Genomic DNA, 56,988 nt, shown 5'->3' with positions numbered 1-56,988 from the left:
GTCGTCTATGGTGGAACCGTCGTCGACTACGACGAAGAAGAAGACTATGGCTTCCTAACTGTCGAAGCCGAACAGGGCGGAACGGCAGAACAGATGGCTGCCGAGGTCGGTGCGATCTCCGGTGGGTATGCTTCGTACGTCAAAGAAGGAGACCCGCCCTCGGAAGCACTCGAGGTCCAAATGCTGAGTGTCGACGGTTCTCAGGTGGCAGGGCACTTCACCGTTGAGACCGAGTGGGCCGAGCAGTACAATGCCGGCGAGATTTCCGACGAGCAGTTCTCCCAGAACATCCTCAACACGGTCGAAGCTGCAGAGTAGGCGACTGTTCTGTTAGAAGTTGGTTTTCAACCCTACTCCAGAACTTTCCGAAACGCTACCCGTCGCCCCTTTTATATAATCCGCGACGTGTTCGCCTCGAGGCGCTGGCGGTGATCGTCACCGGAAACCCGGTGTTGTTCTACGGAGGTCGGAATTGCAAGCGGATTTCATATAGGCGTCCTACCATCGCACACTCTCTCAATTTTGACGGTTCCGTATACTATCATTCAGACCACAGTAAATAGTGGTATTTTGACCTGTCCGAAATAAGAAGTTACAAATAAGTAACTACTGTTGTTAGTGATTTCCATCCATCTGAGAATACCACTTAGATGGTAATGACAAGCTATGACTCAATACAATCCAACCGCAGATAGAAGAAAAGTGTTGACCGCAATCGGTATCGGTGTTGCCGGTCTCGGATTCTCCGGAACGGCAGCTGCCTCCTCGCACGAGGAAACGTTTGTCGCTACGCTCACTGGCGACGGTGTGGAACCTCCAGTCGAGACGAATGCCTCGGGGGAAGTCACTCTAACCGTAGACACGGAATCTGGCGAATCCCACTACGGAATCTACGTTGATTGCCTCAATCGAGCAACACACTACAGTCTCTCAGTCGAAGGCTCGGTTATCTCAGAGCGCGATCTCGAAGGCTCAGTCACTGAGGGAGTCGTTCGAGATCAGGTGGTCGCAGAAGGTTCTCCAACCGGTGAAATGGTCGCTGAGGGAAGCGAAGAGGACCAATCGGCCGAAGATATTCTCGAGGGTCTCCGGGCAGGCATGATCACACTCACCGTCCACACAGAGCAGTGCCCAGACGGAGAGATCGCAGGCCAGTTCGAACCTGCGGACACCGCTGAGTCTGAGCCGGAAGAAGAGGAGGAAGAGGACGAGGAGGAAGAAGAAGAGGAGGAAGAGGACGAGGAGGAAGAAGAAGAGGAGGAAGAAGAAGAGGAGGAAGAAGAAGAGGAGGAAGAGGACGAGGAGGAAGAAGAAGAGGAGGAAGAAGAAGAAGAGGAAGAGGACGAGGAGGAAGAGGACGAGGAAGATATCACTACTGCGGGTGATGCAACGCTCACATTAGGCGATATCAACGTTGGTGAAAACGTTGAACCAGACGACGAGTACGTGACGCTTCAGAACGAAGGGGACGCGGCCATCGACTTTACCGGATGGTCCATGCAAGACCGTCGTGACGAGGGGATGGTCGACACCCCAGGCGGTGCCTCCGCGTATTCGTTCCCGAGTGGATTCACACTCGAAGCAGGCGGCAGCGTTCAAATATTCACCGGCGGTGACGAAAGCAACGACAGCGATGACATTCTCCACTGGGGAATTCAGAACCAGGTCTGGAGCCAGGAAGGAGACACAGTCATCGTCGAAGACGCCAACGGCGATGTTGCTCTCGAGGAATCCTATGAGGGCGATGGGAGGGGTTCGATTCTAGGTGACGTCTTCGGTCAGATCACTAGCCTGTTCGCCTAATTCCCTCCCCTCTTCAAGGGTGTCATAGAACGGTTCGCACACCCTCTTCGACTACCCGACAGGCGGTACGTACAGGCGGAGGCGGTACCGCTGCGGTGGAGACGAAAGCGCAGCACCCGCGAGCGACCAGCGGGAGCGGCCTTTTTAGCGTAGATTTTTGCGCCGAGCGGTTCCGAACGCAGTGAGGAATCCCGAGGTGGAAAAAGGTACGTGCGCGTCTGTATGTACCATCTGTCGGGTAGTCGAAAAAGGGCTATGCAAACCGTTCCATGACACCCTCAAAAACTGGCTACTGGCGAGATCAGTTCCTTCTCAAGTGATCGTCACCCCATTGTTTCTCGAACTACATTCGGAATTACAAGCAGCCTTTATAACCTATCAAACTGACCAGATCGGTATGATCGCTGATACACGGGTCTTTGACGACTCTTTTTTACCGCCAGATCCGTTGCATCGGGAGGCCGAAACCGAGCAGTTACTCCGGCGCTTTACGACGACGCACCCTCGAGCATCGGACGTTCTAATCTCCGGACCCAGTGGTGTGGGGAAGACGCTGCTCGCACGAAACGCAGTCAACCATCTCGAGACACAGACCGATATCACTCGCGTATTCGTTGATTCGCTTGGGAAAACGACCGGCGACGTACTCCGGTGTGTCCTCGAGGAGCTCCCGGAAGGCTCGAACGATGTCGCGCAGACAGTCCCAGCGACCGATGTCTGTCGACAACTTCGCGATGCGATCACTGGCGAGACCATCGTCGTCCTAGACGAAGGTGAGGACCTCCCACAGACGAACGCAATCAGTGAGCTGCTCGCAATCGAGAACGTGACTGTTGTTGCGATCGTCCACGACGCGACTGACTGGCTCTCGCGTCTCGACGTAACCGACGGCCACCGCCTTGATCAGGGCCACCTCAAGCTCGACCGCTACGGTGTCGATGAGCTGGCGGATATCCTCGAACGCCGAGCACAACAGGGGTTGCACGGCGATCCTGTAAGGCGAGAGCAACTCGAGGCGATCGCCGACGAGGTCGCCGGCGTCGCTCGCGAAGGAATCCAGTCACTCCGGGCTGCCGCCGAACTCGCACACGAGCGCGGGCACCATCGGATCCGTGATCGCGACGTTGCGGATTCCTACGAGCGGGCGAAGCGCCGGATTCGGCGGTTGAACTTGCAGTCGCTGCCGTATCATCATCAGGTGCTGTACGCGATCATCTACGAGGCTGGGGAAATCACGGGCAAGGAGTTACACGATCGCTACGAGGCAAGTGCCGATGTGGTGTACTCCGGCTCACCGGTGCAGCCACTTGGGAAGCGGGCGCGTCGCGGGAAGTTGCCGAAGCTCCAGGCTTACGATCTCATCAATTACGATGGGCCGACTCGAGACCGGCTCTACTGGGTGGTCGACGAAGAGATTGATCCGGTTGCGAGAGTCGGAACAGAGGTACTTAGTTCAAAGTAGTATTCGGAATTCCAAGGGGTATTTAATAATTCTCTCCTCGAAGCGGAGAGTGCTATGTCGGGAACGAGCGATTTGGTATTAGGATTCGTCGGCACCCTCATCGACGATTGCCGGAGGACGAACCTCGATAAGTTCCGCACGTTCCTCAACGAGATTCTCAAATTCACCACCACTGTCATACTCATCGATCAACCGCAAGGTGGCAAGCCCCTTTGGCGTGATCTCATAGAGTCCCGTCCCGTCAACCGGTCCAACCTTTGTGACAAGTCCGTAGTCAAAGAGATGGCCCATCCGCTTGTTGATGTAGTTACGGCTCCGGTCGACATTCTCAGCGATGTTGGCAGCCAAATTCCGACCTTCGAGCAACTGCTCGAGGATAAGACGGTCGGTCGGGAGCTGAAGTCGCATTGACCTGGATTTCACCATACGGACATATGTTATCAACGGTACGGGAGCATATAGAATCATCGCTGGGCAAGTGTAACTACCCCAGCAGCGGTATCATTAAGTCGGTGTAGTAAATACTGCCTAACGGAAGCCCCCCATCGGATGTGAAAAGTCCGGCGTGCTGATGACACGCCGGGGTGGCTTCCAGCCCCTACAAGGGTTTCAGAAGCCATGCGAAACGAAGACAGCAGGGCAAATAGGAATTGCCCCACGAACCGCGGAATAGTCGACCGCACTCACGGTCGAGATGCCACTACAGACATTGATCGCTTGCTGAAAGCGCTGCCGCCAAAAGACGCGGCAGCATGGACGGGAGATCGGATAGGAGCCCAGTCCCGTCCAATTGAGCGGTCGACGACCGACACGAATAACCTCGTCGATGATGGCATCGATGAGGTTCTGATTGCTCGATCCACGACAGAGGCCGATTCCGATGAGTAACTGCTCGAATTGCGGAAGCCGGCCCTACCTGTGTCAGCGCTGCCGGCTCAAGGAACTCGAGAATCGAATTGGTACCCCTACCGACCACGATATCGACCGCTGGGTCCTCGAGAACAATTGCTGGCATGCCAGTACGGAGTTCGACGGGCAGACTCACGAGTGCGCGTGCGGGACAGAGATCGAGACGCCACTCGAACGCAGCACCGAGGACCTTCGGTACGTCCCCGAGGAGTACGACGCGCCAGTCTGCGAAGATTGTGTCACCGAACTCGAGGGGCCACGCCGAGAGACGGTTCCCGCGGACGCGACCTTCAAACGCGCAAGCAAGCTGGTGACCGACGGCGGGATCGACGTTGACGCTGTCCGCGCCGAAGTACCGTTCTGGATTCAGTTCCAGGGCCGACGCGCATCGGCGATCCATATCCCCGCCGAGGACTGCACTCGTGACAACCCGGATTCGGCGTGCCAGCACGAACGATCGGCGATACCATGGACGTTCGACCCCGACAACATCCCTGACTCGGAACTTCACGCTCGACTCTGCAAGACCTGTGCAAAGCAGGTACTCGAGATTGAGGAGGATCGATCGAAGTACGGCCGATCGCCGGCCGATATCCTTGCCGAGAACGGGTTCAGCCAGGACAACGACGATCGCGAACTCCGAACAGACGGCGGCAACCTTGAGGAAGTCTACCGACGCGAGACGATCACCGAAGGGCCGGACGGCGGGCTCCAGATCGGTGACCGCGAGATAGTCGACGAGATCGACGACGTCTGCTCGGCACTCGAGGCACTCAAAGAAAAGACCGAAAACTCGGAAGTCGATGCAGCTCTCCAATCAGCAGTCAACCACACCTGGCGTGCGTCGATCCTCCAGCGCGTCGACGAGAACACCGATGTTCGGATGACGACCGCGTCGGGCCCGACCGATACCGTCGTCCACGGACCCGATCCGGCCGACTACAAACGCGAGCGGGGTGAGCGATGAGCGAGCGTTCGCCCACCAAGCTTGCCGAGCGCTGGGATAACCACGTCAGCGAGAGCTGGTTCGAGCGCTCGCGAACGCCCTACCGCGACCCGCGCGGGGCGTTCGACGATGCTGTCCCGGTTCACTACCCCAGCGCCGACGACGCGGAGGCGTTCTACGACCCGGAAGGCGACGTCGTCTTCATCGAGTACGCTGGCAAAGTCCGAACCTGTATCGCCCTCTCGGATCGCCCGGAGTGGGAACAAGCGCACGTCCGCAAGCAGGTGACTAGTGATGAGTAGTCTCGATGCTGGGGGTCCACCACAACCCGACAGCGAGGACGCGTGGAAAACCCTCGCCGAAAAACGTGACGTCCTCAAGATGTGCATCGAGGAGGATGTGCCGTTCGCCGAAGATGCCGAGGTCCTACTCGAGAAGTTAGACGAGGAGGGATACTGATGGTTGATATAGCAACTACAGATTCATCGCTCGTCGAGCAGGGCGTTTCGAACATCAGGATCGTCGAGTGCGTCGGCGACATCGAGGAGGCGCCTAGCCTTCTCGGGCGAGAGTTCGGCCAGACTCTCGTTCACGCGTCCGTCGACATCGTCGAGTTCGACGGCAGCCTGCGGATCCATCGCCTGACCGCACCAGACGCAGAGGGGTTCGCTTCGGGGTGTTTCACGTCCGCATCGCGTACACTCGAGCGGTGCGATCGAGTCAGGCTCGTCGTCGGAGACGTCGATTCCGTGGAGTCGGGCGAGCTCGCGGTCGCTCTCTTCGGCGAAGACCGAGATGTAGCGCGCAGCGACTTTCGATCCGCGGACCCAGCCGTGGTGCTCTTCGATATGGGCCTGATTGAGGTTCCTCGAGGCGAGGAACGCAGCACTCGACTTTCGGAAGTTCGTCAGCGTGACGGGCTTGGTAACGTCGACACGATCAGCTGCCTCGTCGAGAATCTTCGAGACCATCCGATCGGAGATTGCCTCAACCTGGTGGAGCTTCGACCACAGCGGCGCGTCGGGATCGGAGCGGTCGGGATGGGCGTCGAGCCAGCGGTGGACATGCGGGACCGACGGAATCAGCATGACCGTTCGTCGGCCCTGCTTGCCTTCGACCGTGACCTGGAGGCCGTGATCGTGGTCCTGGACGTCGCCGACGGCGAGGTTCTTGAACTCACCGCCGCGGAGGCCAGCATCGAACTGGAGTGCGATCATCGCCGCGTCGCGCGCGTTGTAACACTTATCGATCATTGGCTGGACGTCGTCCTCCCAACGGAGCATGTCGCGCGGGTCTGGGGTCGGGTCGTAGTTTCGAGACGTACTGGTCGGGACCCACTCGACAGCATCGGGACAGTCGTCGCCGTCGGTCACGCGCTTTGCGATGACGCGGAGAGCAGCGCGGTAGTCTCGGTTCGTCTCCTCGTTGTTGTAGGTGCGGTTGATCCAGGCGACGATCGTCTCGGCAGTATCGCGGTCCTCGATCGCGTCCGAGAGCGAGACGTCGAGCTCTTCGGCCATGATCACGCCGTGGCGAAGCAGCTTCTCGTGACGGTAATCGGAGTAGGTCTGTGCGAGAAGATCGAGCCGATCAGAGAAATCGATCAGCAACTCGCGATCGTCGGCGTCAATTTCATTGCTGTCCTCGGCGCGAGTTCGAAGCCGATCGATTCGGCGTCGCGTATCAGCGGCCATAGCGCGTTCGTCGCACGCAGTAGTGTTAAAAGTGTAGCTTTGAACCTCGGGTTCACAGCTCTCCACCGGCTTTTTCTATCGAACGAGTACGGGAGTCGGAGCTCCGCTCTGAAGAGATTTGGCTCAGAAGGAGTTCGCACCAACTACGATCCGCGCTCTCCGTCGATTCTTCTACCACGAGCAAATTCGCGAGCGACGAGTGCGCTCGCCGCCTATGGCGCTACCGAGCTTCTCGATAGTACGGTCCGAATCGCTGTTCGTCGTTCGCCGAGAGGTCGATCCCGTTCTCGGCGAGCAGCTCGATCATCCGTTTGGTCTCACAGTCGTACCACGTCGAAAGCACTCGAACGTTCTTCTGCGCGTAGTCGTAGTTCCGTTCGAGGACGCGTCTATCAGTCGGGTCCAGTTGACGAGCTTTCATTCCATCCCACCTCTGTCCCCCAATCATGCATGATTCGTAATAAGCTTGTTGTGCGTTATCACTGATCCGGGGCCCTTTGGACTCGACTGCCAGCCGCACTCGAGTTCGACGTCTGACTCGAGCGGTCGATCACCGGGTCGGCCGTGTTTTCGTCCCGTTCCTCGTCGGAGTCCGTAGTTTCAGCCGTAAGACCGTCGTCGGTGCTCACTGCAACATCGGTTCGAATCGGTGTACGGACACGCCGCCTCGGCTCGTTGGCGACCGCTCCCCCCGCGTTCGTTTCGGAGTATCATCCCTCGAGGGTGAATCGGATACGCTCTTTGCCCAGCGGGAACATTGACGCGCCATGACCGAGACAAACGGGGGACTGACCGAACAGTCCGCCCTCGGAATCGTCGCGCTGGTGACTGGAATCCTCGCGGCGTTGCTCGTCCTTCCCTACCTCCAGTACGTCCTGCTCGCGGTCGTACTCGCCTATGCACTCGCGCCGTTCCAGACGACCCTCGAGCGAGTCCTGAGCCCGACTGCGTCGGCGCTGACGTTAATCGTGGGCTCGCTGCTCGTACTCGTGATTCCGGTGTTGTACATCCTCGTCGTCGCGATCCGACAGGCGTCGGAGCTCGTGGGGACGATCCAACAGCAGGGGCTGGACACGGTGGCGATCCAGAACGAACTCGAGGGCTTCGGCTACCAGCTCGATCCCGAAGCCGCCATCGCGGCCTACGAGGCCAACCAGGGCCAGATCGACGACGGCCTGCACGGACTTCACGGCGCGGTCACCGGGACCCTCGAGTTCCTCGGCGGGCTGCCGTCGATCGCGTTCGGGCTAACGGTGACGATGTTCGTCCTCTTCGGGCTGCTCCGGGACGGTGACCGCCTGGTCGACTGGCTCCAGACCGTGGTTCCGATCAGCGACGGCGCCAGGGACGAACTGTTCGCCGAACTCGACCGGCTCATGTGGGCGTCGGTGGTCGGCAACGTGATCGTCTCCGTGATCCAGGCCGTGTTACTCGGGATCGGCCTCTGGGTGCTCGGCGTCCCGGGCGTCGTCCTGCTCACCGTCGCGACGTTCGTGCTGGCCTTGCTCCCGCTCGTCGGCGCGTTCGGAATCTGGGTTCCGGTCTCGATCTACCTCGTCGCCGCCGGGCGACCGCTGGCGGCCCTGGCACTGGTCGGCTACGGGACGTTCGTCAGCGTCTCCGACATGTACCTCCGCCCGGCTATCATCGGAAAGAGTGGGGCTCTCAGTGCCGCGGTGATCGTCCTCGGAATCTTCGGTGGGGTCGCGATGTTCGGCGCCGTCGGGCTGTTCGTAGGTCCCGTCATCCTCGGGGCGGCTAAGATCGCCTTCGATCTCTTCAGTCGGGAGTGGCACGGGTCGGCGGCGTAAGGTGCGAACGCTCGAGACGTGCTCGCCGGAATCGACCGACACCTCGAACCGCGAGCCTAGATCGGATCAGGGCGTCCGTCGTTCCATATACTCGTCGTGGCTGATCTTCTCGAGGGCGTCGGTCGGAAGACAGAGCAGGTCGCTGCGGCGCTTCGGGAGGACGCCGTCCATCACCGCGCCGCTCGCGTAGTCGACGTACCACTCGAGGTCGACCAGCGAGACGTCGCTCGTCTCGAGGACCCGTCCGACGGCTGCTTCCGCCTGCGGGAGTTCCCGCTCGATCGAGTCGGGCAGTCGATCCGGACGTACGCGGACCATGTCGCCGGGGCGAAGCGCCATTCACTAGCCGAATCGATCGGCTGGAGGTTAATAATTCCGGCTCGCCCAGCTCCTCTCCGTTCCCGGAGTGTTGCGGCCAGAAAACCGGACAGCCGGGGTTTCGACCCGGCCAGCGGGTTACAGGAACGCCGTCAGGAGCAACGCGACCGCGACACCCAGCGTGGGAGCGTCCCGCCGGGCGAACGCGAGCGCGGGCAGCGTGGGATTCCAGGAGAAACACCGCGCTCGCAGCGCGAGCGAAAGTCGATCGGCGCGGTCGAACGTCCGCGAGAGTCCGAGGAGGCCGATCGTCGTCGCGCGCTCGCGGGCGCTCCGTTCGGTGCCGAGCCGCGCGGCTGACGCGTCCCGAATCGTCCGCAGGTCCGACTGCACGACGGGCAGGAACCGGAAGACCAGCGCGACGCCGATCCCGAGGAGCTGTCCGGGCTTGCCCGGGACCGTCCGCTGGATCGCGGCTCGTGACTCCCGAACGGGGGTCGTCCGAACGTAGGCGGCGCTGACGAGCAGGATGAGCAGCACACGGTAGCTCGCGAGCGCGGTGGCGAGGCCGGCCTCGAGGTCGATCCACGGCGGGCCGAGGGTCGCGGCAGCGACGAGGGGACCCAGCGCGAGGATCACCAGCGCGAACCGGTAGGCGTACAGCGTCCGCACCACGGGGACCCGCGCGAGCGCCAGCACGACCGCGGTAACGACCGAGAGCCCGAGCAGCGCGCGCGGCGCGGTGTGAGCGAGCGCGGTCGCCGCGAAGCCGATCTGGACCGCGAGCTTGCTCCGGGGGTCCAGATCGTGGACGACCGTCTCGCCGGGCTCGTAGGTCAGCATCGCTCCTCGAGGTCCGCCCGCGCTCGGGGGACGCGAACCGGCAGTCCATCCAGCTCCTCAAGGGCCCGGTCGGGGCGGTCGTCGACGACGACACGTCCGTCGGCCATCGCGATCACGCGGTCGGCCAGCCCGAGCACGTCCCGCAGGTCGTGGGTCGCGAGCAGGATCCCGGTGCCGTCGGCAGCCAGCGCCTCGAGTCGACCGACCACCGAACGGCGCGCGGGCTCGTCGAGTCCGGTGAAGGGTTCGTCGAGCACCAGGTGGGTCGGCTCCATCGCGAGCGCGCCCGCGATAGCCACCCGGGACTGCTCGCCGCCCGAAAGTCGGTCGATCCGTTCGTCCTCGCGTCCCCGCAGGTTCACGGCCCCGAGGGCCTCGGCGACGCGCCGATCGATCTCCTCGCGCCCGAGGCCGAGGTTCGCGGGGCCGAAGGCGACGTCGTCGCCGACGGTCGCGGCGACGAACTGGTCGCGGGGGTGCTGGAACACCATCCCGACGCTCGTTCGGGCGCCGATGACGTCGTCTTCGACGGAAGTGCCGTCGACCAGCACCGTCCCCTCGTCGGGACTCAGGAGCCCGTTGCAGTGACGCAGCAGGGTCGTCTTCCCGCTGCCGTTCGCTCCCGCGAGGACGACGAACTCGCCGTCGGGGATCGAGAGGGAGACGTCCTCGAGCACGCCGACGTCGTCGAAGCCGAACGACACGGAGCGAAACTCGAGCATCAGACGGTGTCGATCCGACCGCTCTCGACGATCGCGACCGCGGCGGCGATCTTCAACACCTCACCCGGAATAAACGGCAGCGCTCCGACCGTAATTGCCTCCCAGAGCTCGAGTTCAAGCAGCCAGGCCATGTAACCCACGCCCATCCCGTAGATGAGGACGGTCGCGGTGACGAGCGCGACGACGACGAGCGGCGTCGAAACCTCGGCGGGATCCCGCAGATCGGTCCCGCGGTGGACGAGCAGGCCGATCAGGCCGGCGGCCAGGGGGTACGACCAGAGATAGCCGGCCGAATCCCCGACGAGGACGCCGAGCCCGCCGGCCATCCCCGCGAACACCGGGAGCCCGATCGCGCCGGCGGCGAGGTACAGCAGTATCGAGACGGTCCCCCAGAGCGGGCCGAGCAACAGCCCGGCGAGAAAGACGAACAGCACCTGCAGCGTGATCGGCGCCGGAGAGAACGGGATCGGTATCGCGATCGGTGCCACCGCGCCGAGGAGTGTCGCGAGCAGGGCTGCTCGAGCGAACGCGTGGACGACGTCGCCGTCGACGAGGTCGACGTCTCCCTGTTCGGTTGCCATACGTCACCACCGCCGTAAACCGTGATCAAAACTTCGGTTCACGAACCGCGCCAGCCGTAGCTGCTGGGACGGTCACATCGAAAGGAAGGTCGACAATCAGTGCTGGTGACCGGTCGCTTCGGCGAAGGTCTGGCCGAACCGCTCCTCGAACTGGTCCATGATGCGTTCCTCCTGGGCCTCGAGCTCCGGATCCGAGCCCTCGCCGTGGTGGACGATGTGGTGAGCCCGGCTGGCGAACGAGAGGAGGGTGATGTCGCCGACGGTCTCGGCGGCGTCCTGGTCGCCCTCGGCGAGGAGGTCGATGAGACCGGCGGGGAGCGTTACCTCGTCGGTCTCGTCGTCGTCGGTCGAAATCGTGATCGTGGTCGTGTCGACGTCGTCGGTCATACCCCGACGGAGGGGTGGGCCACCTAAAGACCCTGTGGCTCGGCCCTGATCGAGTAATGTGGTGTGATAGCTCTCCGCGAGGCTTTTGCTCCTCGGCGACGAACGGACTGGTATGCCCACTGTCGAACTCGAGGAGGAGACCGTCGAACGGCTGGACGGGCTGCGGATCGAGGACGAGTCCTACGACGAACTCGTCGTGGAGCTGATCAACATCTACGAGGCGAGCGAGTTCACGCTCTTTCACGCGGGTTGATACGGTCTGTTGTGACGAGTTCCCGGAGCAACCGCAGGCACGGGGCGTGGTCGCTCCGGAACTAACGTACAGGAGTCCGTACGAGCAGACGGGACGGATCGCCGGTAGTCTCAGTCGTCGGCGGCAGCCTGCCGGACCGACTCCCATCGCCCCTTCGACTCGAGCTGGGACTGGAGCTGCTCGGCGTACTCCTGGGTGAGCTGCTCGGCCGCCCGGAGCTGCTCTTCCTCCTTGTCGCCGCCGTCTCCGCCCAGTCCGAGCGCGCCGAGGATGGAGTCGACGACCCCGCCCGACGAGTTCGAGGCGCCGCCACCGCCGCCGCCCTGGCCGCCCATCGCCCCCATCTGTCGTTCGACGTTCTCGAGTTCGGGGATGATCTGGTCGACTTTCTCGGTGTTGGCGACGATCCGCGCCCGCTCGGGGTCGTCGGCGTCCTCGATCTCGAACTCCGTCGCGGTCATGATCAGGCTCCACTGCTGGCTCGAGAACCGCGAGTCCTGGACGCGCGCGGAGAACTCCTGATCGACGGTCATCCGTTCGCCGACGATCCGGTCCGTCCACGAGGTGTCGCTCATGGCCGTCGATTGCGCGGGTGTGCGTATCAGCGTTTCCCTCGCCGCAGCGTCGACGGTGGGCGATCCTGGGCTCAATCGAGTCGTTCCGAGCCCTCGGCGTGACGATTCGAGAGCTCGACGTATCGGTCCGCCGTCTCCTCGAGGCGCGGATCGTCGACCTCGGCTTTCGGTTCGGCGGGCGCGCCGGCGACGAGCGTCTCCGGCTCGACCTCGGTTCCCTCCGTGACGACGCTACCGGCCGCGACGACCGCACCCTTACCGATCCGAGCGCCGTCGAGGACGACGGCGTTCATTCCGACCAGCGCGCGCTCGCGGACGGTCGCGTCGTGGACGATCGCGCTGTGACCCACCGTGGCGTAGGGCTCGAGCTCGGCATCCTCGTGGAGGACCGCGTTGTCCTGGACGTTCGCGCCCTCGCCGACGACGATCCGGCCGTGATCGCCCCGGAGGGTCGTGTTCGGCCAGACGCTGGCGTCGGCCTCGACGACGACGTTGCCAATCACGACCGCGCTCTCGTCGACGTACGCCGAGTCGGCGACCTGGGGTTCCGTCCCTTCGAACGAGCGAAGCATGGCGGCTACCTCTCGCGAACGAGGCTTGAATCTACCGTCGATCGGAGTGTGTTTGACCGACTCGTCGTATAAATACCAATGTATGTTGGCGGTAGCTCTAATGCGGTATCCCCACTACGAAGAAGTAGGCAGTGGACGGACGTACCAGAATGCATCCGTAGCCCGCTGCCGTGCTCCGAAGGCCCCGTCTTCGAATCAGGAAGTCTACCCCGCTTCCGTTCCCCGAAGACCCCACCTTCGACGTGGAGGGTTCGACCCCGCTTCCGTTCACCCAAGACAGTCACCTTGATCAGGGGGGTCAGACCCCGCTTCCGTTTTGCGGCTTCCTTCCCTTTCCGCTCGACCCGAACGGCGAGATCCATCGCCGATCGGAGCCACCCGTAATTCGCCAATCAGTCGCTCGACCGGCTCGAGACGGTAGTGACCGACGAACCGATTACGACCGGGCCGTCGGTCGAGGGCACGACTGTCACCGTGTCGGGTTCGTTGGTCGAACAGTGCGTTTGGATCGGTCGTCGATGCAACCGCTCAGCGCGAGGAGTGCACCGACGGCACCGACACGGGTGATTCGTCTGGTCCGGGACTCGAAACGGCGGGATACGATCTACGCTCCCGGCAATCACGAAAGAAGTACTGCTCGATTTTAGAAGGCGCTGCCCTCGAAGTCGGTGTCTGCGTGGAGACTGTCCTTCAGCGCGTCGTGGACCTTACAGAGCTCGAAGGCGCGGTCGATTACCTTCTGGCCGGTGTCGTCGTCGACGTCGGCCTCGACGCGGATGTCGAAGTGGACCGACTCGAGCTTGTCGTCGTCGTTGAGTTCGCCCGTCGACTCGATCTCGATTCGACCGAGGTCGCCGGCGTCGCGCTGCTGGCCCCCGACGCGCAGCGCGGGGACGTAACAGGAGGCGTACGCCGCCAGCAGGCTCTCGAGGGTGTCCGGCGCCTCCTCGCCCTCGGCGTCGATCGTCGTCTTGAACTCGCCGATCTCGTTCGTCGCGCTGAACCCCTCTTCGGAGACGGTGGTGACTTGTTTCGACATCGCAGTCGGGACAACCACTGCCGTCGCCGTAAACGTTGTTCTCGGGGGCAACACCGTCCGGTTCGAGTTTCCGCCGAAAAATGGACTGTATCGGTCTGCCGGCTCAGCTCTCGAGTTCGAACGGCTCGTCGGCCTCGAGGACGTGGACTTCGGCGTCGCTGCCCGTCCCCGCGACCTCGCTCTCGAACTGCTCGGGGTCCTGCTCGATCGGCGGGAACGTGTCGTAGTGCTGGGGGAACGCGTGGTCGACGTCGAGCCAGTCGACGGCGACGGCGGCCTGCCAGGGCCCCATCGTGAAGTGATCGCCCATCGGCACCGCCGCGGCGTCGGGCTCGAGGTAGGGACCGACGACCTCGCGCATCTCGGTCATCAGCGAGGTGTCGCCCGCGTGGTAGAAGGTTGTTGACTCCTCGTCGGCGACCTGCGTCGGCTTCGTATCCGAGATCACGAAGCCGGCGGGCATCCCCGCGTCGACGTCGTACTCGGTCATGATCCCGTTGGTGTGGTCTGCCCGGACCATCGTGACGAACGCGTCGTCACACTCGACGGTCCCGCCGAGGTTCATCCCCATCCCGCCGACGGCGTCCTCGAAACCGAACTCCTCCTCGCAGTAGGAGACGAGCTCGGGGGTCGCGACCAGCGTCGCGTCGCTGAACTCGCCCGCGTCGGCAATATGGTCGGCGTGGCCGTGCGTGAGCAGGACGTAGTCCGGTTCGTCGACGTCCGACGGCTCGAGGCCCGTCTTCGGGTTGTCGAAGAACGGGTCGATCAACAGGTCGGTGTCGCCGACGGTGACGTGCCACGTCGAGTGACCGTGCCAGGTGAGTTCCATAGCAGGCCAACGGTTGGTCGGAGACTGTCTTAAAACTGGCCGCGGGAACTGCCGTGGGCCGCCTGCGACCGCAGGCGACGACCGGAACGACGAGCCGGTAACCCGCGGAGCGATGCCGTGGCGTTTTTTGTACGGGGCTCCTACGACGGTGTATGCTCTCACTCTCGCTCGAGGAGTTCATGGTCGAACTGAACGAGGGATCGATCAAGAACGTCGGTCCGACGAACAAGTCCGCGACGGTCAAGCTGTTCGGCGTCGAGGAGGCCGGTGCCCGCGAGTTCGGCGACAAGCGGGTCAAGCTCGTCTTCGAGGATGAGGACGGCAACGAGGTACAGGTGTCGCTGTTCCCCGAAGACGTCCGCAAGATCGTCAAAGACGTCGAGGCGCTCGAGGACGATTCCCCGGTCTTCGAGTGAACGACGGCCGATTCCGGCGGTCGTTTCGCGCGCGGATCGGTCGGTACTGCCCCGAACGCATTCCGACAACCGTTTTAGGGCGAAACTGCTTGGTTCGTGTAGATGGGTAACTGTATCATCTGCGGCACGTCTGTCGACGGCGAGATCTGCAAGAGTCACGAGGAGGACGCGGTCTTCGAGTTCCGCGGAACCACCCCCTCGCAGCTCACCCCTGGTCGCTACTACCGGGGAACCGTCGACGGCTACGCCGATTTCGGTGTCTTCATCGATATCGGCGACCACGTAACCGGTCTGTTGCACAGAAGCGAACTGGACAAGCGACTCGAGAGTCTCGACTGGGAGCCCGGCGACGAGGTGTTCGTCCAGGTGCTCGACGTCCGGGACAACGGCAACGTCGACCTCGGCTGGTCGATCCGCCAGCGCGAACGCGAGTTCCGCGGTCACCTGGTCGAGACAGCCGACGACGAGTTCCTGCCCGAGGAGGCCGACGACGATCCCGACGGCTCGAAGACCGACTCCGAACCCGAACCTGACCCCGAGCCTGATTCGGGCGCCGAACCGAGCGCGAGCGCCGACGATACCGGTCCGAGCGACGAGGCGAGTCCGTCGACGGGCGGTGCCGAGGCGGTCGCTGCCGAGAGCGGCTCCGTTGTGACCGAGTCTGCCACCGCCTCGGCGCCGACGACCGACGACGTCGCCGACGCCGAGCCGGAGGCCGAACCGGCGCTGAAGCGAACGACGATCGACGCCATCGAGAACCAGGTCGGCAGCGTCGTCCGCCTCGAGGGCGAGATCACCGGCGTCCGCCAGACCTCCGGTCCGACGGTCTTCGAGCTTCGCGACGAGACCGGCACCGTCGAGTGTGCGGCCTTCGAGGAGGCCGGCGTTCGGGCCTATCCCGACGTCGAGGTCGAGGACATCGTCGCCCTCGAGGGCGAGATCGAGCGCCACCACGGCGACCTGCAGGTCGAGACCGAGACCCTCGAGATCCTCGAGGACGAGGCCCGGGAGACGGTCGTCGACCGCCTCGAGAGCGCGATCGAGCGCGAGGCCCGTCCCGCCGACGTCGCCCCGCTTGCCGACCACGACGCGGTCGCGGCCGTCGAAGAGGAGATCGGCGACGCCGCGACGGCGATCCGGCGTGCGATCATGGAGGCCCGACCCGTCGTCGTTCGCCACGCCGCGACCGCCGACGGCTACGTCGCCGGCGCCGCCATCGAGCGCGCCGCGCTCCCGCTGATCCGCGAGAAACACACCCGCGAGGACGCCGAGTACCACTACTTCGAGCGCCGACCGCTCGAGGGTCGGGTGTACGACATGGACGCCGCGACCGACGACGTCACCTCGATGCTCGAGGCCCGCGACCGCCACGACGAGCAGCTGCCGCTGGTCGTACTCGTCGGCACCGGCTCGACCGTCGAGTCCGCCGACGGCTACGAGCTGCTCTCGCTGTACGGCGCCGAGGCGCTGGTAATCGACGACAGCCGCGCCGACGAGGAGATCGTCGACGCCGTCTCGGCGGCCGTCGCGCCCTCGGTCAGCGGCGCCGACGTCGCCGACCTGACCTCGACCGCCCTCGCCGCGAACGTCGCCGCCCACGTCAACGACGACGTTCGTGACGACCTCGAGCACCTGCCGGCGATCAGCTACTGGGAGAACGCCCCCGAGGCGTACCTCGAGCTGGCCACCGAGGCCGGCTACGACGAGACGGACATCTCCGAGCGACGCGAGGCCGTCGCGCTGGAAGCGTTCTACCAGAGCTACAAGGACAAGCGCGAACTCGTCGCGGACCTGCTGTTCGACGGGAACGCCGATCTCGCGGCCCACGTCTCCGAGCAGTTCCGCGACAAGCTCGAGACCGAACTGGGAACCGCGCGAGAGAACCGCTCGGTGCAGGAGGTCGACGGGCTGACCGTCACCGTGCTCGACACCGACGCGTTCACCCACCGGTACGACTTCCCGACGACGATCCTGCTGCTCGACGCGCTCCACCGCCGCGAGCGCGAGGAGTCGGCCGCCACGCTCGGCATCGGCGAGGACGAACTGCACGTCCGGACGACCGAAGCGATCGACGTTCGGGCCCTCGGCAACGCGATCGCCGAACGGGTTCCGAACGGCGGCGTCCACGTCGTCGGCGGGCGGGACGGCCACGTCGAGTTCCTGCCCGGCGAGCGCGACGCCGTCCACGAGGCCGCACTCGAGGCGCTCGGCGAGACGCTCGCGTAATCGCACCCTTCTCCGTCGTCCACGACCCGATCAGCGGTAGCGCCGGTCAGAAACGCATTTGGCAGTCGCTATCACACGTAGGGTATGGGCGCCGATCCGAAGACACGGCTCCGCGAGAACGCCACGGAGGTGACGGCGACGCTCGTGACCGGGATCTGGCTCGCCGCGATGTTCACCGGCCAGGGGTGGTGGCTCGCGGCGCTGCTCTTCGGGTATATCGTCGTTGTCCCGATGGTCGCGTTGCTGTTCGGCGACGAGGACGACGTTCGAGAGTGGTGGACCGAAGACGAAATCGACCCCGAGACGCTCGAGGAGGCGGAAGCGGAGGAGCCGTCGGCCCGCGACGCCCTCGAGCGACTCCGCGATCGGTACGCGGCGGGCGAGCTGACCGACGAGCAGTTCGAGCGCAAGCTCGATCGGCTCCTCGAGACCGAGAGCCTCGAGGACGCCGATCGCTGGCGACGCGAACGACAAAACGAACGCGAGTCGGTCCGGGATCGCGACCTCGAGTACGAGCGCTGAGCCGCGAACCGTCGACGACGATCGTCGTCCGTCGGCACGGCGACGCGGGTTCAGTCTCTGTCGCCCGTTGTTTCCGGCCCGTCGTCTCCCGTCTCGGATCCCGAGACGTCCTCGAGCAGGTTCGTGATCGTCAGCTCGAGCTCTCGACGCACCGTTTTCGCGCCCAGCCGATCGAGCACGAACGACCAGATCGAGTCGAACGTGTACCTGGCCGTCGCCGTGACGCGGGCCTCCTCGCCGTCCTCGACGGTGACTCTCGAGTACCGCTCCTCGAACATCCCGCCGTCGACGAAGCGGTAGGCGTACCCGTTCTCGAGCGCCGAAAATACCACCGTCATCTCGGTTCCGTCGATCGCGACCGTTGCCTCGGCCCCGTCGTCGGTCGGCTCGCAGGATCGAACCTCGTAGACGTCCGCGTAGTCGAGGATCGAACGCGGCGTCAGTCGCTCGCGGAGTTGCTCGGCCGGCGGTTCGACGGTGTACGAGAGCTCGATCTCGCGCATTCAGGGTACCGTTGCGGGCGAGCGGTCAAAGCCGTGCTGCTCTCGAGCCGAAGGGTAGCGAGTCCGACACGCTTATTCACGCTCCGGGACCAACTCCGTGTAGTGAGTACCGAGACGCCCGAACCGACCGAAACCGACGCGTTCGAGAAGGTCTGCGAGACGCTCGTCGAGCGAATTCTCGCGGGCGAGATCGACCGTGGCGAGGTCGAAAAGGCCAAGCTCGAGGCGTGTTCGGAACAGTCGGCGCCGAAGGTGCCGAAGAACTCCGAGCTGCTGGACTACGCGCCCCAGGAGCACCGCGAGGAACTCGAGTCTGTGCTTCGGCGCAAACCCGTCCGGACCGCCTCGGGCGTCTCGCCGGTCGCGATCATGACCTCGCCCGAGCGCTGTCCCCACGGGAAGTGTCTCTACTGTCCCGGCGGCCCCGACTCGGAGTTCTCCTCCTCCCAGAGCTACACGGGCGAGGAGCCCGCGGCAGCCCGTGGCGTCCAGAACGACTACGACCCGTACGGCCAGGTGACGCTGCGGCTCGAACAGCTCCGGGAGATCGGCCACCCCGTCGACAAGGTCGAGCTGATCCTGATGGGCGGGACGATGACCGCCCGCAGCCACGACTACCAGGAGTGGTTCGTCAAGCGCGCCCTCGAGGCGATGAACGACTACAACGTCGACAAGGAGCCAGAGCCCGCCGAGGGCGTCAGCTTCGCCGAGGATCCCGAGGAGTACGAGTGGAAGTACCTCGAGGACGTCATTGCCGAGAACGAGACCAACGACATCAGGAACATCGGGACGACGTTCGAGACCAAGCCCGACTGGTGTGACCCCGAGCAGATCGACCGCATGCTCGACCTCGGCGGGACGAAAGTCGAGGTCGGCGTGCAGACGACCTACGAGCGAATCAACCGGGAGATGCACCGCGGCCACGGCGCACAGGCGTCGATCGATGCCAACCGCCGGCTCCGCAACGCGGGCTTCAAGGTCGGGTTCCACATGATGCCCGGCCAGCCGGGGATGTCCAAGGAGATGTGTCTCGAGGACTTCCGTCGGCTGTTCGAGCAGGAGCAGTGGAAACCCGACTACCTCAAGATCTATCCGACGCTGATCGTTCGCGGGACCGCGACCTACGACTGGTGGCACGAGGGTGAGTTCGACCCCCTCACGAACGATGAGGCTGCCGACCTGGTCGCCGAAATCAAGGACATGATCCCCCGGTACACGCGCCTCCAGCGGGTCCAGCGGGACATTCCGGCGGACTACATCGACGCCGGCGTCTGGAAGTCGAATCTGCGACAGCTCGCCCGACAGCGCATGGACGAACACGGCTGGTCCTGTGACTGCATCCGCTGTCGCGAGGCCGGAATGAACGATGAAGTGCCCGAAAACGTCGAGCTCGACGTCATGAACTACGACGCCTGCGGCGGCACGGAGCAGTTCATCTCGTTCGAGGACTTCGAGAAGGACCTCCTCGTCGGCTTCTGTCGCCTCCGGTTTCCCAACGACGGCGGCACCGCGGACGGCCTTCCCTCGGCCATAACGGGCGACCGGATCCGGCCGGAGCTCGAGAACGCCGCCATCGTCCGCGAACTCCACGTCTACGGAAGCGAGGTTGCCATGGGCGACCAGGGTGAGACCGACCAGCACCAGCACAAGGGGTACGGTCGCCGGCTGATGAACCGGGCGGAGGAGCTCGCGGCCGATGCCGGCTACGACAAGTTGAGCGTCATCTCGGGGATCGGCGCTCGAGAGTACTACCGGAACAAGCTGGGGTACACGCAGGACGGTCCCTACGTCAGCAAGCGCCTGTAAGCCGCTGCGGCCTTCTTTCGTTCGCTCGAGTCGATCCCACTAGCACCCTCCTTCGAGCCCACGGTGCCGTCGCCGTTCCTCGAGTTCTCTCCTCGTTTCCGTGTCAGTATTCGTAAGAGAATCCCTCGATACTACCACAACGTTATTACTCACGACGTGTTATGCCACGTGGTAACAGATGTACGACTGCATTCTCGTCCCGACCGACGGTTCGCCGGAGGGCGAGCGCGCGCTCGAGTACGCCTTCGAGCTCGCCCGAACTCACGACGCGACGGTGAAGGCGATCTACGTCGCCAACGTCGCCAGCTACGGCGGGCTACCGATGGAGACCGCCTGGGAGGGCATCGGGGAGGCGCTGCGCTCGGAGGGTCAGGGCGCGCTCGCGCGGGTCGAGGAGCTCGCGCCGCCGGATGTTGCGGTCGAGACGGAGATCCTCGAGGGGTCGCCGAGTCAGGTGATCGTCCGGGAGGCGACGCCCGACAGCTGCGATCTCGTCGTTATGGGCACACACGGCCGCGGCGGGATCGACCGCCTGTTGCTGGGCAGTGTCGCCGAGCGGGTCGTCAGACAGTGCCCTGTCCCGGTGTTGACGGTCAGACTGGGCGAGGACGAACCGATTCCCGAATCCGAACGCCAGGCCGAGACGGCCGAAGGAGAGACGCCGGAGCCCTCGGACGTCTAGGTCGGCCGCAGGTGCTCGCAGTCACCGGCCGAGACCGTCTCCCGGCCGTCGTCGGTCTCGACGACGAGCGCCCCGCTGTCGGTGACGTCGACGGCTCCGCCGATCAGCTCGTCGGTCGGTCGCTCGACCCGGACGCGCTGGCCCAGCGTCAGCGCCAGCTCGCGCCAGGCCGGGACGACCGCCTCGAGGTCGGTCCGAAGGCGGTCGAACTCCTCGAGGAGTCGCTGGACGAAGACGCGTCGGTCGACGTCGCCCGCCTCCGCGCGGATCGACGTCGCCTCCTGCGGAAGGGCGTCGCCGTCGATGTTCGCGTTGACGCCGATCCCGACAACGAGCCACGCGATGCGGTCGGTCTCGCCCTCCATCTCCGTGAGAATTCCTGCGAGCTTGCGGTATCCGCCCTTATCGTCGACGGGAACGACGACGTCGTTGGGCCACTTGATCCGGGCGTCGACGCCGGCCTCTCGAGCCGCCCGTGCGGTCGCGACCGCCGCCGCGAGCGTGTATAGGGACGCGCGAGCCGGCACGACCTCCGGCCGGAGGACGATACTTAACCAGACGCCCCCCGACGGAGCGGTCCACTCGCGTTTCAGTCGACCCCGGCCCCCGGTCTGTTCGTCCGCGAGGACGCCGACGTCGATCGCGCCCTCGGTCGCCAGCTCACGGGCGCGGTCGTTGGTGCTCCCGATCGCGTCGTGGTAGTCGATCGAGAACGGCGCCTCGAGCCCGAACTCGACCGCGGGAGCGTTGTAGGCCGCGACGTCGGTTAGCTCGTACCCCGTCGATCCGCCCTCGATCTCGAAGCCGGCCTCGCGGAGCGCGTCGATCTGCTTCCAGACGGCCGCCCGGGAGATGTCGAGCTCCTCGGCGAGGTCGGGGCCCGACACGGGCCCGTCGCCGATCGCCTCGAGGATCGCTCGTCGCGTCTCGTTCATACCGGGGAAGGAACGGGACCGCACTTGAATCGGCTGGATCGGCTCTCGAGCGGTCCGCGGTTCGATCCTCTCTCGCCGTGACCGGTCGTTCGACCGTCGGATCCGGAGGTTTTTGTCGCTCGCTCTCGGAGCGCCAAATGAATGAGGTGAGTTAGCACAAAACAATGAAAATCGGCACGCGCTGTACGACCTGCGGGACGCAACCCGACGACGGCGAAATCACAACCTGCGAGACCTGTGGACGCGGGGTCCACGAGCCCTGCGAGGAGTACGAGACGACGTTCGAGTGTCAGTACTGCGGCGACGAGCCGTGGATCGGTGCGGTCGAGTTCTGAGCCGAGCGGCGACGGCGCGACGGCCGAGCCGTTCGGCGCCCGCGGAACCGTGTGTTAGCTTCGCAGCTCGCGGAGCTTCTCGCGGCCCGGTGCGATCAGCTCGTCGAGGTAGCTCGCGAGGGTGCCCTTCGCGTCGGCGGGGTGGAGCTCGCCGGACTCGAGGTCCGCGGCCAGGCTCTCGTACGCCTCGTAGGTCAGATCGCCGCCGTACTTCTCGGGACGGTCGACGACGATCTCCTCGAAGCGCGGGAAGACGTGGTACTCGAACAGCTCGAGAACGGGGTTCTCGAGGTCGCCCTCGGGGTCGCGCGTCGGCGGGCAAAAGGCCGAGTTGACCTTCTCCTCTACCTCCTCGGTGGAGTCCTCCATCGAGATCGTGATCCCCTCGCTCGAGGACATCTTCCCCTCGCCGCTGGTGAGGTCGGCGACGATCGGCGTGTGGAGACACGGCCGGGCGTCGTAGCCGAGTTCGGGAAGCTCCTCGCGGGCGAGCATGTGGACCTTGCGCTGATCCAGGCCGCCGACCGCGAGGTCGAGGTCGAGGTACTCGATGTCCAGCGCCTGCATCAGTGGGTAGACGAGGTGGCTCACTTTGGCGGTCTCGCCCGACTGGAGTTCGGCCATCGCGCGCTGGGCGCGGTTCATCGTCGTCGAGAGCTCGAGTTCGTGGAGGTCGAGGGTGTACTCCTCGTCGAGCTGGAACTCCGACCCGTAGACGAACTCGGTGTTTTCCTCGTCGAGGCCGTAGGCGGTAAACTGCGCCTGCATCTGCGCTGCGGTCTCGCGGATCTCCTCGAAGCTCCCCTTCCCGTTGAGGTAGGCGTGAACGTCCGCGAGCAGGACGACAACCTCCATGCCGGCGTCCTGGAGGTCGATCAGTTTGTTGGCCGTCAGCAGGTGTCCCAGGTGTAACACGCCGGAGGGCTCGTAGCCGACGTAGACGCGCTTGCCCTCGGGCTCGGTCGCGAGCTCGCGCACCTCCTCGTCGGTAACGACTTCCTCGGCGTTTCGCGTGATCAGCTCGTAGGCGTCCATCTCTACCTCATCGCACCCGGCGAACGGTTTTATAATAACCGACCCGCGACTACGACGAGCCCGAATCAGCCGTCGGCGTTCGTCACCGTCGTCGTCCCGTCCTGCCGGACCCGGAACTGGTACCCCTCGTAGGTGAACTCGAGGGCGGCGTCGGCCGTCGCCCGCGGCGGCGAGGAAAAGAGATCCGCGAGCAGTTCGCTGACCGTGTAGTAGATCGGCGACAGATCCGTCACCTCCCGGTCCTCGAGCTCCGCCACGAGTTCGGCGACTTGCGTCGCCGGCGTCTCCCGATCGGTGTCGAGCGTGCGCCTCGTAATGACATCTCCGTTGTCCGTCGCGTTCATCTGAGTGTACGTAGTACCGACCGGAATTTCCCTAACCGTTCTACCGGCGTATGCACGCATCGTTCGCCCGCTTGCGATTCAGTCGAGAGCGGTGACTGCGGCCACTGCCTGCCGAACATTGATATCGATTTCGACGCATTGCTCGATCATATGGGTTATCGAGAGGATGCTATCAATGCCGCTCGGCGAACTATCTACCCGCAGATCCACTATCTTCTACGGGGCACCTTCGGCGGGTACGCCGTCACGCACACCACAGCCGACGAGTACGTTCTGACCGCCCAGTGTTCAGAGGAGGAAATCGAGGCGCTGCTCGACGACCTGGGCTTTTCGCGCAACCCGATCTCCGCGGTGAAGGTTCGGATGGACGGTAACACCGCCGAGGGATCGTGGGTGTGGCGGCCGTCGCCGCTGGCGTCGTACCAGCTCCACGTCATCCTCCACGAACTCGAGAACGCCGAAGGAGTCGACATCTACGCCCACTGGGAGTGTTCCTGGATCCGCCACCCCTACAGACACTACGTCGCCCGCGGCTACGACGCGGAGAAAGGCGTCGAGCTAACTCGACGCTGGCTGATCGACGACGACGGTGAGACCCTTCGAGGAGAGGACTGTGACATCCGCTACGAGGTCGACGGCTCGTTCAGCCGACGGGCAAGCGAGTACTTCTCGCTGTCGTACTACCGCGTCAAGGAGCTCACCGCCTCTATCAAATCCCGAGTGCCGCTCGTCGACGGCGACGACGACCACATAATCGAAACCGAGGACGGTCGCGACGCCGTCTCGCCGCGAATCACCGACCGCTTCTAGAGCTCGCCGTTTCGTATCCGATGCTCCGCTTCCTCGAGCGCAGCCTCCCGATCGAACTCCTCGACGATCGTCCGGAGTTCGGCCTCCTCCGCTCCCGCCAGGTCCCGCGCGTGAGCGGTGACGTTTGGCACCGCGCGAATGATGTTGTCGACGATCGGGACCTCCGCGACCTGCGGCGACCGCGAGAGCGGGTTGAGGTCGATCACGATCTCGGTCTTGCCCATCGCCTCTAAGGCCTCCGCGCGGTCGCCGTCCTCGAGCGGGACGATCACGACGTCGGCCGCGTGGATCCCGTCGGCGTCGACCTTCGCGCGCTGGTGGTCGAGGTTCGGGATCCGGGCGTCTGCCTCGAGCCCCTTCACGTCCTCGGCGCCGTGCTCGCGGAGATGGTCGGCGATCGCCTCGATCCGCTCCGGGGTGCGGTTGAACAGGTTGACCTCGAGGTAGGCACCGGTGGCGTCGGCCAGCTCGACCATCTCGCCGGGCACCAGCGCGGCGACGTTGCCGTTGATCGAGAGCACCGGCCGATCGGCGAGCAGCAGGTGGGCCGCGGCGGCCCGTTCGGCCTCGTCCGCGCTGGGAATCGTCTCCTCGCCGAGCAGGTAGTCGAAGGCGCTGCCCCGCCCCTCGGCGTGCATCCCCTGCAGGTGGGTGATCCCCTTCTCGACACCTTTCTCGATCCGATGACGGGTAAGCAGGTCCTGGTATCTGGGGTGGTCCTCCGGGATCTCCTCCTCGTGCTCGACGTCGGCGGAGACGGTGTCGTAGTCGGTCATGATCGATCCCTCGAGACCGTCGATGAAAAGCCGACCGATCCCTACTTCAGCACCGCACCCGAGGGGTGGGTCCGGCAGACGGACGGCTCGTAGCCGGCGTCGGAGAGCCCGGTCCCGAGCGCGAAGACCGTCTCTCCGAGCATCGCCATCGACGCCTGCCCGCCGGATTCGGTTACCTCCTCGATAGTCGACTCGAGCGTCGGCGTCAACAGCTCGGCCTCGCGGGCGAACCGACGGGAGGCGTCCATGAAGCACTCGAGGGTGGGCTCCTCGACGAGCCGGGAGAGGGCCGCCTCGCCGGCCCGCGAGAGCTTCGCCGTCTCGCCGGCGAGCACGTCGGCCGTCGAGAGCTCGCCGAACGCGACGTACTCGATCCGCGCCCGGGCGGGAACCGCGTCGAGTTCGTTGACCGCGGGGCCGCCCGGCTCGAGCCGGATCGGGATCCCGCCCTGGGCCTGCGCGACGACGTCGCCCAGGCCCGTTCCGGCCTCGACCTCCGCGGCGTGGGCGACCGCGACGAGTTCGTTCCGCGAGCGCCGTCGCTCGAAGACCTGGTTCGCCGCGAACGCCGTGCCCAGCGCCATCGCCCCCGAGACGCCGAAGCCGGCCCCCAGCGGGAGGTCGGACTCGGCCTCGACCCGGGCCGGCACCTCGAGCGCCTCGAGGACCGTCCGTACCGGATCGATCTCGATCGGTTCGCCGTCGAGGACGACCGTCGTCTCGGTTGCGGGTTCGACGGTCACCTCGACGCCGTCGGTCAGCGTCAGTCCACCCCCCCGTGAGCCGGCCTTCGTCGGGTCCTCGTCCGGATGGGCGCTGAAGAATCCGGTTACGTGGCCCGGCACGAACGCCGTCGCCTCCTCGCGCATCATCACCCGGTTGTCACTCGCCCGGTATAACGTTACAGGTTCGACGGCGGCGGCTCAGGACACTTCATGGTCCCGGCTTTTCCGTTCGGAGTGTCAAGGAACGCGCAATGAACGCACAGTCCTCGCCGCGGCCCGTCGACCCGGTGGTCGACAGCGACAGCGAGAGTCCTCTCCCCGAGGACGGGTGGGGCTGAGTGATGGCGACGAACACGGAACCCAGCGGTTTCGGCCGGTTCTTCCAGCAGTACACGAAGACCTGGATGCACGCCGTCGCGACGGCCGGACTCACGGCGTTCGGGCTCCTCTCGTTCGTCCACCGCGGGTTCGTCCTCCTGGCGCTCGCCTGCTACATCGTCCCGCCGATCGTCCTCTACATCACGCGACGCGGCGACGACGCGAGCGGAAACTCGATGTCGCCGACCGACGCGGCGCTCGCGGAGCAGAGCGAGTCGAACGGAAACGAGCGAAACGGAGATGAGCGGATCGAACCCGAGGACCGGTCCGCCCCGGAGTCGGGCGCCGACTCCCTCGGCCCGCCGCCGGCCGAGCCGGGCGCTCGAGCCGACTCTCCGAACGAGCGCGAACGGGAGTCACTCGAGGACTCGCCGACGGACGACCGCGAACCGGGAGTCGAAGCCGAACCCGAGACGCAGTCGGAGCCGGCTCCCTCGAGCGAGCCGACGCCCGACGCCGAACCGTCGACCGAGTCGGCAGGTGCAGCCGCGCCGGAACCCGACCCGAACGAATCGGCCGGCGAGCCCGAACCAGCGGCGGCAGATGCCACGTCGCCGTCCGAACCGCACGACGAAGATGAGACCGGTTCCGAGCCCGAGGCCGAACCCGAGTGGCGACACGCGGACGCGCCCACCGACGCGACCCTGCTCGATACCGCGGTCGCGGGCTCGAGCGCCGTCGCCGTCGGGGAGGGCGGCGTTGTCACGATGACGGACGGCGAGGAGTGGTCCATTACCCTCGAGGACGGTCCCGCGGCCCAGGGCCAGGCGCTACACGGCGTCGACGCGACCGAGGACGGCGAGGTCGCCTGGGTCGCCGGCGACGGGGGCGCCGTCGGCCGGCTCGAGCTCGACTCGGGTCGCCACACCGACTTCTCGGCGCCCGGCGACCGCACCGACAACCTCGCGGGGATCGCGGTCGCGGGCGCTGCGGGCGACGAGACGGTCCTTCTGATCAACGGCTCGGGCGAGGTACTTGGCGGCCGGTACCGCGACGGCGACTGCAGCTGGGACGAGCCCCTGCAGCCAGGAAGCGGCTCGAGCCTGAGCGACGTCGTCCTCGACGGCGAGGTCGGCTACTGCTGTGACACGAACGACGGCGTCTTCGCGACCGACGACGGCGGCGAAAGCTTCGAGCCGATCGGGATCGACGACGCCAACGGCACGCCGACCGGGCTCGCCGCAGGAGAGGACGACACCTGTCACCTCTGTACCGACGCCGGCGTCGTCCACCGCTACGACGGCTCGCGGTGGACCCCCGAGCGGGTCTGCGAGGACGCGCTGTCGGGGATCGCTCGAGCCGGAGACCGGCTCGCCGTCTGTACCGCCGACGGAGCGATTTACGAGCGCGACGACCCGACCGACGACTGGGAACGAGCCGACGCGGACGCGGAGGGAGGGCTCGAGGCGATCGCGCTCGGCGACGGACTCGGCGTCGCCGTCGGCGGCGAGGGGACGACGATCGAGCGACGATGAGTGTCGTCCGAGAGCGTATCGACGACGAGCGACGAACGACGACGGTCGCGGACGAGCGGTCGACTACGATTGCTATGAGGAGGACCTAAGAGATGCCGACCGGAGGGATCGCACTCGCGGCAGACTTTGCGCTGTTGATCGCCGCGGCAACGCTACTGAGTTATATCGCCCGACTGACGGGGCAGCCGACGATCGTTGCCTACATCATGACCGGCGTCGTCGTCGGGCCGATCGGCCTCGGGATCGTCGCCGAGGATCAGTTGATCGAGGTGATGGCCGAACTCGGACTCGGGTTCCTGCTGTTTCTGCTCGGGATCGAGATGCGCTTCGACGACATCAAGGAGATCATGCGTCCCGTCGGGGCGATCGCGGTCGGCCAGGCGATACTGCAGGCGATCGCCTCGACGAGCGTTGCACTCTTGCTCGGCTTTACGCTCTATCAATCGCTGATGATCGCGCTGGCGACGACGTTCGGCGCGACGCCGATCATCGTCAAGGTGCTCGGTGACAAGGACGACCTGAAGACGCTGTACGGCAAGACCGACGTCGGGATCCTCATCTTCCAGGACATCTACCTGGTGATGGCGCTGGCGATACTGGCCGTCGGCACCGTCGACGACGTCACCGAGGTCGCGTTCAACATCGGACAGGTGCTGTTCCTGATGGGCGTCATCGGCGTCGTCGCCTACCTCGCGAGCAAGTACTTCCTGCCCGCGCTGTTGCGGGCCAGCGCGGCGAACAAGAGCACGCTCTTTACGGTCGGCATCGCCTGGGCGTTCCTCTTTATCTTCACTGCTGAAATGCTCGACCTCTCCGTCGAGATCGGCGCGTTCCTCGCAGGGCTCGCGCTCGCACAGCTTCCGTACAGCACGGAGCTCAAAGAGCGGATGCGACCCGCGACGAACTTCTTCATCGCGGTCTTCTTCGCGAGCATCGCCCTCCAGATGGAGGTCGACCAGCTGCTCGCCTACTGGCAGGAGGCGCTGATCGCGAGCGTCGCCCTGATCGTCATCAATTTCTTCATCGTCTTCGGGCTGTTCTACAGCCAGAACTTCGACATGGAGACCTCCTTCCTGGGAACGATCTCGATGCTGCAGGTCAGCGAGTTCTCGGTCGTCCTGGGTGCCCTCGCCGTCGAGGAAGGGTTCATCGAGGAGGGGCTGCTCGGCTTCTTCAGCCTGATGGCGCTCGTCACGATGCCGATCTCGACGTACTACGTCCGGTACAACCGCGAGATCTACGCGTACGTCAAGCCGTACCTCGAGCGCTTCGAGCGGGACAACCCCATTCAGGCCGAGCCGGTCGAGTACGAGAACCACGCCGTCGTCGTCGGCTACAACCGACTCTCGAACGAACTCATGAACGTACTGGACGAACACGTCGAGGAGATCGTCGTCGTCGAGGACCGGGCCGAACACGTCGAGGAGCTCAAGGAGGCCGACCACGGCTTCATCTTCGGCAACGCCAGACACGGCGAGATCCGCCAGGAGGCGAACCTCGCCGGCGCGGAGGTCCTGATCACCGTCGCCGACCGGGTCGACGTCAACGAGCGCCTCGTCGAGGAGTCCCCGGAGACGCTTTCGATCGTGCGAGCCAACACCGAGCTCGAAGCCACGCGGCTCACCGAGGCCGGGGCGGACTACGTGGTCATGGAGCGCGGGCTCATGGGCGAGGAGCTTGCGGACCTGCTCGGGACGCTCGACGACCGTGAGGCGTTCGAGGACCGCCTCGAGGAACTCAACGCTCGGGCCCGGAGCGAGCCGAGACGGACGGGCGAACCCGCCAGCACCGGAGGTGGGACCGATGTATGAGATCCTGTTCGCGCTGACGTTGATCTTCACCGTCGCGGCGGGACTGTTGCTCGTCGCCGCCCAGCGGGATCTCCCCGTCCTGCCGTTTTACCTGCTGGCCGGGATTCTCATCGGCTTCGCGATCGACGAGAGCGAACTCCTCGATCTGGCCCAGTGGGGAATCGCCTTCCTCGTCTTCCTCTTTGGCACCCACGTCGACCTCGAGGCGTTCCGGTCGACCGGGCGAACGAGCGTCGCCATCGGCGTCGTGCAGGCGGTCGTCGTCGGCGGTCTGGCCGTCGCCGGCGCACTCGCGTTCGGCGTCGATCCGCTGAACGCCGTCTACTTCGGCGTCGCCGCGGCCCTGAGCTCGTCGCTCGTCGCGACCAGCTACCTCGACACCGACGAGGGCGTTCGACCGACCCACGCGCAGGTCGCCGAATCGATCCACTTCACGGAGGATCTGCTCGGCGTTCTGGTCGTGTTGGGTCTGAGCGCGTTCGTCTACGCGGCCGAACCGGCTCCCACCCAGCTCGCGGTCGGCGCGGGGCTGTTCGCGCTCGCACTCGGCGTGCGATACCTCGCCTTCCACCGCATCACGAGCAGGCTTCAGGGAGATTCCGAGGTGATGATGCTGTTCGGCATCACGCTCGCGATCGGCTTCATCGCGCTCGCCGAAGCCGCGAACCTCTCGATTATCGTCGGCGCGTTCGCCGCCGGAATCGCCGTCGCCGACGACTACCCCCACTCGCTCGAGCTGGTCGACACGATCGACGACCTCGAGGACTTCTTCACGCCGATCTTCTTCGTCACCGTCGGCGCCCTGCTGGCGATCCCGACGCTCGAGACGGTCGGATACACGGTCGTGCTCGTCCTCGCCACGCTGGTCCTCAACCCGCTGATCGTCGGATTCCTCCTGCTCCGCGGGGGATTCGACGGGCGGACGGCCGTCATGACGGGGCTAACGCTCGACCAGGTCAGCGTCTTCAGTCTCTTCATCGCGATCGAGGCGCTCGTCGCCGAGACGATCGCGCGGCCGCTGTTCGACGCGATCGTGCTCTCGGCGGCGATCACGTGGATCGCGGCGACGTACACAGCCCGCAACGCCGAGGAGATCAACGGCTGGCTCCGCGAGCGCGGAGTCGTCCGCGCAGTCGGCAAACCGATCGGCGAGAAAACGGACGTCGACGAGGGACTCGAGGATCACGTCATCATCACCGACTTCGAACACGGCGGCGAGCACGTCCTCGAGGCCTGCTCGGAGCTCGATCGACCGATCGTGGTCGTCGAGGACAACCCGGCGCGGTTCGACGACGTCCGCGAACTCGCCGACAACTACGTCTACGGCGACGTGCTGAACGACCGGACCTGGGACGTGGCGGGACTCGAGACGGCGGCGCTCGTCGTCTCGCTGTCGCCCGAACTCGCCCGCGCCGAGGCGATCGCCGACCTCGAGGGCGACACGCCGCGGGTCGTCCGGATCGATTCGGCCGACGACGCCGAGGCGTTCCTCGAGCGTGAGGCAACCGGCGTCGTCTACCCCGAAGCGATCACGGCCGAGCGGGCCGGCGACGACCTCGAGGCGCTGCTCACCGAGGAGATCTCTCACGAGGAGTTCGTCGGGCGCAGCCGGACGTTCTTCGAGGATCCGCCGTACCCGGATCAGGAATCGTAGCGTCCCGCTTGCACATTGGGAGTCGTCTCGACGTCCAGGTGTTCGGACGCCACGGCGCCGATCAGGCGGCTGCGTTCCTGTAGGACTCCGCGAGAAACACGATCCCTCCGAGGCAGCGTTTTTCGTCGCTCAGTTTGGCTATCGGACTGTCCCTGTCCGGTTCGGGTTGAACGACCGAGGAGACTCCGTCGAACGAAACCTCGTCGAAACGTGGTTTCGTACGCTCGACATCCGACTCGAGCGTTTTCGTCACTCGTAGGTGGGCACCAAAACGTCGCGGTACGCTCTGAGAGACAAACCACGGAGCACCGTACAGACGCTGCTCAGCCGAGAGTTGATGCCGACAGAACGGTCGGAGAGAATCCCAGTTTAGACAGACGACTCCACTACACGGTGTTCCACGCCTAATCTGTCTCATTGTGTTTGAGCGACTCGTGAGGAGAGAAGACGTACCTGTCGTTGCTTCCACTTATACGCTGATAAAGTCGATACCAGACGTTCGGGCGGAGAAGATTACCTGTTGGGCTCTCCGGTGTGCGATGTCGATTCCGCGGTGGAAAAACGAGGTGGTGCACGTTCGGGGTTTAGTTCGCTCATACTCTCTGCCCGTAGTTCGTCGGGATCGTACTCTCCGTTCAAGAGTGCTCCAAGGCTGTCGGCGAGCTGGTCGGCCGCGAGGAGGTCCGGGACGATGACGTAGGTGGCCCCTCGCTCGATGAGGTCGGCGGCCATCGGCAACTCCCTGGTTCGGACGATGACGTCGACGGTATCGGAAAACGACAGGAAGTGCTCCGTGAGGGGTTTCGAGTCGGCTGTGGAGATAACCAGCCGCGCCGCTTCGAGGTTGGATGCGTCCGCCGTTTCCGGCTCGATCGCGTCGGCGAACACGTAGGCACCGCAGTTAGCCCGGAGATCGGGCAGTGCCTGCGGATTGTTCTCGATCACGACGTACGGCTGGTCGACCTCCTCGCAGAACTCGACGAGTCGTCGGCCGTGTCGGCCGTACCCAACGATAACGACGTGATCGGACATGTCCTCTGGGACGGAGTTCCAGTCGTCGACATCGTGATACGGCTGACCGAGCCAGCCTCGATCGACCAGGAGTCCGTAGATTTCCTCGTCGTACGTGTGGGTAAGATTCGATAGGATCATCGACACTGCTGCTGCGAGGATGATCCCCTCGAACACCGGCTCGATCAGGAGCCCGAGAATGAGCGCCTCGATAGCCACGATGACGCTGAACGCGCCAACGTGGTCCAGAGTGAGCCCTGTAACCGTCGCCGACCGCCTGTCGTACCCGTTGTACACGAGCAGAACGCCGATGACGATCGGTTTGATCACGACCGTCAACACCACGAGCCCGAGCGCGATCGTGGCGACCGGGACGAAGGGGCCGAGCGTCGCCGATGGATCGGCCGTTACCGCCAGCGGCGAGGGGAGCGTCACTAGCGCCCCGACCGTGGCGAAGAAGATCGCGACGAAGAACTCCTGTATCGAGTTCAATCCGTTGAACACCTCCGAGTACTCGACGGGGTTATCCCTGACTGCCAGCCCGGCGGCGAACGCGCCGACGACGATAGAGGTATCGAGGAAGTCCGCGGCAGCGAGGAAGACGATCAACAGCGCCACGATGCTAATGAGCATCGCCTCGTCCGAACCGCTGGCGAGCCGTTCCATGATCCCGAACAGATAGCGGTTGATGACGATCGCCGCACCGAGAAGCATGACGCCGTACCCGAACTGCGTCGCGATCGGATCCAGCGCGAAGGTGCCGGCGCTGACGACGAGCAAGACGAACACCGCCAGGAAGTCGCTGACCGAATCGATCTCGCTCGAGAGGTAGTCGTGAACGATGTCGGACTGCGGTTTGGCGAACAGCGCGGTTCCGACGATCACCGACGAGAGCGCGGCCGCGATCCCGACGAAAAGCGCCTGTTCGACCGTCACTGGCTCTTCGAGCCCTACGCCCGGGACGACGCCGGACTCCAGGACGATGCCGACCACGAGCGCGAAGAGGATTCCGAGCACACCGAGGACGAACGCCTGAACGATCGCGACGACTTCGGTGTTCGAGACGACCGTCCGAACCTCTTCGGTGTGGATCTGTACACTGAAGGTGAAGACGAGAAACGCGATTCCGAGCCGGGCGAGCTCGAGCATGAGCGCCCCGTCGATGAGACCCAGCTGTCCGACGAACAGTCCGGCCAGGATGAGCGATGGGATGATCGACAGCCGCAACCCCTTCGCGATCAGCAGTACTGGGCCGGCGACGACGAACAGAATCGCCATCGCGGTGAGCAGTGCGACGTCAGTCATCGTCACCACCCACCCGGTCCGTGATGTCGGGGAACAGCTGCCCGCTTCGCAACAGCTCCATGTCGGCAGCGATCTCTCGGTCGAAGGTCGATCTGTCCCCGACGTACGACTCGAGGTACTCGATGAACTGTGCGATGCCGAGCTGCGGGGCCAGAACGACGTACTCGGCGCCAGCATCGTACAACTGCGCTGCCTCCTCGACAGTCCTGGCCTCGACGAATACCGTCGTTTCCTCCGTCGTCTCTCTGAGCAATATTTCGTTGATCTCCACCTGATCCGACGACGAGAACACGAAGTCGGCGTACTTCACGCCGGCGTCCTTGCGAATCTTCGCGTACTTGAAATCACCGAACAGCGCATCGTATCCCGCGTCTTCGATCGCTTCGACGTGCTCGACGTTTCGGTCGATGACCACGATCTGGTCGTACTGCTCCTCGAGGATTCGCAACGCCCTGCGTGCAATCTCGTCGTAGCCGATGACAACGACGTGGTTTCGATACTCCGTATCAGCTGGCTGGACGGGATCGGATTGCTCCCATCGCGAGAGATACGGCTCCACGCGCTCGAACAGCTGTCGGTTGTACTGGATGAAGTACACCGAGACGCTCATGGTCATCAGCGCGACGAGGGTGATGAAGCCGAGCTCCGCCTGACCGATAAACGGCGGCTCGCTCTCGACCGCAGCGACGGCGACGACGATCCCGAACTCGCTGACCTGGATCATCCCGATGCTGCCGAGGAACGTCGTCTCGAGATCGAACCGCTGCCAGTTGAGGAGGAGGAAGAAGACGACAAATTTGACGATCATCAATCCGACGGCGACGACGACGGCCTCCTGCCAGTACGCGAGGAGATCGCTTGCTTCGAAGTCGAGAGCAACGGAGACGAAAAACACCATCACGAACAGGTCTGTCAACGGGTTGACGAGTCCCTGGAGATCCTTGCTGTAGGGCAGCTGGGCGATCGCCAGCCCGGCGAGGAACGCCCCCATCTCGATGGAGAGGTACGCGTCGATCCCGATCGGTGACAGGATGAGGTTGATCTGGTCGGAGACGAGAACGAACAGAAAGAGCCACGAGATAGCGACGAGAAAGAGCAGCCTCGTATCGTCGGCGATTTGTCTAAAGAGCGACGGGAGCACGTATCTGGAGGCGGCGATCGCCGCGACGGTAGTGATCGTGACGAGCACCATCACGATTCCGAGTGTTACCGCGACGTCGGCGACACCGTCGGGCCGGCCTGCGGCCAGCACCGCGAGAATAATGACGACGACGATGTCCTGGGCGAGGAGTACGCCGACGTCGATCTTGCCGTGCAGCGACGTCGCCTCGCCCTTGTCGTTGAGCATTTTGATCACGACGGCCGTCGAACTGTACACCACGGCCAGCCCGATGATCACCGCCTCCTCGAACGAAAACGGGAGGAGGACTGCAAAACCGAACCCAACAGCTCCGACCGCGACCATCTGTGGAATCGAGATCTTGACAATCGGTGCGATGAGATGGCGGATTTCGTCGATTCGCATCTTGATGCCGAGCAAAAACAACAGAAACGCGAGACCGAGTTCGGCCATCGTGTCCGTAATGATGCTTGGCTCTACGAGTCCGAGTCCGACCGGGCCGATCACGACGCCGGTAAGAATATATCCGATGATCGTCGGCTGTCCCAATCGAACCGCAAGAACCCCGACGAGTGCAGCAGCGACAAGGATAATAGCTACATCACTCGCGAGGCCGACGTCGACCATCTCTCAGTTCACCACTACCCCTGCTTTCCTTGAAGGGCTGAAAAGTCCACCGCATGATCCACCAAGGACAAAGACGGTGATCGGTTGGTGATCACCGTACGGAACGGCGCCGGTCAGGCGGCTGAGTACGCTCCCCTCTAGAAGACTCGGATCTTCGTACGTTTCGGAATCGCTACAGAGGACGTCGGTCCGACGAGCTCGATCTCCGTTGCGATCGCAGTGCTGGCCGCGCTGCTTACCGACGAGATCTCTCACGAGGAGTTCGCCGGGCGCAGCCGCACGTTCTTCGGAAAATCGCCGTATCCAGATCGGCGGTCGTCGTTCACCGCTTGCACATTACGAGTCCGAACGTATTTATCCGGAATACCTACTGTTGACCCACTGTGTCATTGTCTGAGTTCGGTCGTTGTTCTCTCGTGCCGTTCGCTCACCGCTCCCTACGGCTGATACGCGGCGCGACGGATCGAAATCTAACAACTGCGGCTCGCCCGACTCCCGTCTCGGGTAGGTGGTACTCGTGAGCGACAGCGAAGGCGAACTCGCCCGGAACCTCGGCTTCACCGAGGCGATGACGATGGGCGGCGGGACGATGATCGGCGCCGGCATCTTTATTCTCCCCGGAATCGCCGCGGAGGGCGCTGGCCCGGCGAGTGCACTCTCCTTCGCGATCGCCGGACTCGCCGCCCTGCTCGCGGCGATCTCGCTATCCGAGCTGGCGACCGGGATGCCGATCGCCGGCGGCAGCTATCACTACGTCAACCGCGCGCTCGGCAGCCTCTTCGGCAGCATCGTCGGCTGGGGGATGTGGACGGGGCTGATGTTCGCGAGCGCGTTCTACATGATCGGGTTCGGCCAGTACATCGTCGAGCCGATCCCGCTTCTCAGCGGGCGAGCACTGGTAGTTCTGTTCGGCCTGCTCGGCCTCGCATTGCTCGTCGGTGTCAACTACTACGGAACGGAGGAGTCGGGGTCGTTCCAGAACATCATGATCGGGCTGGAGCTCGTCGTGATCATCGTCTACCTCGTCGTCGGCTTCTTCTACATCGACGCTGCGAACCTCGAGCCGTTCGCGCCGACGGGGCCGAGCGGGATCATCGCGACGACCGGACTCGTCTTCGTCACGTTCCTCGGTTTCGAGATCATCGCGACCGTCGCCGAGGAGGTCAAGAATCCGGGCAAGAACATCCCGCTGACGATGATCCTCTCGGTCGTCTCGGTGACCCTGCTGTACGTGGTCGTCATGATCGTCAGTACTGGGGTCGTCCCGTTCGACGAACTGGGTGACTCGCTCGTCCCGGTCGGTGACGTCGCCGAGGTGTCGATGGGTGCAGCCGGCGTCGCCGCGATCGTCGCCGCCGCGGCGCTGGCGGCGATCTCGAGTTCGAACTCGTCGGTGCTCGCCGCGGCGCGGGTCGTCTTTGCGATGGGGCGGGACAACCTGATGCACGACTGGCTGAACACGACCCACAGCCGGTTCCGAACGCCCCACCGGGCGGTCATCGCGACCGGACTCCTCACCGGCCTGCTGGTCGCTGCCGGCCTGCAGGTGGATGCGATCATCGAGGTGCTGGCGGAGGTAGCCAGCTTCAGCTTCCTGATCGCATACTCGCTGGTCCACGCCGCCGTCGTCGTCATCCGGCGCGCGGAGCCGGAGGACTACGAGCCGGACTTCGAGATCCCGAGCGTCCTCTATCCGTGGGTACCGATCGCCGGCATCGCGCTCTCGGTGCTGGTCATCACACAGATGAACCTCGCCGTCATTGGAATCGGGATTGGAATCATCGTCCTCGGGATCGTCTGGTACTTCCTGTACGCTCGACGCCAGGATATCGATCAGAGCCTCGTCGGCGACGCAATCGTCAGCGGTTCGGAGGGGAGCAGCCTCGACATCGACGAGGAACGGTACAGGGTCATCGTTCCGATCGCGAACCCAGAAACTCAGAAGAACCTGCTCCGGCTCGCCGCGGTCAGCGCGCGGACCCACTCCGAGGGCGAAACGCCGGAGATCGTCGCCGTCAACATCACCCGGGTGCCGACCCAGACGGCCCTCGAGCAGGAACTCGAGTTCGAGGAGCAACGCGTCGAAACGCAGCGCGAACTGCTCGAAAGCGCCCGCGAGGCGGCCGCCGATCTCGACATCAGTCTGCGGACGCGGGCGATCCTCGGACGCGACATCGGCCAGACGCTGCTGACGGTGCTCGAGGAGGAAGCCGCCGACCAGGTGGTACTCGGCGACCGCGGACACGGCCGGGGGACGAAGGAGTTCATCTTCGGATCGACGATCGACCCGGTGCTGAAAAACGCTCCGTGTGACGTGACGATCGCCAACCTCCGACGCGACGAGATCGGCGACGTCGTCGCGCTCGCCGGCCCCGGTCCGCACGCGCCGGTGGCTGCGCGGCGCGCGGCCGAGTTCGCGACGCTCTCGGGAACGACGCCGACGCTGCTGAACGTCCAGTCGCCCGGCGACGGAGACGAGGACGACGATCCAGTCGAGCGCGGTGAGGCCGTGATCGAAGACATCGCGGAGACGGCCGGCCTCGAGCCGGAGAACTACGAGAGCAAGGTTCTCATCTCCGAGGACGCGCAGTCGGCGATCCTCGAGGAGGTCGATAGCTATGACACGATCTGCGCGGGCGTCTCGGAGAAGAGCAGCGTCTCGAAGATCCTGTACGGCTCGATCGCCGAGACGGTCCAGGAGCAGACCGACGGCAACGTTATAATGGTCCGCGGGCCGTACGAGACCCACTGGAAGGTCACCGAGGCGGTCGCCGAACGGCTCTCGGCGTAGCCGGAGCGGTTTCGGTCGCCGGAACACGTCGCCGCGTCGTGATTCTTCCGCGGTCCCCCGTGAGACCGGTTGCGAGCGTTCGAAACGCATGCTTTTCGGAGCCGACTGTAACGGGTTCAGAACACGTAGTATGCAACTTCGCTCGATCCGCAGTGAGGACACTCGTCGCTGTCGGCGTCGAGCTTCCGACCGCAGTTTCTGCACTCGTACAGCTCTGTGCCGCGTCTGCCGGTTCGTAGCGCGTCAAGTACCCCCATCCTTGGTAGACGTTACAGGTATACCATTATTAATCCTACTCTCGATTCCGGAACGGAGTATAAGAACGGAGAACGCATGCGTGAACTGCGACACCTCACAGTCGCGGTAGCCCCGGAACGAGGTCTTCACCGCCCACAGCTTCGGAACCGAGCAGGCCGACTCGCGGAATCGGCGGTCCCGTTCGGGATCGAGTTCGACGGCCGCGTTAGTTGCCGACCCCCTCGAACGCTCGCAGAGCCGACTCGTCGAAGTCGCTTCGGGAGAGGACCGTCAGGATGTCGCCGGCGCGAACCTCGGTGCTGCCCGTCGGCGTCAGGACGTCGTCGGTTCGCTCGATCGAAACCACGAGCGTGTCGTCCTCGAGCAGTCCCTCGTCGTCGGCCCGTTCCAGCGACTTGCCAACGATCGGCGCGTCGTCGTCGACGGTGATCTCGACGACCTCGTTCCCGCCCGCGAGGCTGATGTAGTCCGAGAACTGCTGGTGGGTTTCCTCGGGTCCGAAGGCGTGGTAGGCCTGAAACTGCTCGGTCCGGACGAGCTTCTCGTCGTCGATCTCGAGGCCGAGTTTCGTCAGCTCGCGGGCGACGTCGTTCAGCGCCTCGACGTCCGGTCCGGTAGCGAGGACGTGGAGGTTCTTCTCGCCCGCCACGAACTCGCGAACGTTGACGACGCCGGGGATCGTTCGCGCCTGCTGGGCGAGCCGCGGGCGCTCCTCGATCGGGGCCGTCGCCGTGTACAGCGTCGTGAGCATCTCGTCCGCCGCTTCGAAGTCGACGTTCGCGTGGTAGCCACGGATGACGCCCGCGTTCTCCAGCTGGTCGATCCGGTTTCGGATCGTCGCCGGCGAGACGCCCACGTCCTCGGCGATCGTCGGAGCCGAGGTGTTCCGTGCGTCCTGCATCAGCGCGTGGATGATGCGCCTGTTGACGTCGTCGAGACGAATGCCCATAGGGGAAGTACGCCGACGGGGCAAATGGTTCCTCCCTTTCGATTCGCTGCCCCTGTCCACAACCCTGGCAAGACGTCCTGTGGGCGCCTCGCCCGATCGCACGGTTCTATCGAACGTTGTAGCTTTCGAATCCGCAATTAGGCTGGGACTATATTCCCCTATGCGAATAATATTGGCCCATATTTACGGAAGGGCTATTAGCGCCCGTCTGATACTCGACGACAATGGAGGACTGGCGCCGCCGAATCTCGTATGCACTCCTGACGGTCGCTGCGATCATCGTCGCCTACTCGACGGTGTACCAGTGGGCGATGTTGACTTTCGAAGGGCGTGAAATTCCCTTCTACAAGGCCGTGCAGGTCGTCATCGAATCGCTCACGACCGCCGGGTTCGGCGGCCACGCGCCGTGGGAGAGCGCGGTGTTGAACGTCATGGTGATCGGGATGAACCTCACCGGCGTCCTGCTCGTTTTCCTCGGGCTGCCGCTGTTCGCGATCCCGCTGCTTCGACAGGCCCTCGAGTCGGGGCCGCCGACGACCAGCGATCTCACCGATCACGTGATCGTCTGCGGCCACTCGACGCTCGACGACGTGTTGCGGCAGGAACTCGACGAGGTCGGGATCCCCTACCTCTTCGTCAGTCCCAACCCCGAGGTGGTCTCGGCGCTCGACGACCGGGGAATCGATGCCGTCCACGGGGACCCGGAGGAGATCCGGACGCTCCAGGACGCGAACGCCGCGGAAGCCCGCGGTCTCGTCGCGGACGTCGACGACGAGGCGAACCCGACCATCATACTCTCGGCGCTCCGGATCAGCCCAGAGATGCGGATCATCAGCGTCGTCCGGGACTACAAGACGGCGACGTACCACGAGTACTCCGGCGCCGACGAGATCGTACTGGCTCGTCAGCAACTCGGCGAGGCGTTCGGGATGCGAGCGACAATTTCCTTCGCCGAGAAGCTCCGAAGCGTGATCGAGGTCGAGAACGAGTACGAGATCACCGAACTCCTGATCGAGGAGGGCAGCGATCTCGCCGGTTGCACGATCAGGGAGGCCGATGTCTTCGACCGGAAGGGGATCACGATCGTCGGCGTCTGGCTCGGCGGCAAGTTCGTGATCTCTCCCGATCCGGACATCGTCCTCGAGGAAAACACCATTCTCCTCGTCGCGGGCGGTCACGGCGGATTCGAGGACGTCACCGCCCGATCGATCCCGACCCACCACCACCCGTCCCGCGTCGTCGTCTGCGGGTACGGCACGGTCGGCTGGTCGGTAACCGAGACACTGCGGGACGCGGACATCGACACCACCGTCGTCGACCACGAGGAGCGGGAGGGCGTCGACGTCGTCGGCGACGCGACCGACCCGGACACCTACGAACACGTCGACGTCGAGGATGCCGAAACCATCGTTCTGGCACTGGACGACGATACGACCACGATCTACGCCACGCTGGTCATCAGGGAGATCGATCCCGATATCGAGATCATCGCTCGCGCGGACGATCCGGACACCGTCTGGAAGCTGTACAACGCCGGCGCCGACTACGTCCTCTCCCTGCCGACGGTGACCGGCGAGATTCTGGCCTCGCACCTGATCGAGGAAGTCGAAATCGTCACGCCCCAGGTGCAGTTCGGGTTCGCTCGAGCGGAGGCGCCCTCCCTCGCCGGGAACAGTCTCAGCGACCTCCATCTCCGCAGACGAACTGGCTGTACCGTGATTGCGGTCGAGCGCGACGAGAAGCTGGTGACCGACCTCACCGCGGGATTCGTTCTCGAGGCGGACGATACCCTCATCGTTGGCGGCAGTGAGGCGGCGCTCGAACGATTCGACGAGTTCGTCACCCGGGACCTCGAATCAACGGTTCCCGCCCAGTGACAGCCGCTGTTGGAGGCCGTCGCTCCCGATATCGATTAGGAGAGGGTCGGGTTCGGTCGGCGACGGATGCTGTCGGTCCTGCGGAACTCACCCCGCTCGTTCCGCTGGCTCCCACGTCTTCGCCCTTACGGGCTCAGACGTTGGCGATCCCGCGGGAACACCGTCGGACTCACACTGCTCTCCCGACGAGTTCCCGCTCGAAGTCAGCGACGAGCCCTACGGGCTCAGTCGCTGACGGTCCTGCAAGACGTGGCTCTCTACGTTCGCCACGCCTTGCTGGCCCCCAGGTTCGTCGCCTACGGCGACAAACGCTGACGATCTCGCGGGAACAACACAGCCTCTCGGATGTTCTCGAGGCCCAGGATCGTCATGATCAGGCGCTCGCCACCCAGCCCGAAGCCGGCGTGGGGCGGCATGCCGTACTTGAACATCTTCGTGTAGTAGTCGAACTGCTCGGGGTCGAGACCCTGCTGTTCGAACCCTTCGATGAGCTGCTCGTAGCGGTGTTCACGCTGGCCGCCCGAGACCAGCTCCATGCGCGGGTGCATCAGGTCGAAGCCCGTCGAGAGCTGCTCGTCGTCGTCGTGGTCCTGGATGTAGAACGGCTTGATCTCGCTCGGCCAGTCGGTGATGAAGTAGTGGCCGCCGACGTCGTCGCCCAGGGCCTTCTCGCCCTCGGTCGGCAGGTCGTCGCCCCAGACGAGCTGCTCGTCGAGTTCGCCCGTCGCGTTGATGCGCTCGATAGCCTCCTCGTAGCTGAGTCGCGGGAACTCGCCGTCGGGAACCTCGAAGGATTCGGCGAGACCGAGCGCCTCGAGCTCCTCGCTGCAGTTCTCGTTGACGGCCTCGTAGGCGGCGGTGACGACGCCCTCGGCGACGTCCATCGCGTCGCTCTCGTCGCAGAACGCCCCCTCGAAGTCAATCGAGGTCGCCTCGTTGAGGTGGCGGGGCGTGTTGTGCTCCTCGGCGCGGAAGATCGGGCCGATCTCGAAGACCCGCTCGACGTTCGAGCCCGCGATCAGCTGCTTGAACAGCTGCGGCGACTGGTTCATGAAGGCCTCCTCGCCGAAGTAGGTGATCGGGAAGAGTTCGGTGCCACCCTCGGTCCCGGTGGCGACGATCTTCGGCGTCGTGATCTCCGTACAGCGGAACTCGCGGAACGCATCGCGGGCCGCGCGCAGGATCTCCGAGCGGATCTCGAAGATCGCCTGCACCTCGTCCTTCCGGAGGTCGAGCGTGCGGTTGTCGAGACGCGTCGAGAGCTCGGCGTCGACCTTTCCGGAGGGATCCAGCGGGAGTTCAGGGTCGGCGGGGCCGATGACCTCGAGCGATTCCGGCGTGACCTCGACGCCGGTCGGCGCGCGCGGCTCCTCCTCGACGGCGCCCGAGACCTTCACGACGCTCTCGCGGGAGACGCCGAGACCTGTCTCGACGAGTTCGTCGTCCATCTCGTCTTTCTCGAACTTGACCTGAATCTTGCCGGTCGTATCTCGGAGAATCAGGAAGGCGATCCCGCCGAGGTCGCGGATCTCGTGGACCCAGCCGGCGACCGTCGCGTCGTCGCCGGGCTCGGCGTCGGCAGTGTAGGTTCTGTCCTGCATACCACCCGATTCCGGTCGCCGGAACTTAAGCGCAATCGTTCGAAGTCGGGGTCTCGGCCGCGATCGAAACGGCGTTCCTCCGATGTGCCCATCCGTGTCGCGACCCCGCCCCGAGGACTCTTTGTGGCCTCTATTGTATTGCCACCCCATGGCAAGGGCGATCAACGAGGCCGACCTCGAGTGGACCGAGTACGACCGGGGATCCTCACGGTTCCGGCGCAAGCAGCTCTCGAGCGCCGTCGACGCGGCGGATCTCGGCTGTAGCCTGTACGAGCTGCCGGCCGGCGAACGATCGTGGCCCTACCACTACCACACGGCCAACGAGGAGGCGATCTTCGTCCTCGAGGGCGAAGGGATCCTCCGGTGCGAAGAGGGAGAAAAGCCGCTCGAGGACGGCGTCTTCGCGACGCTTCCGGCGAACGAAGACGGCGGCCATCAGGTCGTCAACGACGGCGACGGGGTGCTCCGGTATCTGCTGGTCTCGACGATGGTCGAACCCGACGTCACCGTCTATCCCGAGATGAACAAGCTCGGCGTCTTCGTCGATTCCCCGCCCGGCGGGGAGGGGGAGCGCTCGCTTCACGGCTACTACCGGCTCGACGAGGACGTCGAGTACTGGGAGGACTGAGTCTCGATGCGAGTTACCGCTCGTGGACGGTCATCGGAATCTCGTGTTTCGGACGAGCGGTGATCGTCGCCAGTAGATCGAGTTCCTCCGTTCCGGGAACGAGCTCGAGGTGGTAGTTCTGGTAGATCGTGGCGAGGATCAGCCGGGCTTCGAGCATGGCGAACCGGTCCCCGATACACCGTCTCGGGCCGGCTGCGAACGGGAAGTACGCCAGCTTCGGCAGCTCGGACTCCATCTCATCGGTCCAGCGCTCGGGGTGGAAGGCGAGAGGATCGTCGTACCAGCGGGGATCGCGGTGGACAACCCACTGGTGCATCCGGACCGTCGAGCCCGGCTGGATCTCGTAGCCGTCGATAATGTCGGGCTTGACGGGCTCGCGGACGATTCCTGGCACGGGCGGGTAGAGCCGCATCGACTCCTTGACCACCCGCTCGGTGTACGACAAACTGGAAAGGTCGGCCATCGTCGGCGCCTCGCCGTCGAGTTCGGCCTCGAGCTCCGCGACGAGACGGTCCTCGACGGCCGGGTTCCTCGCGAGGAGGTGGGCGGTAAACGTCAGCGAGAGGGCGGTCGTCTCGTGGCCGGCCAGCAGCAGCGTCACGACCTCGTCGCGGATCTGCTCGTCCGAGAGCGCGGTTCCGCGCTCGTCGGTTACCTCGAGAAGTTTCGAGATGACGCCCCGGTCAGTGGGGTTCGTTCGCCGGTGCTCGATCAAGGGGTAGATGACGGCGTCGAGCTTCTCGCGTGCACGCCGAATACGCCGCCGGGAGGGTGCCGGTATCCCCGGCGGCAGGACGAGATGCGAGAGGCTCTCGCTGGCGAGCATGAACTCCTCGAGGACGTCGCCGATCGTGTCGACGTGGTCGTCGATGTCGACGCCGAACAGCGCCCGGGCGACGATTCGCAGCGTGAGCTCCATCATGTCCTCGTGGAACAGCCGGGTCTGGCCGTCCGCCCACGCCTCGAGTGCGTCCTCGGTGAACGCGGTCATCATCTCGGCGTACTCCTCGATCCGGTCGGGCGCGAACGCGGGCTGGATGAGGTGTCGATTCCGGCGCCAGACGGCCCCTTCACTGTTCAGGATGCCGTTTCCCGTGACCGGTCTGAGGATATGCTGAAACTGCTCGCCCTTGACGTAGTGCTGGTTGTTCCCGACCAGCACCTGTTCGATGTGGTCCGGGTGGTTGAGCTGATAGACCCGGCCCGTGGGTTCCTCCCAGGAGGCGATATCGCCATACTCGCGGGCGGTGCGGGTCATGAACCCGTACGGGTCGCGAACGAACGCCAGCTGGTTGCCAACCAGCGGAAGACCGTCGGGGCCGGGCGGCTGTCCGTCGGACGACGAAGATGTATCGGATCGCACGGGTACGAGTTGCGGTTAGGGCTACTCTATTGTATGGGTCGATCCGCTCGAGGAACGCGGTTTTCGTCTCGCTTTTGTCGATCCGACACCAGGTCCTCGGTATGGACGACCTCGAGACGCTCGCCGAGGCGATTCGAACCGCCGACACCGCGGCCGTCCTCACGGGTGCCGGCATCTCGGCGCCCTCGGGAATCCCCACGTTCCGGGGCGACGACGGCGTCTGGGACCATTTCGACGAGGGACAGTTCACCTACGGCCGCTTCCGGAGCGACCCGGAGGGGTTCTGGGCGGACCGCCTCGAGCTCCAGGAGGCGATGTTCGGCGGCGAGTACGAACCCAATGCGGGCCACGAGGCGCTGGCCGCGCTCGAGCGCGACGGCTACCTCGACGCGGTCTGTACCCAGAACACGGACGGCCTCCATCGGGACGCGGCGGTCGCCGCTCGGGACGGCGAGACCGACGCGCCGAACGTCGACGGCGAGGGTTCCGTGCTCGAGCTTCACGGCAACGCCCGCCGGGTTCGATGTACCGACTGCGGCCGACGACGCGAGGGCGAGCCGATCTTCGCGCGGGCTGCCGACGGCGAGCTTCCGCCGACCTGCGACTGCGGCGGCGTCTACAAGCCCGACGTCGTGCTCTTCGGCGAACAGCTTCCGGGCGCCGTGATCCAGCGCGCACAGTCGCTGGCCCGCGAGAGCGACGTCTTCCTCGCGATCGGCTCCTCGCTGGTCGTCGAGCCCGCGGCCTCGCTCCCCCGGCGGGCGGCCTCGAGCGGCGCGACCGTCGGCGTGATCAACCTCGAGTCGACCCCGTGTGACGCGGCGGTTGACGTGGTCCGCCGCGAGGACGTGACCGAGGTCCTGCCGCGGCTGCGGGAGCTCGTCGAGTCGTAGCTCGATCGTCCGGGGGCGGGTTCGACGACGTCGCTCGAGACGATCGCTCTTAGGCGTCGTACTCCTCGCCGAGGTCCTCGTAGATCTCCGGATCGGTCCGGAACTTGAGCACGTTGTGGACCGCCGAGTTACGAACGTTGGCGATGACGTCGCCGTACTCGGTGTAACAGTCGTGGATCCACCGGGACACCTGCTCGCGGTTCCGGAACATCATCACCGTCTTCCACTGGTACTCCCCGTCCGAGAGGAAGAAAAAGAGGGTGTGTTTGTCCTCGCGGATGTGCTCCATCGCCTCGCGCCAGCCGTCGGCGAAGCCGTCGGTGTTGAACTTGAACTCGAACAGCGCGAAGATGTAGTACTCCTCGTTGGGGATGATCGCCTCCCGGAAGACGCCCTCGTTTCGCATCCTGCGGATCGACTCACTGACGGTCACGTGGGAGACGTCGATGTCGTAGTCGGTCTCGAGTACGTCGGTCAGCTCCCGTGAGGAGAGCTGCGGGTCCTCCGCGAGCTCGCAGAGGATCGCGATGTCACGGTCCTTGAACTCCCAGTTCGGGGGGTCGTCGCTCATGGTTCCTACTAACGCGGTTTCCACTGTTTACGTGTTCGGTTCGCGCAACGTCTCGGAGTAGCGAGCGGATCGGCGACTCGAGGCCCGTCCGACCTGTCGTGAGTGACGCGACCGCTTCCACTGTTAACTGCCGTCGGTAAGGACCCGTCCCGGCGTCTCTCAATTCTCCGTCGAAAGCCGCCCGAGTGACTCATCGCCGATCTCCTCGAGGACGCGCTCGTGGAACGCCTGCAGGGCCGCGCTCTCGTCTTCGGCGAGGACGACGTCGCTCGCCGAGAGGGTCGCCAGCCCGAACGCCCGCGGCGTCGGCGAGTCCAGCAGCTGGCGCTCGACCGACAGCTCGCCGGAGTCGATCGCCGCGACGATCCCCTCGATCTCGGCGACGTTGAGCTTGTCCTCCAGAATCTCGCGGTAGGTTTCCTCGATCACCGCGAACCCCTCGAGATCCTGCGCGAAGCCCAGCAGCATCTCGCTCGAGACCTGCTGCTCGCTGGCCGATTTCTCGTAGCCTTTGTACCGTTTGAGGATCATCAGCGCGCGCGTGGCGTTGATCCGGAAGTACCGCTGGAGCAGGTCGGTCCCCGAGAGGGCAGCGCGCAGATCCTCGCGGACGTCATCGGGATCGAGATCGTCGAGGATCTCCTCGAGATCGATCTTGCGATTCAGCGGCATCGAGAGGGCGAAGCCGTTGTCGGCGACAGCGACCTTGACGTTCGCCGTCGCCTCCTGTGCGCAGTGGTAGGCCAGCAGCCGGGAGAGGCCGTCGTTGACCCTCCGCCCGTAGTTCGAGTGGACGTAGTAGCGACGCTCGTACTCGTTGCGATCGCGCTCGACCTCGATCGCGAGTCGCTCGTCCGTGCTGACGCTTTCGACGCCCGCGTACCGCAGCTGGTGGTCGAATAGCCGCGCGATCGCCCGCACGCTGTCGTCGTCGAGCGGGAACCCGCGCAGCCACCCGCGAACGCGCGAGGGACCGCCCGTCTCGTAGTGCTCGAGTAGCTGGCGTTGAAACGCCAGGATCTCGCAACCCAGGTCGTAGGAGAGCGGCAGTCGCTCGGAGTACCACGAGGGGACCGTCGGTCGGGCGCTCGTGTGGTCGACGTACACCTTCGACCCTCGGCGGTAGCGGTACTCGAAGTGGTTTCCGCCGAGGACAAAGACGTCGCCCTTCTCCAGGGTATCGAGGTAGTTCTCGTCTAACTGGCCGACCCACTCGTCGCTCGCGCGGGTGTGGACGTCGCAGGTGAACGAATCCGGAATGGTGCCGATGTTGGTCATGTAGATCACCCGCGCGAGCCGGCCGCGCTTGCCGATCAGGGGCTCGCCGACGGGGAACCCCTCGTGGTGGTGTTCGCCGCCGGGCGGGTCGTTCTCGTCGCGCCAGATCTTCGCGTAGACGTTCTTCTCCTCGAGGCCGGCGTAGTCGGCGGTGAGGTACCGGCAGAGCGACTCCCACTTCTCGTCGCCGTACTCCCGGTAAGGGTACGCACGCCGAAGGATCCCCCTCACTTCTGATTCGGGACGGATCTCGGCGATCGCCATTCCGTACACCTGCTGGGCCGCGACGTCCTGGGCATTTCTGGGGATCGACACCGAGTCGACGAACCCGTCCTCGGCCTTCTTCAACATGACCGCACACTCGAGCAGTTCGTCCCGATCCAGCGCGATCACTCGACCCGTGACGGTCTGGCCGACACGGTGGCCCGCCCGCCCGATCCGCTGGAGAAGGGCGGCGACCGATTTCGGGGAGCCGACCTGCACCACGAGGTCGACGTGGGGCATATCGATCCCCAGCTCGAGGCTGGTCGAGGACGTCACGACCTCGAGGTCGCCCGCCTTCAGCCGACCCTCGACGTCCTGGCGGACCTCCTTCGAGAGGCTGCCGTGGTGACAGCCCGAGTTCGCCTCGTCGTAGGCGTCGAAACGCTCCCGGAGGTTGTGCAGCACCCGTTCGGCGCCCGAGCGGGTGTTCGTAAAGACGAGCGTGTTCGTGTGGTTCTGCACGTGCTCGTGGAGCGATTCGTAGAAACGGTCCTGGACGACCTCGCGGGGGGTGTGGATCAGGTCGTCGGTCGGCGACTCGAGTTCGATGTCGAACTCGCGGGCGAAGCGGGCGTCGACGATCTCGTACACCCGGGGAGCGCCCCTCGGCTCCTCCTGGCCGACCAGGAACTCCGCGACCTGCGAGAGCGGGTCGATCGTCGCCGAGCAGCCGATTCGCGTGATCTCGCCCGCGGCCATCGTCTCGAGTCGCTCGAGGCTCACCGAGAGGTGCGTTCCCCGCTTGCCGCCCGCAAGCGAGTGGATCTCGTCGACGATGACGTACTCGACGGTGCGGAGCTTCTCGCGGAATTTCGGGGAGTTCAGCAGGATGGCCAGCGTCTCCGGCGTCGTGTTCAGGATGTGGGGGGTCTCCTCGAGCATCTTCTGGCGCTCGCTCGAGGGGGTGTCGCCGTGGCGGATGGCGTGGCGGATCTCGCCGACCGCTTCCCCTCGCTTCTCCGCGACGGCCTCGATCCCCTCGAGGGGCACCTCGAGGTTGCGGTGGATGTCGTTTGCCAATGACTTCAGCGGCGAAACGTAGAGGCAGTAAACGGAGTTCTCGAGGCCGTCCTCGTGTTCCCGACTCCGGCGGTAGAGTTCGTCGATGATCGCGGTGAACGACGCCATCGTTTTCCCCGAACCTGTCGGAGCACAGACGAGCGTGTTCGTCCCTGCGTCGATTTTCGGGAGCGCTCCCTTCTGGGGCGGCGTGAAGAAGCCGTCGTTCTCGGGAACGAACTCGCCGAACTCCTCGAGCCACCACTCCTGGACGGCGGGCTCGAGCAGCTCGAAGACGTCGCGGTCCTCGATCGTGACGGCGTCCGGGTCGAAGGGCAACTCCTCGTCGGCGATCGGCAACTCGAGCCCGTCGATCCCGTCCATCACCCTGATCTGGGAGGCCGCGGTGTAAGAGGGTTTGGCCAGCGGGGCGAAAGTGAAACGGCCGTTCGTGCGGTCGGCAACCGGGATGGCTGCCTGCACCCGCAAGTCGTACGTATATACTCCTGTTCGGTGGGAAAAAGAGACGACCCGCGTCGCGTGGCGACACGGAACGTGACCTCCGACTCGGAGTCCAAGCCCCTCGGGGTTCCGCTCGCGACCGCACGCCGCAGCCGAACTCGAGCGACCGACGGCTCGAACTCACTTCACAACTTTCCGAAACTATGACGCGAATCACTCGACGCGCCCTGCTTTGCGGTCTCTCGCTGTCAGCCGGCGTCGGCGCGCTCTCGGCAGCGTCGCTGAAACGGTCGCAGTCGACGTCGGACATGGACTCGACCGACGGACAGGAGTTCGATCCTCGCATCGACGGGTTCGGCTTCGAGAACTACGCGACGCCCCCGGTCCCGCCGGAGCCGACGGAGTTCGTTTCGAGGCGCGAGCTCCGTGAGGAACTCACGGGCCGACTCGAGACTCCACTGGGGACGCGAGTGACCGACACCCTGCAGGCCGACTCGGGGCCGCGGCTCGGGACGGTCGTCGACGAGATCTACACGAACGCCAATCGACTGTTCGGAACGAAGGGGTACTGCTACGGGATGGTCGCGGCCGCGCAGTGGTACTGCGAGGAGCCGGCCGCCGTCCCGCTCGAGCGCGACTCCGCCAGCCAGATCGGCCACGTGAACGAACCGCTCGAGGACGATGCGGTCGCGCCAGTTCGGGACGATATCGAACGGTTCCATCGCCAGCAGTTCCTGGACGCCGAGTCGTGGCTCCGGCGGTGGGCGCTTCTCAGTCCCGACTGGATCGACTACGAAACGCAGGCGCGCGAGCTTCGGGCCGCGATCGACGAGTTCGGATCGGCCGGGATAACGATCTCCGGCGAGGACGTCCTCAACGGCCACTACCTGCTGTTGTACGACTACGAGGTGAACGACGCCGACGTCGTTTTCGCCGTCTACGATCCGAACGACGCGGCCGAACGGTACGTCGAAGATCCCCCTCCCGTTATCGGGATTCAGATAGACGATCACGAACCGCTGTTCGGATCGTACGCGGGGACGTACGACCGGTTCCTGTTCACCCCGGCCGACCGGGCGATCAGCGCCCGCGGCAGGGTCGATCGGTAGCGCTCGAGTCGAACTCAGAGCTCCGTGACGACCTCGACGCCCCGCGTCTCGTAGTCGGACATCGCCGCGAGCCGGTCCGAGACATCCTCGAGCCCGACCTCCCTCGTGACGAGCGCGTCGGGTTCGAGCCGGCCCGACGCGATCAACCGAAGCAGTTCGTCGTACCGCGAGGGCGGCATCCCCCGCGAGCCGACGACCGTGACGTCCCAGCGGGTGATCTCGTCGATCGGGAGGGACACCTCGCCGCGCTCGGCGTCGGTGGTGAGCCCGATCTGGACGTGGGTGCCTCGAGTGCGGAGACAGTCGACGCTGTTCCGGCAGGTCTCGGCGCGGCCGAGCGCGTCGACGGAGACGTGGGCGCCCCCGTCCGTCGCGGACTCGATCTCGGCCGGGACGTCGACGCCGTCGCCCGCAGTTACCGTGGCGTCGGCACCCAGTTCGGTCGCCAGCTCGAGGGGGTCCTCGCGGATGTCGACCGCCGCGACGTTGGCTCCGAGCGCGCCCGCGATCTGGACGGCTGCGAGGCCGAGCCCGCCGCAGCCGTGGACGGCGACCCAGTCGCCGGCCGCGAGGTCGGCCCGGTGGGCCAGCGCGTGGAAGGCCGTGACGTAGCGACAGCCCAGCGCGGCCGCCTCGACCGTCGAGACGCCGTTGGGAAGCGCCACGGCGTTGAAGTCGGCGTGGGGAACGCTGACCTGTTCGGCGAACGCGCCGGGGACCGTCTCCTCGAAGCCCAGGGCGTAGCCGTCCTCACAGACGTTCCCGTGGCCGTTTCGACACTGGGGACAGGAACCCTCGCCGAGGTTGAACGGGATCGCGACGCGGTCGCCGGGCTCGAATCGACTCACGCGGTCGCCGACGCGGGCGACGGTTCCGGCGGGTTCGTGGCCCAGTATCTGTCCGATCGGCACCTGATCGTCGGCCCACTCGCCGTGGCCCTGCCAGGCGTGCCAGTCGCTCCGGCAGATTCCGCAGGCCTCGACGTCGACGACGACGCCGTGGGGTTCGGGCTCCGGATCCTCGACCGACTCGATCGACAGGGGCTCGCCGTAGGCCTCGAGTACTGCAGCGCGCATACCAAAGCGTCCGCAGGCGAATGAGTAATCACTGGCGAATGCGGCGACCGAGAGCCAGCCTTATCGGGTGTGCGGTCCCAGAGTCGGGCATGCGCGTCACCTTTCTCGGCACGGGCAGCGCGATGCCCACCGGCGAACGCTTCCAGACGGGGATCCTCGTTCAGGACGAGGGCCGAACGCTGCTGGTCGACTGCGGCTCCGGTATCCTCCACCGGCTCCAGCAGTCCGGCGTCGGCTACGAGGCCGTCTCGACGGTGTTGCTCACCCACCACCACCTCGACCACGTCGCCGACCTGCTGCCGCTGATGAAGGCCCGCTGGCTCGCCGGCGAGGAACACCTCGAGGTCGTCGGTCCGCAGGGCACCAAGTCGCTCGTCGACGGCCTGCTCGAGGTCCACGAGTACATGCAGGACAAACTCGAGTTACAGGTCCGGGAGGTCCACCCCGGCGAGTTCTCGGTCGCGGGGTTCGACGTCTCCGCCTATGAGACGCGTCACTCGCTCCCGTGTCTGGCCTACCGGTTCGACGACCGCTTTACGTTCAGCGGCGACAGCGAGGCGTTTGCGGGGCTGGCGAACTTCGCGGAGGGCTCCGCGATCCTGGCCCACGACTGCTCGTTCCCCGACGACGTCGACGTCTCGAACCACCCGACGCCCGAAACGCTCGGACGCGAACTGGCCGGCCGGGAGATCGGTCGGGTCTATCTGACCCACCTCTACCCCCACACGGAGGGCCGGCACGAGGAGATGCTCGAGTCGATCGGCGCCCACTACGACGGCGACGTTCGCTTCGCCGAGGACCTAACGACCGTCTCGATCGAGTAGCTCTCGGCGCGGGTTCCGTTCTTTTAGCCCCTCGACCCGATCAGCAGCGGCGATATCGCCTGCGGGTCGGGAGATGCGAACAGGTATATGCGGCGAGTTTGTAGGATCGTAACAACAGAATGCCCCTCCCAATCCGATCCACCCGTACGCCCGAGGTGAGCGGATGAGCCTTCCGTATCGGCTCTCGGAACTGATCACATCGTACTCCAAGATCGTTATCGTCGCGTTGCTGTTGACCACGGCGCTCGTCGGCGCAGGAATGCCGATGGTCGACGACGACTCCTCGCTCGACCAGTTCGAGGGCGAGTCCGCGGAAGCCGAGGCCCTCGAGGAGATGGACGACAACTTCGCCGCGGAAGGCGATGAGAACACGACCTCGGTCCAGCTGATACACAGAGACGAGGGCGGGAACGTCCTCACGCAGGAATCGCTGATCACCTCGCTCGAGTTCCAACAGGAGATCCGCGATAACGAGTCGATCAACGCGACGCTGGCCGACGACGATCCGATCTCCGGCGTCGAGAACATCCTCGCGATGACCGCGATCACGAACGAGGAGATCGACGAACTCGAGGAGCGCGGCGACGAACTCGAGGACCGCGAGGCCGAACTCGAGGACCGCAGCGACGTCCTCGAGGAGGGTATCGATGACGTCACCCAGCTCCAGCGCGAGTACGAGGAGGCGTCGGCCGACGGCGACGAGGCCGCGGCCGACGAGATCGACGCCGAGATCGAGGCGACGATCGACGGGGCGGTCGACGAGGCCGAACTCGACGCCGACCAGGCCGACGAGTACGAGGCGTTCGCCGAGGACGCCCGCGAGGTCGAAACCAACCGATGGACCCTCGAGCGACAGGCCGAACTGCCGCCCGAGGAGCTTCCCGAGTACCAGGAACTGAACGAGGCCCTCGAGGAGGTCTACACCGGCGCGACGGTGGGCGTACTCGCAGAGGAGTTCGAACAGCTCGAGGAAGACGCCGCCGAACTCGAGGACGCACAACAGGAACTCGAACAACGCGGCGAGGAACTCGAGGACCGCGAAGCCGCCCTCGAGCAGCGAAGCGGGACACTCGAGGACGGGCTCGACGAGGCGCTTGCCTTCCAGCGCGAAGCGTTAAACGAAGGTGGCGAAGCCGCCGTCGCCGAAACCGACGACGAGATCGACGCGACGGTCGCGGCAGCAGCGACCGAAGCCGAACTCGACGCCGACCAGACCGCGGAGTACGAGGAACTCGTCGATCAGGCCCTCGGAATCGACCTCACCCGGTGGGGGATCGAACAGGCGAGCGACGACCCCGAAAGCGCCCCCGGCTACCAGGAGCTGACCCAAAACCTCGAGGAGGTGACGCTCGGCGCAACCGTCGGCGTCCTCGAGGAGGAGTACGAACAGCTCGAGGCCGACGCCCAAGCGCTCGAGGAGGACGGACAGGAACTCGAGGAGGACGGACAGGAACTCGAACAGCGGGAGTCCGCGCTCGACGACCGTGCGACGACGCTTGAGCAAGGTCTCGACGAAGTGCTCGAGCTCCAGCGCGAGTACGAGGAGGCCTCCGAGGCCGGCGACGACGAAACGGCAGCGGAGATCGAAGCCGAGATCGAGGCGACGATCGAGAACGCCGCGGCCGAGGCCGAACTCGACGCCGACCAGACCGCGGAGTACGAGGAGCTCGCCGAGCAGGCTCGCGAGATCGAATCCAACCGGTGGACGATCGAGCAGCGGCCGGACGATCCCGAGGAGATTCCCGAGTATCAGGAGCTGAACGAGGCCCTCGAGGGGATCTACGCCGGCGCGACGATGGGCGTCCTCGAGGACGAGTACGAACAGCTCGGCGACGACGCCGAGGCCCTCGAGGACGACTGGGACGAGTTCGAGGAGGACGACGAGACGCCGTCGCTCGACGAGCAGATCGAGGCCCTCGAGGACTTGGACGACGAGGAGTTCGAGGACCTCATCGGAGACGTACTGGACGAGGACGACGACGGCAACGAGGGCGCGGCGCTCGGCTTCATGCCCTCTGACTACGAGCCCGGCTCGACCGAGGCCGACGCCCGGATGACGATCGTCACCCAGGAGACGACCGCTGGCGACATGGAGATGGGCGGCGAGATGGACGCGACCCTCGAGACCCAGCTCGATCTCCGCGAACTCGCGAACCAGCACGAACAGGAGTACGTCATCTTCGGCGCCGGGATCATCACCGACGAGATCGAGAACTCGATGGACGACAGCCTCGCGATCGTCGGTCCGCTGGCGCTACTGTTCGTCGTCGGCGCGCTGGCGATCGCCTACCGCGATCCCCTCGACATCGTCCTTGGGGTCGTCGGGATCGGCGGCGTGTTGATCTGGACGTTCGGCTTCATGGGCTGGGCGGGGATCGCGTTCAACCAGATGATGATCGCCGTGCCCGTACTGTTGATCGGGCTCTCGATCGACTACGCGATCCACGTCTTCATGCGCCACCGCGAACAGCGCGAGGCCGAAGGGAAGACGAGCACCGTCCGCGGCTCGATGGCGATCGCGCTGGCCGGCGTCGGCGTCGCGCTCGTCTGGGTGACGGCGACGACGGCGATCGGCTTCCTCGCGAATCTCGTGAGTCCGATCGCTCCGATCCAGGAGTTCGGAATCATCAGTGCGTTCGGAATCATCGCCGCGCTGATCATCTTCGGCGCGTTGATTCCCGCGCTGAAAGTCGAGATCGACTCGCTGCTCGAATCCCGGGGCTGGGACCGTCGCAAGCGCGCGTTCGGGACCCGCGAGGGCGGGTTCACGAGCGCGCTGACACTCGGCTCGAGCGCGGCCCGAAAGATCCCGGTGATCGTCCTGATCGCGGCCCTTCTGCTCACGGCGGGCGGCGTCTACGGGGCGGCCCAGGTCGACACCAGCTTCGAGGAGGAGGACTTCCTCGCGGAGAGTCCACCGGGCTGGACCGAACACCTGCCGGGGTCGATGGCGCCCGGCGAGTACCAGGCCGCCGACGACCTCGAGTACATCAACGACAACTTCCAGCGCGAGGACACGGAGGCACAGATACTGGTCGAGGGCGGGATAACCGACGATGGGGCCTTACAGCAGCTCAACGAGACCCAGGACGAGGCCTCCCAGAGCGACGTCGTCTACACGCTACCGAACGGCGAGGCCGACGTCGAAGGACCGCTGTCCGTGATGGACGACACCGCAGCCGAGAACGAGTCGTTCAACGAGTCGTTCCAGGCTGCGGATACGACCGGCGACGGCACTCCCGACCAGGACGTCGAGGCGCTGTACGACGAGCTGTTCGAGGTCAACGAGGACGAAGCGAGCACAGTCATCCACCGGACCACCGACGGAGAGTACGAGTCGGTTCGGCTGATCGTCGCGACCGACGGCGGCGCGAACGTCGGCGACGTCACCACCGAGCTACGATCGATCGCCGGCGATCTCGACGCCGCCGGCACGGGCGACGAGCGTAACCTCGACGCGGGTGAGGGCGAACTCAACGCCTTCGCCACCGGCGATCCGATCGTGAACTACATCGTGGAACAGGACCTGCTCGAGACGGTCCTGCAGAGCCTGCTGATCACACTCGTGGCCGTCTTCGCGTTCCTGACGGTCGCGTACTGGCTGACGGGCAACAGCGCGACTCTGGGGGCGGTGACCCTGCTCCCGGTCGCGTTCGCGGTCAGCTGGATCCTGGGCACGATGTATCTGGTGGGGATGCCGTTCAACGTGCTGACGGGGATGATCACCAGCCTCACGATTGGGCTCGGCGTGGCCTACAGCATCCACGTCAGCGCCCGGTACACGCTCGAGTTGGAGCGTCAGGGCAACGTCTGGTCGGCAATGCACACGACCGTGACCGGAACCGGGGGCGCGTTGCTGGGCAGCGCCGCGACGACCGTCGGCGGCTTCGGCACCCTCGCCTTCGCGATCCTCCCGGCGCTTCGGCAGTTCGGGATCATCACCGGGATGACGATCATCTACTCGTTCCTCGCGAGCGTGATCGTCCTGCCGACGCTGCTCGTGCTGTGGACGCGGTACTTCGGTCCGGACGTCTCGTTCGACCGCTCGAGGGTGGGAGCCGCGACGCCGGCCGCGAGCGACGGCGGAACCGAAATGGAAACGGACACGGTCTCGGAGAACGCAGGGGAGGACGAACCGTGACCGACGACGAGAGCGAGGCCATCGACGCGTTCGAGCGACTCGGCCTCACGAGCTACGAGGCCAAGGTCTTCATCGCACTTCACCGGCTGGGGTCGGGAACCGCCCGCGACGTCGCGAGCGTCACCGACGTCCCTCGATCGCAGGTGTACAGCGTCGCCGAGAGCCTCGAGGATCGGGGGCTGCTCGAGGTCCAGCAGTCGAGCCCGATTCGGTATCGACCGGTCAGCATCGACGAGGCCGAAGAGACGCTTCGAAACCGCTTCGAGCGGGAACGCGATCGAGCCTTCGAGTTCGTCGATTCGGTCAAACAGGAGTCGACGACGGAGGAAACCCAGGAGGACATCTGGACGGTACGGAGCCGCGACCGAGTCGACGACCGCGTCGTCGACCTCCTGTCGCAGGCTGACGAGGAGATCGTCTTCGGGACCCGCCTGACGGAACTCGTTACGTCCGAGATCGAACGGACCCTCGAGGAGCAAGCGACCAACGGCGTCTCGATCACCGTCATCAGCAGAAACGAGACCGTCCGGGACCGCCTGGGTGCGATCGACGGCGTTGTGACAGCCATTCCGCCGGCACACCGCGACGACGATCAGCGTTCGGGCCGAATCGTGATCGCCGATGAGGACAGTATCCTGTTGAGCGTCTGTCTCTTATACAC

At 64.9% G+C, this 56,988-nt stretch carries 52 protein-coding genes and 1 pseudogene (1 of these 53 only partly in view); 27 read left to right on the top strand and 26 right to left on the bottom strand.

Going from position 1 to position 56,988, the window contains the following annotated elements:
• The 3 genes from C491_RS13000 to C491_RS12990 all read left to right on the top strand — a co-directional run.
• A protein-coding gene (locus tag C491_RS13000) for a hypothetical protein (protein WP_005556989.1) crosses the window boundary here: on the top strand, positions 1-318 show its 3' portion. Its footprint begins 291 nt before the window's first position; 318 of the gene's 609 nt are visible here — the last part of the coding sequence; its start codon lies off the left edge, out of view; the stop codon is at positions 316-318.
• 348 nt (positions 319-666) lie between these two features.
• Complete coding sequence (locus tag C491_RS21525; RefSeq protein ID WP_083909310.1) at positions 667-1,803, top strand: lamin tail domain-containing protein; 1,137 nt, start codon at positions 667-669, stop codon at positions 1,801-1,803.
• Between the two features lie 397 nt (positions 1,804-2,200).
• A complete protein-coding gene (locus C491_RS12990; protein WP_049891867.1) occupies positions 2,201-3,265 on the top strand; it encodes a Cdc6/Cdc18 family protein in 1,065 nt (354 codons plus the stop codon).
• A 78-nt stretch (positions 3,266-3,343) separates the two neighbouring features.
• On the opposite strand, the gene C491_RS12985 is transcribed toward C491_RS12990, so the two are convergent.
• Positions 3,344-3,673 carry a helix-turn-helix domain-containing protein gene (locus tag C491_RS12985; RefSeq protein ID WP_005556984.1) on the bottom strand — a complete coding sequence of 110 codons (330 nt, stop codon included), beginning with the start codon at positions 3,671-3,673 and terminating at the stop codon, positions 3,344-3,346.
• A 472-nt stretch (positions 3,674-4,145) separates the two neighbouring features.
• Here C491_RS12985 and C491_RS12980 point away from each other — a divergent pair, with 472 nt between their 5' ends.
• From C491_RS12980 to C491_RS23270, 3 genes are read left to right on the top strand one after another with little or no spacing between them, the layout of a single operon-like run.
• Entirely contained in the window at positions 4,146-5,141 is a 996-nt protein-coding gene (locus tag C491_RS12980) for a hypothetical protein (protein WP_005556983.1), read from the top strand.
• The gene (locus C491_RS12975; RefSeq protein ID WP_005556980.1) at positions 5,138-5,422 is read left to right on the top strand and encodes a hypothetical protein; all 285 of its coding nucleotides are present in this window, start codon (positions 5,138-5,140) and stop codon (positions 5,420-5,422) included. Before C491_RS12980 ends, C491_RS12975 begins: the two co-directional genes overlap by 4 nt.
• On the top strand, positions 5,415-5,579 hold the full coding sequence (locus tag C491_RS23270; protein ID WP_169331737.1) for a hypothetical protein: 165 nt from the start codon (positions 5,415-5,417) through the stop codon (positions 5,577-5,579). Before C491_RS12975 ends, C491_RS23270 begins: the two co-directional genes overlap by 8 nt.
• Before the next feature lie 23 nt (positions 5,580-5,602).
• Here C491_RS23270 and C491_RS12970 read toward each other — a convergent pair whose 3' ends face one another.
• Together C491_RS12970 and C491_RS12965 are read right to left on the bottom strand one after the other, a co-directional pair.
• Entirely contained in the window at positions 5,603-6,814 is a 1,212-nt protein-coding gene (locus C491_RS12970) for a site-specific integrase (RefSeq protein WP_005556978.1), read from the bottom strand.
• A gap of 220 nt (positions 6,815-7,034) precedes the next feature.
• Positions 7,035-7,235: a hypothetical protein gene (locus tag C491_RS12965; RefSeq protein ID WP_005556976.1), complete on the bottom strand. Its 201-nt coding sequence runs from the start codon at positions 7,233-7,235 to the stop codon at positions 7,035-7,037.
• Positions 7,236-7,581: 346 nt separating this feature from the next.
• On the opposite strand from C491_RS12965, the gene C491_RS12960 reads away from it, so the two are divergent.
• On the top strand, positions 7,582-8,625 hold the full coding sequence (locus tag C491_RS12960) for an AI-2E family transporter (RefSeq protein WP_005556974.1): 1,044 nt from the start codon (positions 7,582-7,584) through the stop codon (positions 8,623-8,625).
• Positions 8,626-8,691: 66 nt separating this feature from the next.
• Here C491_RS12960 and C491_RS12955 read toward each other — a convergent pair whose 3' ends face one another.
• From C491_RS12955 to C491_RS12935, 5 genes are all read right to left on the bottom strand, one after another.
• Complete coding sequence (locus C491_RS12955; protein WP_005556972.1) at positions 8,692-8,964, bottom strand: hypothetical protein; 273 nt, start codon at positions 8,962-8,964, stop codon at positions 8,692-8,694.
• A 117-nt stretch (positions 8,965-9,081) separates the two neighbouring features.
• Entirely contained in the window at positions 9,082-9,786 is a 705-nt protein-coding gene (locus tag C491_RS12950; RefSeq protein WP_005556971.1) for an energy-coupling factor transporter transmembrane component T family protein, read from the bottom strand.
• A complete protein-coding gene (locus tag C491_RS12945; protein ID WP_005556969.1) occupies positions 9,780-10,508 on the bottom strand; it encodes an energy-coupling factor ABC transporter ATP-binding protein in 729 nt (242 codons plus the stop codon). Before C491_RS12945 ends, C491_RS12950 begins: the two co-directional genes overlap by 7 nt.
• The gene (locus C491_RS12940; protein ID WP_005556967.1) at positions 10,508-11,089 is read right to left on the bottom strand and encodes a biotin transporter BioY; all 582 of its coding nucleotides are present in this window, start codon (positions 11,087-11,089) and stop codon (positions 10,508-10,510) included. Before C491_RS12940 ends, C491_RS12945 begins: the two co-directional genes overlap by 1 nt.
• A gap of 96 nt (positions 11,090-11,185) precedes the next feature.
• Complete coding sequence (locus tag C491_RS12935; protein ID WP_005556965.1) at positions 11,186-11,476, bottom strand: DUF7545 family protein; 291 nt, start codon at positions 11,474-11,476, stop codon at positions 11,186-11,188.
• 112 nt (positions 11,477-11,588) lie between these two features.
• Here C491_RS12935 and C491_RS23265 point away from each other — a divergent pair, with 112 nt between their 5' ends.
• A complete protein-coding gene (locus C491_RS23265) occupies positions 11,589-11,729 on the top strand; it encodes a DUF7557 family protein (RefSeq protein ID WP_005556963.1) in 141 nt (46 codons plus the stop codon).
• Between the two features lie 110 nt (positions 11,730-11,839).
• Here the strand turns inward: C491_RS23265 and C491_RS12930 are convergent, their stop codons facing one another.
• From C491_RS12930 to C491_RS12915, 4 genes are all read right to left on the bottom strand, one after another.
• Positions 11,840-12,304: a DUF5799 family protein gene (locus C491_RS12930; RefSeq protein ID WP_005556962.1), complete on the bottom strand. Its 465-nt coding sequence runs from the start codon at positions 12,302-12,304 to the stop codon at positions 11,840-11,842.
• A gap of 71 nt (positions 12,305-12,375) precedes the next feature.
• Positions 12,376-12,876, bottom strand: coding sequence for a gamma carbonic anhydrase family protein (locus tag C491_RS12925; protein WP_005556959.1), 501 nt, complete (start codon positions 12,874-12,876; stop codon positions 12,376-12,378).
• Between the two features lie 643 nt (positions 12,877-13,519).
• Complete coding sequence (locus C491_RS12920; RefSeq protein ID WP_005556956.1) at positions 13,520-13,915, bottom strand: OsmC family protein; 396 nt, start codon at positions 13,913-13,915, stop codon at positions 13,520-13,522.
• A gap of 103 nt (positions 13,916-14,018) precedes the next feature.
• Positions 14,019-14,747 carry a metal-dependent hydrolase gene (locus C491_RS12915; protein WP_005556954.1) on the bottom strand — a complete coding sequence of 243 codons (729 nt, stop codon included), beginning with the start codon at positions 14,745-14,747 and terminating at the stop codon, positions 14,019-14,021.
• Between the two features lie 152 nt (positions 14,748-14,899).
• Here C491_RS12915 and C491_RS12910 point away from each other — a divergent pair, with 152 nt between their 5' ends.
• From C491_RS12910 to C491_RS12900, 3 genes are all read left to right on the top strand, one after another.
• Positions 14,900-15,163: a hypothetical protein gene (locus C491_RS12910; protein WP_005556952.1), complete on the top strand. Its 264-nt coding sequence runs from the start codon at positions 14,900-14,902 to the stop codon at positions 15,161-15,163.
• A gap of 102 nt (positions 15,164-15,265) precedes the next feature.
• On the top strand, positions 15,266-17,389 hold the full coding sequence (locus C491_RS12905) for an OB-fold nucleic acid binding domain-containing protein (RefSeq protein WP_005556951.1): 2,124 nt from the start codon (positions 15,266-15,268) through the stop codon (positions 17,387-17,389).
• Between the two features lie 84 nt (positions 17,390-17,473).
• Positions 17,474-17,911, top strand: a complete 438-nt coding sequence (locus tag C491_RS12900; protein ID WP_005556949.1) for an SHOCT domain-containing protein — start codon at positions 17,474-17,476, stop codon at positions 17,909-17,911.
• A 50-nt stretch (positions 17,912-17,961) separates the two neighbouring features.
• On the opposite strand, the gene C491_RS12895 is transcribed toward C491_RS12900, so the two are convergent.
• Complete coding sequence (locus tag C491_RS12895) at positions 17,962-18,414, bottom strand: hypothetical protein (protein ID WP_005556947.1); 453 nt, start codon at positions 18,412-18,414, stop codon at positions 17,962-17,964.
• 102 nt (positions 18,415-18,516) lie between these two features.
• Between C491_RS12895 and C491_RS12890 the strand changes: the two genes are divergently transcribed.
• Together C491_RS12890 and C491_RS12885 are read left to right on the top strand one after the other, a co-directional pair.
• Positions 18,517-20,220: a tRNA uridine(34) 5-carboxymethylaminomethyl modification radical SAM/GNAT enzyme Elp3 gene (locus tag C491_RS12890; RefSeq protein ID WP_005556945.1), complete on the top strand. Its 1,704-nt coding sequence runs from the start codon at positions 18,517-18,519 to the stop codon at positions 20,218-20,220.
• 178 nt (positions 20,221-20,398) lie between these two features.
• Entirely contained in the window at positions 20,399-20,902 is a 504-nt protein-coding gene (locus tag C491_RS12885; RefSeq protein ID WP_005556943.1) for a universal stress protein, read from the top strand.
• Here C491_RS12885 and C491_RS12880 read toward each other — a convergent pair.
• Complete coding sequence (locus C491_RS12880) at positions 20,899-21,837, bottom strand: biotin--[acetyl-CoA-carboxylase] ligase (RefSeq protein WP_005556942.1); 939 nt, start codon at positions 21,835-21,837, stop codon at positions 20,899-20,901. The genes C491_RS12885 and C491_RS12880 overlap by 4 nt on opposite strands.
• Before the next feature lie 164 nt (positions 21,838-22,001).
• Between C491_RS12880 and C491_RS23260 the strand changes: the two genes are divergently transcribed.
• A complete protein-coding gene (locus C491_RS23260) occupies positions 22,002-22,172 on the top strand; it encodes a hypothetical protein (RefSeq protein WP_005556940.1) in 171 nt (56 codons plus the stop codon).
• Between the two features lie 54 nt (positions 22,173-22,226).
• Here the strand turns inward: C491_RS23260 and C491_RS12875 are convergent, their stop codons facing one another.
• On the bottom strand, positions 22,227-23,207 hold the full coding sequence (locus C491_RS12875) for a tyrosine--tRNA ligase (RefSeq protein WP_005556938.1): 981 nt from the start codon (positions 23,205-23,207) through the stop codon (positions 22,227-22,229).
• A 65-nt stretch (positions 23,208-23,272) separates the two neighbouring features.
• Positions 23,273-23,551, bottom strand: a complete 279-nt coding sequence (locus tag C491_RS12870; RefSeq protein WP_005556937.1) for a HalOD1 output domain-containing protein — start codon at positions 23,549-23,551, stop codon at positions 23,273-23,275.
• Positions 23,552-23,701: 150 nt separating this feature from the next.
• Between C491_RS12870 and C491_RS12865 the strand changes: the two genes are divergently transcribed.
• Positions 23,702-24,361, top strand: coding sequence for a hypothetical protein (locus tag C491_RS12865; protein ID WP_005556935.1), 660 nt, complete (start codon positions 23,702-23,704; stop codon positions 24,359-24,361).
• Here the strand turns inward: C491_RS12865 and C491_RS12860 are convergent.
• Positions 24,358-25,137 (bottom strand): 4-phosphopantoate--beta-alanine ligase, encoded by a 780-nt coding sequence (locus C491_RS12860; RefSeq protein ID WP_005556933.1) that lies wholly within the window; start codon positions 25,135-25,137, stop codon positions 24,358-24,360. The genes C491_RS12865 and C491_RS12860 overlap by 4 nt on opposite strands.
• A gap of 41 nt (positions 25,138-25,178) precedes the next feature.
• On the bottom strand, positions 25,179-26,006 hold the full coding sequence (locus C491_RS12855; protein WP_005556931.1) for a pantoate kinase: 828 nt from the start codon (positions 26,004-26,006) through the stop codon (positions 25,179-25,181).
• A 197-nt stretch (positions 26,007-26,203) separates the two neighbouring features.
• Between C491_RS12855 and C491_RS12850 the strand changes: the two genes are divergently transcribed.
• From C491_RS12850 to C491_RS23680, 4 genes and pseudogenes are all read left to right on the top strand, one after another.
• A complete protein-coding gene (locus C491_RS12850; protein ID WP_005556929.1) occupies positions 26,204-27,715 on the top strand; it encodes a hypothetical protein in 1,512 nt (503 codons plus the stop codon).
• 92 nt (positions 27,716-27,807) lie between these two features.
• Positions 27,808-29,526 (top strand): cation:proton antiporter, encoded by a 1,719-nt coding sequence (locus C491_RS12845; protein ID WP_005556927.1) that lies wholly within the window; start codon positions 27,808-27,810, stop codon positions 29,524-29,526.
• Positions 29,519-31,180 carry a cation:proton antiporter gene (locus C491_RS12840; RefSeq protein ID WP_049891863.1) on the top strand — a complete coding sequence of 554 codons (1,662 nt, stop codon included), beginning with the start codon at positions 29,519-29,521 and terminating at the stop codon, positions 31,178-31,180. Before C491_RS12845 ends, C491_RS12840 begins: the two co-directional genes overlap by 8 nt.
• Before the next feature lie 26 nt (positions 31,181-31,206).
• Positions 31,207-31,436: pseudogene (locus C491_RS23680) on the top strand (IS6 family transposase); the annotation flags it as partial.
• A gap of 257 nt (positions 31,437-31,693) precedes the next feature.
• Here C491_RS23680 and C491_RS12830 read toward each other — a convergent pair.
• Both C491_RS12830 and C491_RS12825 read right to left on the bottom strand, forming a co-directional pair.
• Complete coding sequence (locus tag C491_RS12830; RefSeq protein WP_049891903.1) at positions 31,694-33,496, bottom strand: cation:proton antiporter; 1,803 nt, start codon at positions 33,494-33,496, stop codon at positions 31,694-31,696.
• The gene (locus tag C491_RS12825) at positions 33,489-35,243 is read right to left on the bottom strand and encodes a cation:proton antiporter (RefSeq protein ID WP_049891861.1); all 1,755 of its coding nucleotides are present in this window, start codon (positions 35,241-35,243) and stop codon (positions 33,489-33,491) included. Before C491_RS12825 ends, C491_RS12830 begins: the two co-directional genes overlap by 8 nt.
• A 517-nt stretch (positions 35,244-35,760) precedes the next feature.
• On the opposite strand from C491_RS12825, the gene C491_RS12820 reads away from it, so the two are divergent.
• Entirely contained in the window at positions 35,761-38,034 is a 2,274-nt protein-coding gene (locus C491_RS12820; RefSeq protein WP_049891900.1) for an amino acid permease, read from the top strand.
• 463 nt (positions 38,035-38,497) lie between these two features.
• Here the strand turns inward: C491_RS12820 and C491_RS12815 are convergent, their stop codons facing one another.
• Positions 38,498-39,241, bottom strand: a complete 744-nt coding sequence (locus tag C491_RS12815) for an Lrp/AsnC family transcriptional regulator (protein WP_005556914.1) — start codon at positions 39,239-39,241, stop codon at positions 38,498-38,500.
• A 224-nt stretch (positions 39,242-39,465) separates the two neighbouring features.
• On the opposite strand from C491_RS12815, the gene C491_RS12810 reads away from it, so the two are divergent.
• Positions 39,466-41,118 carry a potassium channel family protein gene (locus C491_RS12810; protein WP_005556912.1) on the top strand — a complete coding sequence of 551 codons (1,653 nt, stop codon included), beginning with the start codon at positions 39,466-39,468 and terminating at the stop codon, positions 41,116-41,118.
• 296 nt (positions 41,119-41,414) lie between these two features.
• Here C491_RS12810 and aspS read toward each other — a convergent pair whose 3' ends face one another.
• On the bottom strand, positions 41,415-42,719 hold the full coding sequence (aspS, locus tag C491_RS12805; RefSeq protein WP_005556910.1) for an aspartate--tRNA(Asn) ligase: 1,305 nt from the start codon (positions 42,717-42,719) through the stop codon (positions 41,415-41,417).
• A 148-nt stretch (positions 42,720-42,867) separates the two neighbouring features.
• Between aspS and C491_RS12800 the strand changes: the two genes are divergently transcribed.
• Complete coding sequence (locus C491_RS12800) at positions 42,868-43,347, top strand: cupin domain-containing protein (protein ID WP_005556908.1); 480 nt, start codon at positions 42,868-42,870, stop codon at positions 43,345-43,347.
• 13 nt (positions 43,348-43,360) lie between these two features.
• Here the strand turns inward: C491_RS12800 and C491_RS12795 are convergent, their stop codons facing one another.
• A complete protein-coding gene (locus C491_RS12795; protein ID WP_005556905.1) occupies positions 43,361-44,710 on the bottom strand; it encodes a cytochrome P450 in 1,350 nt (449 codons plus the stop codon).
• 101 nt (positions 44,711-44,811) lie between these two features.
• Between C491_RS12795 and C491_RS12790 the strand changes: the two genes are divergently transcribed.
• Positions 44,812-45,603, top strand: coding sequence for an SIR2 family NAD-dependent protein deacylase (locus tag C491_RS12790; protein ID WP_005556903.1), 792 nt, complete (start codon positions 44,812-44,814; stop codon positions 45,601-45,603).
• A 49-nt stretch (positions 45,604-45,652) separates the two neighbouring features.
• On the opposite strand, the gene C491_RS12785 is transcribed toward C491_RS12790, so the two are convergent.
• Together C491_RS12785 and C491_RS12780 are read right to left on the bottom strand one after the other, a co-directional pair.
• A complete protein-coding gene (locus C491_RS12785; RefSeq protein WP_005556901.1) occupies positions 45,653-46,174 on the bottom strand; it encodes an Lrp/AsnC family transcriptional regulator in 522 nt (173 codons plus the stop codon).
• Positions 46,175-46,333: 159 nt separating this feature from the next.
• Positions 46,334-49,099, bottom strand: a complete 2,766-nt coding sequence (locus tag C491_RS12780; protein WP_005556898.1) for an ATP-dependent helicase — start codon at positions 49,097-49,099, stop codon at positions 46,334-46,336.
• 281 nt (positions 49,100-49,380) lie between these two features.
• Between C491_RS12780 and C491_RS12775 the strand changes: the two genes are divergently transcribed.
• Entirely contained in the window at positions 49,381-50,286 is a 906-nt protein-coding gene (locus C491_RS12775; protein ID WP_005556896.1) for a hypothetical protein, read from the top strand.
• 14 nt (positions 50,287-50,300) lie between these two features.
• Here the strand turns inward: C491_RS12775 and C491_RS12770 are convergent, their stop codons facing one another.
• Positions 50,301-51,362 carry a zinc-dependent alcohol dehydrogenase family protein gene (locus C491_RS12770; RefSeq protein ID WP_005556894.1) on the bottom strand — a complete coding sequence of 354 codons (1,062 nt, stop codon included), beginning with the start codon at positions 51,360-51,362 and terminating at the stop codon, positions 50,301-50,303.
• Between the two features lie 89 nt (positions 51,363-51,451).
• Here C491_RS12770 and C491_RS12765 point away from each other — a divergent pair, with 89 nt between their 5' ends.
• The 3 genes from C491_RS12765 to C491_RS12755 all read left to right on the top strand — a co-directional run.
• Positions 51,452-52,186, top strand: coding sequence for an MBL fold metallo-hydrolase (locus C491_RS12765; RefSeq protein ID WP_005556892.1), 735 nt, complete (start codon positions 51,452-51,454; stop codon positions 52,184-52,186).
• Positions 52,187-52,349: 163 nt separating this feature from the next.
• A complete protein-coding gene (locus C491_RS12760) occupies positions 52,350-56,327 on the top strand; it encodes an MMPL family transporter (RefSeq protein ID WP_005556890.1) in 3,978 nt (1,325 codons plus the stop codon).
• Positions 56,324-56,988, top strand: a 665-nt coding sequence (locus C491_RS12755) for a TrmB family transcriptional regulator (protein WP_005556888.1), incomplete at its 3' end; no start/stop codon positions are given. The genes C491_RS12760 and C491_RS12755, both read left to right, overlap by 4 nt.

Origin of the sequence: Natronococcus amylolyticus DSM 10524 (assembly GCF_000337675.1) — an archaeon.
Lineage (GTDB): Archaea > Halobacteriota > Halobacteria > Halobacteriales > Natrialbaceae > Natronococcus > Natronococcus amylolyticus.
Note: the sequence above shows the minus strand (reverse complement) of the source record. Positions and strands in the feature narration are given on the sequence as shown.

Excerpts from the sequence above, each read along its gene's own strand:
- C491_RS21525 (WP_083909310.1), top strand. The coding sequence starts at position 667 with ATGACTCAATACAATCCAACCGCAGATAGAAGAAAAGTGTTGACCGCA.
- C491_RS12990 (WP_049891867.1), top strand. The coding sequence starts at position 2,201 with ATGATCGCTGATACACGGGTCTTTGACGACTCTTTTTTACCGCCAGAT.
- C491_RS12985 (WP_005556984.1), bottom strand. The coding sequence starts at position 3,673 with ATGCGACTTCAGCTCCCGACCGACCGTCTTATCCTCGAGCAGTTGCTC.
- C491_RS12980 (WP_005556983.1), top strand. The coding sequence starts at position 4,146 with ATGAGTAACTGCTCGAATTGCGGAAGCCGGCCCTACCTGTGTCAGCGC.
- C491_RS12975 (WP_005556980.1), top strand. The coding sequence starts at position 5,138 with ATGAGCGAGCGTTCGCCCACCAAGCTTGCCGAGCGCTGGGATAACCAC.
- C491_RS23270 (WP_169331737.1), top strand. The coding sequence starts at position 5,415 with ATGAGTAGTCTCGATGCTGGGGGTCCACCACAACCCGACAGCGAGGAC.
- C491_RS12970 (WP_005556978.1), bottom strand. The coding sequence starts at position 6,814 with ATGGCCGCTGATACGCGACGCCGAATCGATCGGCTTCGAACTCGCGCC.
- C491_RS12965 (WP_005556976.1), bottom strand. The coding sequence starts at position 7,235 with ATGAAAGCTCGTCAACTGGACCCGACTGATAGACGCGTCCTCGAACGG.
- C491_RS12960 (WP_005556974.1), top strand. The coding sequence starts at position 7,582 with ATGACCGAGACAAACGGGGGACTGACCGAACAGTCCGCCCTCGGAATC.
- C491_RS12955 (WP_005556972.1), bottom strand. The coding sequence starts at position 8,964 with ATGGCGCTTCGCCCCGGCGACATGGTCCGCGTACGTCCGGATCGACTG.
- C491_RS12950 (WP_005556971.1), bottom strand. The coding sequence starts at position 9,786 with ATGCTGACCTACGAGCCCGGCGAGACGGTCGTCCACGATCTGGACCCC.
- C491_RS12945 (WP_005556969.1), bottom strand. The coding sequence starts at position 10,508 with ATGCTCGAGTTTCGCTCCGTGTCGTTCGGCTTCGACGACGTCGGCGTG.
- C491_RS12940 (WP_005556967.1), bottom strand. The coding sequence starts at position 11,089 with ATGGCAACCGAACAGGGAGACGTCGACCTCGTCGACGGCGACGTCGTC.
- C491_RS12935 (WP_005556965.1), bottom strand. The coding sequence starts at position 11,476 with ATGACCGACGACGTCGACACGACCACGATCACGATTTCGACCGACGAC.
- C491_RS23265 (WP_005556963.1), top strand. The coding sequence starts at position 11,589 with ATGCCCACTGTCGAACTCGAGGAGGAGACCGTCGAACGGCTGGACGGG.
- C491_RS12930 (WP_005556962.1), bottom strand. The coding sequence starts at position 12,304 with ATGAGCGACACCTCGTGGACGGACCGGATCGTCGGCGAACGGATGACC.
- C491_RS12925 (WP_005556959.1), bottom strand. The coding sequence starts at position 12,876 with ATGCTTCGCTCGTTCGAAGGGACGGAACCCCAGGTCGCCGACTCGGCG.
- C491_RS12920 (WP_005556956.1), bottom strand. The coding sequence starts at position 13,915 with ATGTCGAAACAAGTCACCACCGTCTCCGAAGAGGGGTTCAGCGCGACG.
- C491_RS12915 (WP_005556954.1), bottom strand. The coding sequence starts at position 14,747 with ATGGAACTCACCTGGCACGGTCACTCGACGTGGCACGTCACCGTCGGC.
- C491_RS12910 (WP_005556952.1), top strand. The coding sequence starts at position 14,900 with ATGCTCTCACTCTCGCTCGAGGAGTTCATGGTCGAACTGAACGAGGGA.
- C491_RS12905 (WP_005556951.1), top strand. The coding sequence starts at position 15,266 with ATGGGTAACTGTATCATCTGCGGCACGTCTGTCGACGGCGAGATCTGC.
- C491_RS12900 (WP_005556949.1), top strand. The coding sequence starts at position 17,474 with ATGGGCGCCGATCCGAAGACACGGCTCCGCGAGAACGCCACGGAGGTG.
- C491_RS12895 (WP_005556947.1), bottom strand. The coding sequence starts at position 18,414 with ATGCGCGAGATCGAGCTCTCGTACACCGTCGAACCGCCGGCCGAGCAA.
- C491_RS12885 (WP_005556943.1), top strand. The coding sequence starts at position 20,399 with ATGTACGACTGCATTCTCGTCCCGACCGACGGTTCGCCGGAGGGCGAG.
- C491_RS12880 (WP_005556942.1), bottom strand. The coding sequence starts at position 21,837 with ATGAACGAGACGCGACGAGCGATCCTCGAGGCGATCGGCGACGGGCCC.
- C491_RS23260 (WP_005556940.1), top strand. The coding sequence starts at position 22,002 with ATGAAAATCGGCACGCGCTGTACGACCTGCGGGACGCAACCCGACGAC.
- C491_RS12875 (WP_005556938.1), bottom strand. The coding sequence starts at position 23,207 with ATGGACGCCTACGAGCTGATCACGCGAAACGCCGAGGAAGTCGTTACC.
- C491_RS12870 (WP_005556937.1), bottom strand. The coding sequence starts at position 23,551 with ATGAACGCGACGGACAACGGAGATGTCATTACGAGGCGCACGCTCGAC.
- C491_RS12865 (WP_005556935.1), top strand. The coding sequence starts at position 23,702 with ATGGGTTATCGAGAGGATGCTATCAATGCCGCTCGGCGAACTATCTAC.
- C491_RS12860 (WP_005556933.1), bottom strand. The coding sequence starts at position 25,137 with ATGACCGACTACGACACCGTCTCCGCCGACGTCGAGCACGAGGAGGAG.
- C491_RS12855 (WP_005556931.1), bottom strand. The coding sequence starts at position 26,006 with ATGCGCGAGGAGGCGACGGCGTTCGTGCCGGGCCACGTAACCGGATTC.
- C491_RS12850 (WP_005556929.1), top strand. The coding sequence starts at position 26,204 with ATGGCGACGAACACGGAACCCAGCGGTTTCGGCCGGTTCTTCCAGCAG.
- C491_RS12845 (WP_005556927.1), top strand. The coding sequence starts at position 27,808 with ATGCCGACCGGAGGGATCGCACTCGCGGCAGACTTTGCGCTGTTGATC.
- C491_RS12840 (WP_049891863.1), top strand. The coding sequence starts at position 29,519 with ATGTATGAGATCCTGTTCGCGCTGACGTTGATCTTCACCGTCGCGGCG.
- C491_RS12830 (WP_049891903.1), bottom strand. The coding sequence starts at position 33,496 with ATGACTGACGTCGCACTGCTCACCGCGATGGCGATTCTGTTCGTCGTC.
- C491_RS12825 (WP_049891861.1), bottom strand. The coding sequence starts at position 35,243 with ATGGTCGACGTCGGCCTCGCGAGTGATGTAGCTATTATCCTTGTCGCT.
- C491_RS12815 (WP_005556914.1), bottom strand. The coding sequence starts at position 39,241 with ATGGGCATTCGTCTCGACGACGTCAACAGGCGCATCATCCACGCGCTG.
- C491_RS12810 (WP_005556912.1), top strand. The coding sequence starts at position 39,466 with ATGGAGGACTGGCGCCGCCGAATCTCGTATGCACTCCTGACGGTCGCT.
- aspS (WP_005556910.1), bottom strand. The coding sequence starts at position 42,719 with ATGCAGGACAGAACCTACACTGCCGACGCCGAGCCCGGCGACGACGCG.
- C491_RS12800 (WP_005556908.1), top strand. The coding sequence starts at position 42,868 with ATGGCAAGGGCGATCAACGAGGCCGACCTCGAGTGGACCGAGTACGAC.
- C491_RS12790 (WP_005556903.1), top strand. The coding sequence starts at position 44,812 with ATGGACGACCTCGAGACGCTCGCCGAGGCGATTCGAACCGCCGACACC.
- C491_RS12785 (WP_005556901.1), bottom strand. The coding sequence starts at position 46,174 with ATGAGCGACGACCCCCCGAACTGGGAGTTCAAGGACCGTGACATCGCG.
- C491_RS12780 (WP_005556898.1), bottom strand. The coding sequence starts at position 49,099 with ATGGACGGGATCGACGGGCTCGAGTTGCCGATCGCCGACGAGGAGTTG.
- C491_RS12775 (WP_005556896.1), top strand. The coding sequence starts at position 49,381 with ATGACGCGAATCACTCGACGCGCCCTGCTTTGCGGTCTCTCGCTGTCA.
- C491_RS12770 (WP_005556894.1), bottom strand. The coding sequence starts at position 51,362 with ATGCGCGCTGCAGTACTCGAGGCCTACGGCGAGCCCCTGTCGATCGAG.
- C491_RS12765 (WP_005556892.1), top strand. The coding sequence starts at position 51,452 with ATGCGCGTCACCTTTCTCGGCACGGGCAGCGCGATGCCCACCGGCGAA.
- C491_RS12760 (WP_005556890.1), top strand. The coding sequence starts at position 52,350 with ATGAGCCTTCCGTATCGGCTCTCGGAACTGATCACATCGTACTCCAAG.